The sequence below is a fragment of the Noviherbaspirillum malthae genome (assembly GCF_015352985.1).
Lineage (GTDB): Bacteria > Pseudomonadota > Gammaproteobacteria > Burkholderiales > Burkholderiaceae_D > Noviherbaspirillum > Noviherbaspirillum malthae.
Genome location: NZ_JACYXF010000003.1, coordinates 1 through 57,671, shown reverse-complemented (window position 1 = coordinate 57,671; position 57,671 = coordinate 1). Strand labels below are relative to the sequence as shown.

At 62.2% G+C, this 57,671-nt stretch carries 50 protein-coding genes (1 of these 50 running past the window's edge); 31 read left to right on the top strand and 19 right to left on the bottom strand.

What is annotated here, in order from left to right; translation table 11 throughout:
- On the bottom strand, positions 1-3,819 hold the 5' portion of the coding sequence (locus IGW03_RS06700; RefSeq protein ID WP_194721764.1) for a DUF4214 domain-containing protein. It extends 120 nt beyond the left edge of the window; the window shows 3,819 of its 3,939 coding nt (coding positions 1-3,819); it begins with the start codon at positions 3,817-3,819; its stop codon lies off the left edge, out of view.
- A gap of 1,034 nt (positions 3,820-4,853) precedes the next feature.
- Here IGW03_RS06700 and IGW03_RS06695 point away from each other — a divergent pair.
- From IGW03_RS06695 to IGW03_RS06685, 3 genes are all read left to right on the top strand, one after another.
- Positions 4,854-6,944, top strand: coding sequence for a TonB-dependent receptor family protein (locus IGW03_RS06695; protein WP_194721763.1), 2,091 nt, complete (start codon positions 4,854-4,856; stop codon positions 6,942-6,944).
- Positions 6,945-7,032: 88 nt separating this feature from the next.
- Positions 7,033-7,995 carry a beta-propeller fold lactonase family protein gene (locus tag IGW03_RS06690; RefSeq protein WP_228535149.1) on the top strand — a complete coding sequence of 321 codons (963 nt, stop codon included), beginning with the start codon at positions 7,033-7,035 and terminating at the stop codon, positions 7,993-7,995.
- Positions 7,974-8,570 carry a cytochrome b gene (locus IGW03_RS06685; protein ID WP_194721762.1) on the top strand — a complete coding sequence of 199 codons (597 nt, stop codon included), beginning with the start codon at positions 7,974-7,976 and terminating at the stop codon, positions 8,568-8,570. Before IGW03_RS06690 ends, IGW03_RS06685 begins: the two co-directional genes overlap by 22 nt.
- Before the next feature lie 271 nt (positions 8,571-8,841).
- Here the strand turns inward: IGW03_RS06685 and IGW03_RS06680 are convergent, their stop codons facing one another.
- Entirely contained in the window at positions 8,842-10,764 is a 1,923-nt protein-coding gene (locus IGW03_RS06680; protein ID WP_438943626.1) for a sigma-54-dependent Fis family transcriptional regulator, read from the bottom strand.
- A gap of 684 nt (positions 10,765-11,448) precedes the next feature.
- On the opposite strand from IGW03_RS06680, the gene ahpC reads away from it, so the two are divergent.
- The 4 genes from ahpC (at position 11,449) to opgC (ending at position 18,102) form a co-directional block, all read left to right on the top strand.
- Entirely contained in the window at positions 11,449-12,012 is a 564-nt protein-coding gene (gene ahpC / locus IGW03_RS06675) for an alkyl hydroperoxide reductase subunit C (protein ID WP_194721761.1), read from the top strand.
- A gap of 203 nt (positions 12,013-12,215) precedes the next feature.
- On the top strand, positions 12,216-13,796 hold the full coding sequence (gene ahpF, locus IGW03_RS06670) for an alkyl hydroperoxide reductase subunit F (protein ID WP_194721760.1): 1,581 nt from the start codon (positions 12,216-12,218) through the stop codon (positions 13,794-13,796).
- Positions 13,797-14,171: 375 nt separating this feature from the next.
- The gene (locus IGW03_RS06665) at positions 14,172-16,709 is read left to right on the top strand and encodes a TonB-dependent receptor (protein ID WP_228535147.1); all 2,538 of its coding nucleotides are present in this window, start codon (positions 14,172-14,174) and stop codon (positions 16,707-16,709) included.
- A gap of 232 nt (positions 16,710-16,941) precedes the next feature.
- Complete coding sequence (gene opgC, locus IGW03_RS06660) at positions 16,942-18,102, top strand: OpgC domain-containing protein (RefSeq protein WP_194721759.1); 1,161 nt, start codon at positions 16,942-16,944, stop codon at positions 18,100-18,102.
- Positions 18,103-18,112: 10 nt separating this feature from the next.
- On the opposite strand, the gene IGW03_RS06655 is transcribed toward opgC, so the two are convergent.
- On the bottom strand, positions 18,113-18,841 hold the full coding sequence (locus IGW03_RS06655) for an SGNH/GDSL hydrolase family protein (RefSeq protein WP_194721758.1): 729 nt from the start codon (positions 18,839-18,841) through the stop codon (positions 18,113-18,115).
- A gap of 371 nt (positions 18,842-19,212) precedes the next feature.
- On the opposite strand from IGW03_RS06655, the gene IGW03_RS06650 reads away from it, so the two are divergent.
- The 3 genes from IGW03_RS06650 to IGW03_RS06640 are packed head-to-tail and all read left to right on the top strand — an operon-like array spanning position 19,213 to position 20,982.
- Complete coding sequence (locus tag IGW03_RS06650; protein WP_194721757.1) at positions 19,213-19,584, top strand: bleomycin resistance protein; 372 nt, start codon at positions 19,213-19,215, stop codon at positions 19,582-19,584.
- Between the two features lie 33 nt (positions 19,585-19,617).
- Positions 19,618-20,115, top strand: coding sequence for a GNAT family N-acetyltransferase (locus IGW03_RS06645; RefSeq protein ID WP_194721756.1), 498 nt, complete (start codon positions 19,618-19,620; stop codon positions 20,113-20,115).
- 42 nt (positions 20,116-20,157) lie between these two features.
- Positions 20,158-20,982, top strand: coding sequence for an NAD-dependent protein deacetylase (locus IGW03_RS06640; protein WP_194721755.1), 825 nt, complete (start codon positions 20,158-20,160; stop codon positions 20,980-20,982).
- A 32-nt stretch (positions 20,983-21,014) separates the two neighbouring features.
- Here the strand turns inward: IGW03_RS06640 and IGW03_RS06635 are convergent, their stop codons facing one another.
- Positions 21,015-21,383, bottom strand: coding sequence for a hypothetical protein (locus tag IGW03_RS06635; RefSeq protein WP_194721754.1), 369 nt, complete (start codon positions 21,381-21,383; stop codon positions 21,015-21,017).
- 196 nt (positions 21,384-21,579) lie between these two features.
- Positions 21,580-22,539, bottom strand: a complete 960-nt coding sequence (locus tag IGW03_RS06630) for a GlxA family transcriptional regulator (RefSeq protein WP_194721753.1) — start codon at positions 22,537-22,539, stop codon at positions 21,580-21,582.
- Between the two features lie 215 nt (positions 22,540-22,754).
- Here IGW03_RS06630 and IGW03_RS06625 point away from each other — a divergent pair, with 215 nt between their 5' ends.
- On the top strand, positions 22,755-23,516 hold the full coding sequence (locus IGW03_RS06625; RefSeq protein ID WP_194721752.1) for an SDR family oxidoreductase: 762 nt from the start codon (positions 22,755-22,757) through the stop codon (positions 23,514-23,516).
- A gap of 78 nt (positions 23,517-23,594) precedes the next feature.
- Here the strand turns inward: IGW03_RS06625 and IGW03_RS06620 are convergent, their stop codons facing one another.
- Complete coding sequence (locus IGW03_RS06620; RefSeq protein WP_194721751.1) at positions 23,595-24,236, bottom strand: TetR/AcrR family transcriptional regulator; 642 nt, start codon at positions 24,234-24,236, stop codon at positions 23,595-23,597.
- A gap of 77 nt (positions 24,237-24,313) precedes the next feature.
- Between IGW03_RS06620 and IGW03_RS06615 the strand changes: the two genes are divergently transcribed.
- Both IGW03_RS06615 and IGW03_RS06610 read left to right on the top strand, forming a co-directional pair.
- Positions 24,314-25,801 carry a flavin-containing monooxygenase gene (locus IGW03_RS06615; RefSeq protein ID WP_194721750.1) on the top strand — a complete coding sequence of 496 codons (1,488 nt, stop codon included), beginning with the start codon at positions 24,314-24,316 and terminating at the stop codon, positions 25,799-25,801.
- Between the two features lie 58 nt (positions 25,802-25,859).
- Positions 25,860-26,831: an alpha/beta fold hydrolase gene (locus IGW03_RS06610; protein ID WP_194721749.1), complete on the top strand. Its 972-nt coding sequence runs from the start codon at positions 25,860-25,862 to the stop codon at positions 26,829-26,831.
- Positions 26,832-26,873: 42 nt separating this feature from the next.
- On the opposite strand, the gene IGW03_RS06605 is transcribed toward IGW03_RS06610, so the two are convergent.
- From IGW03_RS06605 to IGW03_RS06560, 10 genes are all read right to left on the bottom strand, one after another.
- Complete coding sequence (locus IGW03_RS06605; protein WP_194721748.1) at positions 26,874-29,942, bottom strand: bifunctional diguanylate cyclase/phosphodiesterase; 3,069 nt, start codon at positions 29,940-29,942, stop codon at positions 26,874-26,876.
- A 326-nt stretch (positions 29,943-30,268) separates the two neighbouring features.
- Positions 30,269-30,733: a YaiI/YqxD family protein gene (locus IGW03_RS06600; RefSeq protein ID WP_194721747.1), complete on the bottom strand. Its 465-nt coding sequence runs from the start codon at positions 30,731-30,733 to the stop codon at positions 30,269-30,271.
- Positions 30,734-30,875: 142 nt separating this feature from the next.
- Positions 30,876-31,238: a nuclear transport factor 2 family protein gene (locus IGW03_RS06595; protein WP_194721746.1), complete on the bottom strand. Its 363-nt coding sequence runs from the start codon at positions 31,236-31,238 to the stop codon at positions 30,876-30,878.
- Positions 31,239-31,340: 102 nt separating this feature from the next.
- On the bottom strand, positions 31,341-32,117 hold the full coding sequence (locus IGW03_RS06590) for a PP2C family protein-serine/threonine phosphatase (protein ID WP_194721745.1): 777 nt from the start codon (positions 32,115-32,117) through the stop codon (positions 31,341-31,343).
- A gap of 5 nt (positions 32,118-32,122) precedes the next feature.
- On the bottom strand, positions 32,123-33,883 hold the full coding sequence (tagH, locus tag IGW03_RS06585) for a type VI secretion system-associated FHA domain protein TagH (protein ID WP_194721744.1): 1,761 nt from the start codon (positions 33,881-33,883) through the stop codon (positions 32,123-32,125).
- Between the two features lies 1 nt (position 33,884).
- A complete protein-coding gene (locus IGW03_RS06580; RefSeq protein ID WP_194721743.1) occupies positions 33,885-34,187 on the bottom strand; it encodes a PAAR domain-containing protein in 303 nt (100 codons plus the stop codon).
- Positions 34,166-34,843 carry a hypothetical protein gene (locus IGW03_RS06575; RefSeq protein ID WP_194721742.1) on the bottom strand — a complete coding sequence of 226 codons (678 nt, stop codon included), beginning with the start codon at positions 34,841-34,843 and terminating at the stop codon, positions 34,166-34,168. The genes IGW03_RS06580 and IGW03_RS06575 overlap by 22 nt, the downstream gene beginning before the upstream one ends.
- Positions 34,844-34,850: 7 nt before the next feature.
- Positions 34,851-35,219: a hypothetical protein gene (locus IGW03_RS06570; RefSeq protein WP_194721741.1), complete on the bottom strand. Its 369-nt coding sequence runs from the start codon at positions 35,217-35,219 to the stop codon at positions 34,851-34,853.
- Positions 35,206-35,751: a DUF4123 domain-containing protein gene (locus tag IGW03_RS06565; protein WP_194721740.1), complete on the bottom strand. Its 546-nt coding sequence runs from the start codon at positions 35,749-35,751 to the stop codon at positions 35,206-35,208. The genes IGW03_RS06570 and IGW03_RS06565 overlap by 14 nt, the downstream gene beginning before the upstream one ends.
- Position 35,752: 1 nt before the next feature.
- A complete protein-coding gene (locus IGW03_RS06560) occupies positions 35,753-37,951 on the bottom strand; it encodes a type VI secretion system Vgr family protein (RefSeq protein ID WP_194721739.1) in 2,199 nt (732 codons plus the stop codon).
- Between the two features lie 370 nt (positions 37,952-38,321).
- Here IGW03_RS06560 and IGW03_RS06555 point away from each other — a divergent pair, with 370 nt between their 5' ends.
- Both IGW03_RS06555 and IGW03_RS06550 read left to right on the top strand, forming a co-directional pair.
- Positions 38,322-39,257 (top strand): diacylglycerol/lipid kinase family protein, encoded by a 936-nt coding sequence (locus IGW03_RS06555; RefSeq protein WP_194721738.1) that lies wholly within the window; start codon positions 38,322-38,324, stop codon positions 39,255-39,257.
- Positions 39,258-39,292: 35 nt separating this feature from the next.
- Positions 39,293-40,003 (top strand): phosphatase PAP2 family protein, encoded by a 711-nt coding sequence (locus IGW03_RS06550; RefSeq protein ID WP_194721737.1) that lies wholly within the window; start codon positions 39,293-39,295, stop codon positions 40,001-40,003.
- Between the two features lie 22 nt (positions 40,004-40,025).
- Here the strand turns inward: IGW03_RS06550 and IGW03_RS06545 are convergent, their stop codons facing one another.
- On the bottom strand, positions 40,026-40,562 hold the full coding sequence (locus IGW03_RS06545) for a hypothetical protein (RefSeq protein ID WP_194721736.1): 537 nt from the start codon (positions 40,560-40,562) through the stop codon (positions 40,026-40,028).
- A gap of 179 nt (positions 40,563-40,741) precedes the next feature.
- On the opposite strand from IGW03_RS06545, the gene IGW03_RS06540 reads away from it, so the two are divergent.
- Positions 40,742-41,989, top strand: a complete 1,248-nt coding sequence (locus IGW03_RS06540; protein ID WP_323744939.1) for a DUF418 domain-containing protein — start codon at positions 40,742-40,744, stop codon at positions 41,987-41,989.
- 100 nt (positions 41,990-42,089) lie between these two features.
- Here IGW03_RS06540 and IGW03_RS06535 read toward each other — a convergent pair whose 3' ends face one another.
- Positions 42,090-42,425, bottom strand: coding sequence for a BON domain-containing protein (locus IGW03_RS06535; protein WP_194721735.1), 336 nt, complete (start codon positions 42,423-42,425; stop codon positions 42,090-42,092).
- 761 nt (positions 42,426-43,186) lie between these two features.
- Between IGW03_RS06535 and IGW03_RS06530 the strand changes: the two genes are divergently transcribed.
- From IGW03_RS06530 to map, 15 genes are all read left to right on the top strand, one after another.
- Positions 43,187-43,387, top strand: a complete 201-nt coding sequence (locus tag IGW03_RS06530; protein WP_194721734.1) for a Flp family type IVb pilin — start codon at positions 43,187-43,189, stop codon at positions 43,385-43,387.
- Between the two features lie 103 nt (positions 43,388-43,490).
- Positions 43,491-44,105: an A24 family peptidase gene (locus tag IGW03_RS06525; RefSeq protein WP_194721733.1), complete on the top strand. Its 615-nt coding sequence runs from the start codon at positions 43,491-43,493 to the stop codon at positions 44,103-44,105.
- A 61-nt stretch (positions 44,106-44,166) separates the two neighbouring features.
- A complete protein-coding gene (gene cpaB, locus IGW03_RS06520) occupies positions 44,167-45,027 on the top strand; it encodes a Flp pilus assembly protein CpaB (protein WP_194721732.1) in 861 nt (286 codons plus the stop codon).
- Between the two features lie 51 nt (positions 45,028-45,078).
- Positions 45,079-46,671, top strand: a complete 1,593-nt coding sequence (locus tag IGW03_RS06515) for a type II and III secretion system protein family protein (protein ID WP_194721731.1) — start codon at positions 45,079-45,081, stop codon at positions 46,669-46,671.
- A gap of 18 nt (positions 46,672-46,689) precedes the next feature.
- A complete protein-coding gene (locus IGW03_RS06510; protein ID WP_194721730.1) occupies positions 46,690-47,034 on the top strand; it encodes a hypothetical protein in 345 nt (114 codons plus the stop codon).
- 42 nt (positions 47,035-47,076) lie between these two features.
- On the top strand, positions 47,077-48,267 hold the full coding sequence (locus IGW03_RS06505) for a CpaE/TadZ family protein (protein WP_194721729.1): 1,191 nt from the start codon (positions 47,077-47,079) through the stop codon (positions 48,265-48,267).
- Between the two features lie 37 nt (positions 48,268-48,304).
- Positions 48,305-49,675, top strand: coding sequence for a TadA family conjugal transfer-associated ATPase (locus IGW03_RS06500; RefSeq protein WP_194721728.1), 1,371 nt, complete (start codon positions 48,305-48,307; stop codon positions 49,673-49,675).
- A gap of 9 nt (positions 49,676-49,684) precedes the next feature.
- Positions 49,685-50,653 carry a type II secretion system F family protein gene (locus IGW03_RS06495; protein WP_194721727.1) on the top strand — a complete coding sequence of 323 codons (969 nt, stop codon included), beginning with the start codon at positions 49,685-49,687 and terminating at the stop codon, positions 50,651-50,653.
- Between the two features lie 19 nt (positions 50,654-50,672).
- Positions 50,673-51,608, top strand: a complete 936-nt coding sequence (locus tag IGW03_RS06490) for a type II secretion system F family protein (RefSeq protein WP_194721726.1) — start codon at positions 50,673-50,675, stop codon at positions 51,606-51,608.
- Between the two features lie 61 nt (positions 51,609-51,669).
- Positions 51,670-52,815, top strand: a complete 1,146-nt coding sequence (locus IGW03_RS06485) for a LytR C-terminal domain-containing protein (protein WP_194721725.1) — start codon at positions 51,670-51,672, stop codon at positions 52,813-52,815.
- Positions 52,816-52,839: 24 nt separating this feature from the next.
- Positions 52,840-53,313: a TadE/TadG family type IV pilus assembly protein gene (locus IGW03_RS06480; protein WP_194721724.1), complete on the top strand. Its 474-nt coding sequence runs from the start codon at positions 52,840-52,842 to the stop codon at positions 53,311-53,313.
- Complete coding sequence (locus IGW03_RS06475; RefSeq protein WP_194721723.1) at positions 53,313-53,903, top strand: TadE/TadG family type IV pilus assembly protein; 591 nt, start codon at positions 53,313-53,315, stop codon at positions 53,901-53,903. Before IGW03_RS06480 ends, IGW03_RS06475 begins: the two co-directional genes overlap by 1 nt.
- Positions 53,904-53,924: 21 nt before the next feature.
- The gene (locus IGW03_RS06470) at positions 53,925-55,541 is read left to right on the top strand and encodes a winged helix-turn-helix transcriptional regulator (protein WP_194721722.1); all 1,617 of its coding nucleotides are present in this window, start codon (positions 53,925-53,927) and stop codon (positions 55,539-55,541) included.
- A 125-nt stretch (positions 55,542-55,666) separates the two neighbouring features.
- Positions 55,667-55,900, top strand: coding sequence for a ParD-like family protein (locus tag IGW03_RS06465; RefSeq protein ID WP_194721721.1), 234 nt, complete (start codon positions 55,667-55,669; stop codon positions 55,898-55,900).
- On the top strand, positions 55,897-56,724 hold the full coding sequence (map, locus tag IGW03_RS06460) for a type I methionyl aminopeptidase (protein WP_194721720.1): 828 nt from the start codon (positions 55,897-55,899) through the stop codon (positions 56,722-56,724). The genes IGW03_RS06465 and map overlap by 4 nt, the downstream gene beginning before the upstream one ends.
- Before the next feature lie 67 nt (positions 56,725-56,791).
- Here map and IGW03_RS06455 read toward each other — a convergent pair whose 3' ends face one another.
- Complete coding sequence (locus IGW03_RS06455; protein WP_194721719.1) at positions 56,792-57,424, bottom strand: YkgJ family cysteine cluster protein; 633 nt, start codon at positions 57,422-57,424, stop codon at positions 56,792-56,794.
- Positions 57,425-57,671 lie beyond the last annotated feature (247 nt).

The following is a 57,671-nucleotide window of genomic DNA, read 5'->3' as shown; positions in this document are numbered from 1 at the left end:
GTTAACCACAAGATACTGATTGCCATCTAAAAAGCGCACAAACATCACGTCCTTATCGTTCTGTCTGACAGATGCATACGCGGTACTCAGCGCAGCAAGCAAGTCCGTGCCACTTCCGCTGCCGGGATTCGGGGCGTCCAGCACCGTGCGAAGGGTTCCTGACGGACCAAACTCCGCAATATAGAAGCCGTCCCCGCCCCTGACATTGACGATATCAAATCCTGCCGCCGGTGCTGCGCCGGAATTGACAGGGGAATCCGTGCCCTTGTCCGAATAGGTATAAAAATCCTGTGTTGACCCGCCGTCCATCGTGTCGGCACCGGTGTTTCCATTGATATGATCCACGCCTTCGCCGCCGACAAAATTGTCGTCGCCGGCGCCAAGATCAATGCTCATGCGCACCGTGACGGCGCCGCTGCGGTTCAGATTGAACGTATCATTCCCGGATGAGGCCGTGCTGAATAAGCCATCGGACGCATTAAGCACCTCGGTAGTCGCTGCGTTAATGGCCGTTGCCGTATCTGCAAGCGTATAGTGCAGTTTTGCCAGCGCCAATCCTTCGGTCAGCAAGAGATTGACGTTATCCACGGATGTGTTGGCATCCAACTTGTATTTCGTCACGCCGTCGATAGCATGCTTGGCGCGTATGGCATTGAAGCTGTCCTTGACCGAAAACACGTGGCCATTCACATCGAAGCCATTGACGGCAGCCAGCGTGGCGGCGTCGGCGACCGACATGTCAACGACGTCGGCGCTCAGAAGGAATGCGGAGGCATAGGACATGGCGGCATGATTGCTCATGATCGCCGTATGTGTGTCCAGTACCTTGTACGCCGTCACACCCGTAATTGCATGCTTGGCGATGATGGCTGCCGCAGTGTCAAGTACCGTAAAGCTCTTCCCATTGGCGCTGAAGCTGCTGACGCTTGCAAGCGTGGAGGCGTTTGCCACAGTAAGGTCGACAGCATTGGCGCTCAGCTTGTAAGCCGTGACGCCTGTAATGTCATGCTTGGCGAGTATCGCGGAAGCGGTGTCCATGACGGTGATGTCCTTGCCGTTGGCGCTGAAACGATTAATGCCAACCAGCGCCGCAGCGTTGGCCACCGTGAGATCACTGGCGTTTTCGCTGAGCCTGTAGGCAGTCACTCCATTAATGGAGTGACTGGCCAGTATGGCCGAAGCCGTATCCAGTACGATGAAATCCTTGCTGTTGGTGCTGAAGGTGCTGATGCCGGCGAGGATGGTTGCATTGGCCACACTCAGATCGTCCGCATCTTCGCTCAGCTTGTATGCCGATACATCCGTGATCGCATGATTGCCCAGTATTGCAGCCGCGGTATCCTGCACCGTGATGAATCTGCTGTTGACATGAAAGCCGCCGATGCCCGTCAGCGCGGCGGCGTTGGCCACGCTGAGATTGTTTGCGTCGGCGCTCAAGCTGTAGGCAGTCACGCCGGTGATCGCGTGATTGGCCAGTATTGCTGCAGCCGTATCCAGTACGGTAATGGTCTTGCTGTTGATATCGAAGCCGCTGATGGCGACCAGGGCGGCGGCATTGGCAACGCTGAGGTCGTCGGCATTTCCACTCAGCTTGTAGGCGGTGACACCGGTAATGGCATGATTGGCCAGTATCGCCGAAGCGGTATCGATAACGCCTAGTGTCAGGCCTGTCCTGCTCGTCAGACGGGAAAGCAGATCCGTCGCATTGGCGACGCTGTAGAAAACATTCGTTCCCGCATTGACGGTGACTTCCTGCGCACCGCTGAGATTCGCAGGCGCGGCGTTGAGAATGTTGGCCGGCGTGTCTTGGATGCGGTAGCTGACCCCTCCGGTATGGTGATCGAAATGCATGCCATTCAGTGCCGAAAGCGTAATCACTCCCTGGATGACGAGACTGCCGCCACCCGTGACCGTGAAGTCCGCTATTTGCGCCAGTTGCGAATTTGCAAGCTGGAGTACCTGTCCGGCCGAGAGATCGACAACGACTGCCGATAGCGCCGATCCCTTCGTAGACGCAGTAACTCCGCCCCGCGAAAAGGAGATGACGCCATTCATGTCGATGGCGATCGTGATGTTGCCGCTTGCGCTGCCGCTGAAAGTCAGTTGGCCGAGCGTATTCGTGACGAAGAAATCAGGCCAGTTCTGATCCGGTGTCACCGGCGCAGGACTGAAGATACGGTCGATCATGCTTTGGGCGTTCGTGCTCGCGATCCCGTCCGCAATTCGGCCGATGTCAAAGGACTGTATGGCGTTGCCGAGATTTCTGGCCAACAGCATGGCAAGCTCGTTCGCCAGGCTGCCGTCCTGCATGCCTGTTCCGATCAGCGTGTGCGCTTCTCCAAGTGCCAGGGCTTCGGTTTTGGCGATCAGGGACAACGCATCGATCAGATCGCCCGGATTGAGTGCGGACATGCCCTTGATCAGTTCCACCGTTTTGCTGATCGGCACATTGAATGCGGCGATGATCTTTGACGCATCGTCGGTCAGTCCGGCGGACTGCACTGTCGCTGCATTCTTCAAGGGCACTGCAGCAGCAGCCTCAAATTTGAGCAGGCTGTTTGCTACAAGTTCCTTGATCACATCGTATGCATCAAGTCCGAGCAATGCGCCTGCCTGGAACGGCTTGCCACTTGCAGCAGCCCCTGCAATCTTCTCTGCCAGTGCATCGGCGACGCGAAGCGAGATCATGCTGGTATCGATGCCGGCATTGCCCGGCGTGCCTTTGATCAGAGCCGCTGCGCCTTCGGTCAGGATGGATAGTTGCGCAATAACGGCTTTGACGGCGAGCGCATTCTTCTTTTCGTTCATTGACGAATCGGATGCAATGGCCTTGTCAAGATGGTGAAAGGTCAGCAGGTTGATTGCGGAATCGATGCCGAAAGCCTGATTGACGAGCGCCATGGCATCCGTGATGCCGATTCCCTGTTCGACGAGCGCATGAATGACCGTTGTCAACGGCGTGATCATGATTTCACCGCTGCCTGAAGCGGCCACCGTGGAGAACCATCTACCGTTGGTGACTCCGGTCGTCACATCTTTGCCGCCGACGGCATACAGGCTTCCATAGCCGCCGCTCAGCAGGAATTTTCCGCTGCCGTCGGTTTGCACCGGAATCAGCACTCCGGCTTTAAGTGCACTCTCATCGACGGCGCGGTAGACATGCACATGTTCGAGCGTGCCTGCCTGCACCGTCCCTTTCACTGTTTGCGTCGCTGTTATTGCCTGTTCCAGCGAATGTCCGGCAAGAGCTTTCGCCGCCTCTGTCGTGGGGATGCTGCTATTGGACGAACGCAGCACCAGGAAACTTTCCGCGAACCGGGTAGCGCTGCCTTGCGGGTCCATCGCCTCGTCAGATGCGGTGAATGCTGCCGCAACTTGACCCAGGTTCCATCCGCCATGCCGGACGATATTCAGCCAGTAGCCTTTGCCTTCGGCGTCACTGGCTCTTCCGAAAAGATTTTGATAGAAGGTGTCAAGGACAGCGTCGGCCGAAGCGTTCGAATACTTTTGCTTGTATTCCTCGGACTGGAAAAAGTTGAAGGCGATGTCACTGAGGCTCATGCCGTCCTGCAGGAACCCAAGCCAGTAACGCAAGCCGTCGAGGTCTGCCGCACGGCCGAAGAATACCTGATATAGGTGAAGCACAGAGATGATGGACTGCGCTTCCGGTGAGGTGATGAAGCCCTTCACCATCTCGACCGAAGTCAGGCCATTTTCGGCTTGCTCGGTCCAGCCGGCCATGCCGGCCGCTTCTCCTTCGCGCAGAAGAACGTTTCGGTACAGATTCTGAACGAAATCTTTGATTGCATTATTCATCATTGTGACTCAACGACCATGATCACGAACATACCGGAGGAAGCCTGCACGCCCATCGGGCGTATATGCTGGGTGCAGGCAATCCGATTGGAGTTGAATCGCGATGGGAAGACAGCCTTCCCGAGAACTACAGAGAAGTGTTTTGCGCCTGTCATCATTGGACCTGTCAGGCTGGTAGCATCGTTTGCTATTCCAATAAGATGTTCGTTGTTAATTCAATAAGGCCATGATCTTTTTGGCGTGATAATCCTGCATACAATATAAGTGAAATGATGCCTTATGGAAAGAGTCGTGTTGGAGACGGCTGGTGTTATGTTGCGGAAGTCGTGTTCCTTGCATGGCTCGAGTGATGGACCGCATATCCCTTGCCTCATCGAGAAGTTCGCTTGAAGATGTGATGCCCGTGCTATCTGTACAGTGAAGTGTGCTTTGGTTGTTCTGGCTTTGTAACTTCCGCTCCCGCAGGAGCTTTGATAAGGTTGGCGAATCAAAATCCGTTATTAGGTATTAATGGCAAGTGCGGCAAGTGCGTCTTGTGCACAACATTGTTGGCATCGCTGAGCATTCTCTGAGCCGAGCATGGTTGATTTCCCTTTTGTCCACTCAATTCTCGCGGCTCGCGACGGTATTAGTATTTCCCGCCCCGATTTAGTTCTTCGAGAAATCCGCCGAGTAAGTGATGATCTGCGGCACGCCTTCAATTCCCACAACATACTGTTCCGGGCAGGGAATTGAATAATGCAATCGGCATCTGGGCGCGAGACTGCCAATCCCGCCGTCGGCGTTCCCATTCGTTGTATCAGACTGATACAGCACTGTTTCGAAATGGAGCAAAGGGCGTTTTTCATATGGCGCAGGCTTGAAAACGACCGGTACCTGTCGCTTTCTCCGACGGCCAGCGCCAATCGCTGTTGTCGCGCAAATCGTCGGTAACAGTGTCCCATAGAATCGTCGCATTCCATGCAAGTGGCATGCTACTTGCTGTATGGAAGCCGGCATTAGTCAGGATAAATACAACGACGAGAGTATGAGACTCCATGGATAAACCCAACAATCACGGACGCAGGGTGGCAACAGCGATATCGACAGGCGCGCTGCTCCTGACCGCTGCGGCTGGCGCCAAGGCTCAGCAGGAAAAGCAGCTCGAAGAAGTGGTCGTCTCCGCCAGCCGCAGCGAGCAGAAACGCTTCGACGCGCCGGCGTCGATCGACGCCGTGCAGGTCGACCCGCTGCGCGCGGCTTCGCCGCTGGTCAATCTCTCCGAACTGCTGGGCACGGTGCCCGGGATACAAATTCGGGAACGCCAGAACTATGCACAGGACCTGCAGCTGTCGGTGCGCGGCTTCGGCACCCGATCCACCTTCGGCGTGCGCGGCGTGCGAGTGCTTGTCGACGGCATTCCTGCCACCATGCCCGACGGCCAGGGCCAGGCAGCCACCGCAACGCTCACTTCGGCACGCCGCATCGAAATTCTGCGCGGTCCTGTCGCCCAGCTCTACGGCAATGCTGCCGGCGGTGTGGTGCAGGTCTTCACCGCCGAACCGCCGCTGGCGCCGCAAAAGCCCTATGCCAGCGCTTCACTCGGTGCCGGCAGCGACGGCCAGCGCCAGGTCGGCTTCACGCTGGCAGGCGGCGCCGAAACGCTCGGCGGCCTGCTCGATGTTTCGCGCTACGAGACCGACGGCTACCGCGACCACAGTGCCGCCGAACGCACGCAGGTCAATGCCAAGGTGCTGTGGCAGCCTTCCTCCTCCACCAAGGTCACAGGCATCGTCAATATCTTCGACCAGCCGCTGGCGCAGGACCCGCTCGGCCTGACCCGTGCGCAGTTCGAACAGAATCCGAGGCAGGTGGCGCCCGTCGCTCTGACCTTCGATACCCGCAAGACCATCGAGCAGAAACAGGCGGGCCTGCTGTTCGAACACAAGTTCGACCGCAGCAACACGATCAATGCGCGCCTGTATGCCGGCACGCGCGAGGTGTTCCAGACGCTGTCGTTTTCCGGCGCGGCTGCCAATTCCTCGGGCGGCGTGGTCGATCTCGACAATCACTACCGCGGTGCCGGCCTGAGCTGGACGCATGCGACCCAGGCCGGCGGCATGCCGCTCAACTGGACACTGGGCATGGAAGCCGACGACCTCGACCAGACGCGGCGCGGCTTCGTCAACAACAACGGCACGCCTGGCGCGTTGCGCCGCGACGAGCGCGACAATGCCAACAACGTCGACATATTCGGCCAGGTCGACTGGACCTTCGCCGAGCAATGGAAGGCGACCGCCGGCCTGCGCTCGAGCCGCGTGCGATTGTCCGTGGATGACCGCTACATTACTGCGGCCAGTCCCAACGACAGCGGCAGCGTCGAATATCGGAATACCAGTCCGGTGCTGGGACTGGTCTGGTATGCCAATGACAATCTCAACTTCTACGGCAATCTCGGCCGCGGCTTCGAGTCGCCGACACTGGCGGAATCCGCCTACCGGGCCGGGGCCACCGGTCCCAATCTCGGCCTGCAGCCGTCGAAAAGCCGCCAGGGCGAGATTGGCATGAAGTGGCGTTCCGGCGCGCAGAGCGTGGATCTGGCCATCTTCACCGCGCGCAGCAAGGACGAGATCGTGCCGCAGACCACCGAGAACGGCCGCTCGATCTTCCAGAACATCGACAGCGTCGAACGCCGCGGCTTCGAGGCAAGCTGGCGCAATGACATGGGCCGCATCGGCACGCAGCTTGCGTACACGCTGCTCGATGCGCGCTTCAAGCAGGGCTTTGCCAGCGGAAGCGGCGCGGTCGCCGCGGGCAACCGCCTGCCCGGCGCGCCGATGCACAGCCTGTTTGCCCAGATCGAGGCGCGCCCGCTGCAGGGATTGAGCACCGCGCTGGAAATGCGGGCCGAGAGCAAGACTTATGTCGATGACGTCAACAGCGAGACTGCGCCCGGCTATGCGGTGTTCAACTTGCGGGCCGCGCAGGAGTTCCGCGCCGGAGCAACGACCTGGACGCTGTTCGGCCGCATCGACAACCTGTTCGACCGTGACTATGCGGGGTCGGTCATCGTCAACGACGGCAACCGCCGCTTCTATGAACCCGCGCCGGGAAGGCGCTTCTTCGTCGGTTTGCGGGCTTCGCTCTAAGAGCCTGTTCGAGAACTGCAGCGGACGGCTTGAGGCCGGTACGGAGCGCGCGCGTACGCAAGGACATTAAAAACTGTGAGGAGACTTCATGAAACTGCTTGTACGCGGAACGCTGACGCTTGCCGTTGCGGCCATCGCGCCGATGATGGATGCCGGGCTGGCGCTGGCCGCGCCGTTTGCCTACGTGCCGAATGAAAAATCGGGGACGGTGTCGGTGATCGATGCGGCCACCGATACCGTGGTCGGCACCATCAAGACCGGCGGCAAGCCGCGCGGCCTGGCCATCGGCAATGGCGGCAAGGCCTTGTACGTGAGCGATCAGAGCAGCAATTCGCTGATCGTCATCGACCTGGAGAAGCAGGCGGTCGCCGAACGCATCAAGCTGCAGGAATCGCCCGAAGGCGTCGGCATTTCGCCCAAAGGAGACTGGGTGGTCGTCGCAAGCGAGGTCAGCAACAGCGTCAGCTTCGTTTCGCCGCAGACCCGCAAGGCCGTCTTCAGCGTTTCCACCAAGGGCAAGAATCCCGAGCATGCGCATTTCAGCCCCGACGGCAAGTGGCTCTACGTGAGCGCCGAGGATGCCGACATGGTCGATATCGTCGATGTCGACAAGCGCACGCAGGTGAATGCGGTCAAGGTCGGCGACAGGCCGCGCGGCATCGGTTTCCTGCCCGACGGCAGCCGCGCCTATGTGGCGTCCGAGATCGCCAGCACTGTCTACGCGATCGACACCGCCACGCAGAAGGTCGTCGCCAGTATCCCGGCCGGGAACTTCTCCAACGGCGTGACGGTGCATCCCGACGGAAAGACCGTCTATATCTCCAACGGCAAGGACGGCACGGTCAGCGTGATCGACGTGGCCGACAACAAGATCAGTACCACCATCCCGGTCGGCAAGCGCCCATGGAACATGGCCATTACGCCGGATGGGAAGAAACTCTATGTGGCCAACGGCCGCTCGGGTTCGGTCTCGGTGATCGATACCGACAGCCGCCAGGTGACCAGGGAAATCAGCGTGGGAGAACTGCCATGGGGCGTAGTCATACAGTGAACGTGGCGGCTGCGATTGCCGGTGGCGGCCGTGCCGATGCAGCACGAAGCGAGCGCTACAGCCGTCCGGCAGTCATCCTGCACTGGCTGATGGCGGTCCTGCTGATCGGCCAGATCGGCATGGGGCTCTACATGGTGGAACTGCCCAAGCGCACGCCGGAGGTGGCTTACTACTACAACCTGCACAAGTCGCTCGGGCTGGTTGCGCTGATGCTGATTGCGGTACGCCTGGCGTGGCGCTGGAGACGGCCGCCGCCTGCTTCGCCGGAACTGCATCGCTCGGCGCTGCTGGAAAAGCTGGCGCAGGCATCGCACCGGCTGCTGTATGCGTGCATGCTGCTGATCCCGCTGTTCGGTCTTGCGGGGTCGAGCTTCGGCAAGTATCCGGTGAAGTTTTTCGGGTATGCGCTGCCGCAGTTCGGGTGGGAGAGTCCGCTGCTGCAGGGCCTGTTCCGGCAGGTGCATGCGGCGGTGGCATGGCTGCTTTGTGCTCTGATTGTGTTGCATTTGCTGGCGGTGGTGTATCACCTGGTGACTTCGGGTGGGGATGTTCTGCGGCGGATGTCGGTGCGGTGATGAAAGCGGGAACGGTAACAGGAGTTTCACAAACCAGGCGTTCCGCTTGCAGAGTCGGGGCGGCTTGCAAGCAGTGACTGTGCGGGGTAAAGCAATAAAGAACGTTCCTCCCTTTTCAAGGGCGGCCGGCGAGGTGGGAGGCCAGGAGGGGGATGGGTTCAAACGACTTGGCTGAACCCCATCCCCACTCCGACCCTCCCGTTGAAAGGGAGGGAGTACAGCGCCTAAATATTAGAAGTGGTTTGTCGAAACGACACAGATCCCCACACCCTCAACAAATCTTCCGATAGATCGTATTGCGCGAAATCCCCAACGCACGCGCGGCAGCCGACACATTCCCGCCGTGCGCCTGCAGCGCTTTCTGAATGGCGATCAGCTCCACATCCTCCAGCGTCGCATGTCCCGGCGCCGGCCCAGCCGCGGCCCCCGCAGGCTGCACGGTGTTTTCCTTCTTCATGCTCGCCATATCGTCGAGAAAATCGTCGGGCAGGTGCTCCATGCCGATCTCGCCGTCCTCGGCGGCCATGACCATCGCCGTGCGCAGCAGGTTGGTCAGCTGGCGGAAGTTGCCCGGCCAGCTGTGCTGCTTGAACAGATGCATCACGTCCGGTGCGACGCAATAGCGCTGACCGTTGCCCTCGGCCGCAAGCAGCTTGCTGACCACGATCTCGAAGTCGGTGCGCTCGCGCAGCGGCGGCAGCTTAACCACCAGGCCGTTGAGGCGATAGTAAAGGTCTTCGCGGAATTCGCCCCTGACGATCATTTCGCGCAGGTTGCGGTGGGTCGCGCAGATCAGCGACACATTCACCGGGATCGACTTGGCGCTGCCCAGCGGCGTCACCATGCGTTCCTGCAGCACGCGCAAGAGCCTTGCCTGCAGGTTCAGCGGCATGTCGCCGATCTCGTCGAGAAACAGCGTGCCCCCGTTGGCCTGCAGGATGCGGCCGGTGCTTCCCTTCTTGCGCGCGCCGGTGAAGGCGCCGTCTTCGTAGCCGAACAGTTCGGATTCGATCAGCGTCTCGGGAATCGAGGCGCAGTTGACGGCGACGAAGGGCCCATGCGCGCGCGGCGAGTCGTTGTGCACCGCCTGCGCAAGCAATTCCTTGCCGGTGCCGGTTTCGCCGGTGATCAGGATGGGAATGTCGCGGCCGTTCACCTTGTTGAGCTTGGTGATGATGGCGGCCACCTGCGGATCACCCGTGTTGAGGTAGCGCAGGCTGGAAAGCCGGGTTGCGGCGTCGCTGTCGTCGGCACCGGCGTGCTGCCCTGGTTGCCTTGCTTGCGTCGCCGACGGGGGCTGCGAGAGATCGGCTCCGGCGCCGTGGATCGAGCCGTTGCTCAGCCTGACCGACGCGCGAGCAAAGACGCGCACGCCGCTGGGCAGGCACATGTTGAGCAGGCTGGGCGCGGCGGTCCGGTAATGATCGAACAGGGCCGAGACGCCGAGGCCGAACAGGGAATTGAGAGTGTGCACGCTGAGCGCCTGCGGCGTCAGGCCAAGCTGGAACATGGCGCTGCGGTTGGCCGCAATGAAACGTCCGCCCGGCGTGAAGGAAACGATGCCCTCCATCAGCGTGCCGATGAATTCCGGGCGGCTGTGGAAATGCAGCGTGATGCCGTCCTGATAGGCTGCCGCGAACAGCTGGTTCTCGATCATTTGCGCCGACATGCGCACCAGCGCCATCGTATGGCGATGGAAGGACTGGCAGTCGCCGGTGACGTCGAGCACCCCGATGACCGCGCCGCGCGGGTCGAAAATGGGCGCCGCCGAACAGGTGAGAATGTGATTGGCCCGCAGATAGTGTTCGTCGGCATTGACCAGCGTCGGCACGCCCTCGGCGATCGCGGTGCCGATCGCATTGGTGCCGCGGCGCTGTTCGGACCAGGCCACACCCGGCGTCAGCGCCACGCGATTGGCTTTCTCCAGGAAATCGTCGTCCCCCAGCGTGTGCATGATGACGCCCTGGGCGTCGGTCAGGATCACCATGTTGTGCGTGTTGACGATCTGCTCGTACAGCGTTTCCATGACCGGCAGCGCGTAGGTATGCAGCGCCTGGTTCTGTTCGATCACCAGCGAGAGATCGGAGCGCGTCAGTGGATTGAAGTCGGGATTATCGATCGTACTGAGCCCGTACGCAGCGGAACGCTCGTGTGATTTTTCTACCATGATGCCGTGGTCTTCAGCAGGAAGCATGCCAAATCTTGCTGCTGCGGCATGGGTTTGCCGTACCGGCTGCGCGGCCCGCGCAAGGAGTTCGCCGACTGCCATCGGCATTTCCGCTTTTCTGTCGTCCACCGTTGTCTCCTTTGCAGGATTGCCTGCGTTCGGCCTGTTCAACCGGTGTTCCAAATTGTGACGCTGTGTCAATTTGGAGCAGTGTTGCAGCTGCAAAATCGCTGCCGGTTGCAGGCACTTATGTTCGTGCGCGCATGCTTGACGGATCATACACCGCGGATTCCGTTGAAACCTGCAAATTTCCCTTGCAGCAGGCGGTCGCCGGTGTTCCTGCTTGCCGCGGCGTCAATCCTTGCGCGTCACTTGTGTCTTGATGGTGTCTGACGTTGAGCAAAAGCCGTTCCAAATGCCAAACCTTGCGCAATTGAAAACAATTTGGAGAACGGTGAAGAAAATACCGATAGGCATCGCCTCTCGGCCTGATGAAGAAAAGCCATGGAAGAGGAGGGAATTCGAGGAGCCGGACACTGACTAAGTGCAGACTGTGGTCGCGGGCGATGCTTGTGGACAGATGGTAATATAAAAAGCCAATCAGCCAATATAGCTTGCCTATCAGTCTGATTCAGACTATCAATTTCACGCCGCGATTGATTGCGGCTATCATACGACTACTCCAACTTCTTCAACAAAGAGAGAAAAACCATGTCTCTGATCAACACACAAGTTAAACCATTCAACGCGACTGCTTACCACAATGGCAAGTTCGTGCAGGTTTCCGACGCAGATCTGAAGGGCAAATGGTCCGTGGTGGTGTTCTATCCGGCCGACTTCACATTCGTCTGCCCGACCGAACTCGGCGATCTGGCCGACAACTATGACACCTTCAAGTCCCTCGGCGTGGAAGTCTACGGCGTGTCCACCGACACCCACTTCACCCACAAGGCATGGCACGACACATCGGAAACCATCGCCAAGATCCGCTATCCGCTGATCGGCGATCCGACCGGCGCCATCACCCGCAACTTCGACGTCATGATCGAGGAAGAGGGCCTGGCACTGCGCGGCACTTTCGTCATCAATCCGGAAGGCCAGATCAAGCTGTGCGAAATCCATGACAACGGTATCGGCCGCGACGCGAAGGAACTGCTGCGCAAGGTTCAGGCAGCCCAGTACGTTGCATCGCACCCGGGCGAAGTTTGCCCCGCCAAGTGGACACCGGGCGCAGAAACGCTGGCTCCGTCGCTCGACCTCGTCGGCAAGATCTAAATCTTCACCGGCTGCGTCGAACCGGCGCAGCTTCCTCCGGGGCGCAGAGCACCGCGCCCCGCGGCAGTACCACTCCCCGATCAACCTGTTGATCCGGAAAGCCCAGGCTGATCCGGCGGTGGAACTGCACCCGCAAAAATTGTCGTACTCACAAAGTACATACTTAACGTACATACAAAGTACAAACACTCTGAGAGGCCAAGATGCTGGACACCAACTTGAAGAATCAACTGAAGGCATATCTCGAAAAAGTTACGCAGCCGATCGACATCGCGGCATCGCTCGACGACAGCGACAAATCGCGCGAAATGCACGAGCTGCTCAAGGAAATCGCGGAACTGTCCCCGCGCATCACGCTGACCGAGCGCCGCGGCGACGGCGAGCGCGCGCCTTCGTTCTCGCTGAACCGCACCGGCAGCGACATGGGCATCCGTTTCGCCGGCATTCCGATGGGCCATGAATTCACTTCGCTGGTGCTGGCGCTGCTGCAGGTGGGCGGTCATCCGCCCAAGGCCGATGCCGACGTGCTGGAGCAGATCCGCAATCTCGACGGCGAATACCTGTTCGAAACCTACATCTCGCTGTCCTGCCAGAACTGCCCGGAAGTCGTGCAGTCGCTGAACCTGATGGCGGTCATCAACCCGAAGATCCGCCACGTGATGATCGACGGCGCGCTGTTCCAGGATGAAGTCAATGCACGCCAGATCATGGCCGTGCCGACCGTCTTCCTCAACGGCGAAACCTTCGGCCAGGGCCGCATGGGCCTGGAAGAAATCCTCGCCAAGCTCGATACCGGCGCAGCAGCCCGCGAAGCCGCCAAGATCGGCCAGAAGGACGTGTTCGACCTGCTGGTGGTCGGCGGCGGCCCCGCCGGCGCATCGGCGGCGATCTACTCTGCGCGCAAGGGCATCCGTACCGGCGTCGTCGCCGAGCGTTTCGGCGGCCAGGTGCTCGACACCATGGGCATCGAAAACTTCATCTCCGTCAAGGAAACCGAAGGACCGAAGCTGGCGACCGCGCTGGAGCAGCACGTCAAGACCTATGACGTCGACGTGATGAACCTGCAGCGCGCTTCCGCGCTGGTGCCGGGCGATATCATCGAAGTCAAGCTGGCCAGCGGCGCGAGCCTGAAAGCCAAGAGCGTGGTGCTGGCGACCGGCGCACGGTGGCGCGAAATGAACGTGCCGGGCGAGAAGGAATACCGCAACAAGGGCGTGGCCTACTGCCCGCACTGCGACGGCCCGCTGTTCAAGGGCAAGCGCGTCGCGGTCATCGGCGGCGGCAACTCCGGCGTTGAGGCGGCCATCGACCTGGCCGGCATCGTCGCCCATGTGACCTTGCTCGAATTCGACACCAAGCTGCGCGCCGACGCGGTCCTGCAGCGCAAGCTGCACAGCCTGCCGAACGTGAAGGTGATCCTGAATGCGCAGACTACCGAAGTGACCGGCGACGGCGCCAAGGTCAACGGCCTGCGCTACAAGGACCGCAGCAGCGGCGAAGAGCACAAGGTTGAACTCGAGGGCATCTTCGTACAGATCGGCCTGCTGGCGAACACCGACTGGCTCAAGGGCACGGTGGCGCTCAGCAACCGCGGCGAGATCGAGGTGGATGCGCGCGGCCAGACATCGGTGCCCGGCGTGTTCGCGGCCGGCGACGTCACCACGGTGCCGTACAAGCAGATCGTGATCGCGATGGGTGAAGGTTCCAAGGCGGCACTGAGCGCCTTCGATCACCTGATCCGCACCTCCGCGCCGGCTGAAGACAGTGTTGCGGTAGCCGCCTAAGCCAGGGAGCGAGCATGTCAAGACGCCGATCGGCGCGGCGCAGACAACGTGTAAGTAAGTAGCGCAAAGCCGCCCCGGATTCGTCCGGGGCGGCTTTTTATTATGTCGAAACGCGCGGCGACGCGGAAGCTTTCCGGACATGGCGCGTTTATCGGAGCTTGTGCCAGAGTGGAACAACAACGTCACAATCTGCATCACGTGTCGCAAAGCGTAAAGCCGATCACGCTTTAGGCGGCCCCGTCAATTTCCTCTTCGTGCACAGCAGTGTGGCGCGCGGATGCAAGCGCAGTGCATTGACTGCGGCAGTGATGGGTACAGGAATTGCTCATTGGCTATTGCAACAACAATTGCCGATCCTGTCCATTCAAGGAAACAATGAGCAAGCCATTTTCCAGGCCCAACGCGGCGGCCGCCTTGCGCATCGCACCGCACCCGAGCATTCTTCTCAGTGCAATGGCGGCATGCGGGCTTATCGGCCTGCCGCCGCTTGCCTGGTCACAGGACGCAACGCTTCCTGAAGTCATGGTCACCGGCACCCGGCCCTTGCCTGGTTTGGCCGTCCCGCTGAGCGAGGTTCCGGCCCCGGTCCAGACCGCGACGGAGTCCGAACTGCGCGCCAGCGGCGCCCTGCATCTCGGCGATTTCATGAACCGGCGCTTCGGCAGCGTCCATGTCAACGAAAACCAAGGCAATCCCTTCCAGCCCGACGTCAGCTACCGGGGCTATACCGCATCGCCGTTGCTCGGCACGCCGCAGGGACTCTCAGTCTACATGGATGGCGTGCGCATGAATCAGGCATTCGGCGACGTGGTGAGCTGGGACCTGATTCCCAGGAACGCGATCAAGTCCATGACACTGGTTCCCGGCTCGAATCCCCTGTTCGGGCTGAATACACTGGGTGGTGCATTGTCCATCGAGACCAGGAGCGGCTTCGATGCCCCGGGCACCTCCATCATGGGAACCGTCGGCTCGCATGGCAGGCGCTCCATCGAACTGGAGCATGGAGGCAGCAATGCCCATGGCCTGGGATGGTTCGTCAGCGGAAACCTGTACCGTGACGACGGCTGGCGAAATGACTCCGACTCCAGGGTAGGACAGCTCTTCGGCAAACTCGGCTGGCGCGACGCAGGCACCCTGTTGAACCTGAGTCTTGCGCATGCCGACAATACGCTCAAGGGAAACGGGCTGCAGGAGCAGCGCTTCCTGCAAAGGGACTGGCGCAGCGTCTACACCAGGCCCGATATCACCGGCAACCGAGCCACGCTGCTGAACTTCGAAGGAACGCACGAATTGACGAACGGCGTGACCTTGTCAGGGAATGCCTACTACCGGCGCATCGTGACCGGCACCTATAACGGCGACATCAATGAAGATTCGCTGGACCAGGCGGTGTACCAGCCGAGCGCCGCTGAACGCGCAGCGCTCGCAGCCGCAGGCTACAGCGGCTTTCCGGCCAGCGGCGCAAGCGCGGCAACCATGCCGTTTCCATTCTGGCGGTGCATAGGCCAGGCGCTGCTGGCCGACGAGCCTGCGGAAAAATGCAACGGCCTCATCAACCGCACCGCGACCGAACAATCCAATTATGGCGTGAACGGCCAGTTCAGCCTGGAAGGAAAACTCGCCGGAAGGCGCAATCAGTTCACCGGCGGTGCCGCATTCAACGGAAGCCGGGTCAACTTTCGCCAGTCCAGCCAGCTTGGCTATCTCAACCCTGACCGCAGCGTGACCGGCGTCAATGCCTTCGGTGACGGCGCAAGCGGCGGCAATGTCGATGGCGAGCCCTTCGACACACGTGTCGACATCAACGGCCGCCAGCGTATCTGGAGCCTTTACGCGGCCGACACCTTCTCTTTCAATGACAGGCTGCACCTGATTGTGTCCGGGCGTTATAACCATACGGCAGTGAGCACGCGTGACCGCATCACGCCGTCCGGCCCGCAGTCCCTAGGCGCGAACCATCGCTACAGCCGCCTGAATCCGGCCATCGGCCTGACCTTTTCACCGACGAAGGCGGTGAATGTGTATGCCGGCTATAACGAAGGCACGCGCACGCCGAGTTCGATCGAGCTCGGATGCGCAAACCCCGACCAGCCGTGCAAATTGCCCAATGCCATGGCCGGAGATCCGCCGCTGAAGCAGGTGGTCACGCGAACCTGGGAGGCCGGCATCCGCGGGCAGGAACAATCGTTTCACTGGAATGCCGGATTGTTCCGTGCCCGGAATGCCGACGACATACTGTTCGTCGCGGATGACCAGGCGGGCTATGGCTATTTCAGGAACTTCGGAAAGACGCGGCGTCAGGGAATTGAGCTCGGCATGGGCAAGCGCTTTGGCCTGGTCAACGCCAGCGCCAATTACACCTTTCTGGATGCGACCTTCCGCAGCAGGGAAACCGTCAACGGCTCGAGCAACAGCAGCAACGCCGCCGCACGGGAAGGCGTGCCCGGCGTGGACGGAATCATCGGGATCGAACCCGGCAATCGACTGCCTCTGGTGCCGCGCCACATGCTGAAGGTGGCGATCGATTACCAGGCGACGCCGCAGGTCAATGTCGGTGTCGACATGCTCGCCATGTCAGGCGTGATTGCAAGGGGCAACGAGAACGGCCGGCATCGGCCCGACGGGCAGTACTACCTTGGTTCGGGGAAGACCGCCGGCTATGCCATCTTCAATTTCGGCGGCAGTTATCAGGCGACAAGACAGACCGAGTTGCGGCTGCAGATCAACAATCTGTTCGACCGGCGCTATGCGACTTCGGCACAGCTCGGTCCGACGGGCTTCGACAATGCCGGCAACTTCATTGCCCGGCCCTTTCCCGCAGTCGGAGGAGAATTTGGACTCCAACATTCCGCGTTTTATGCGCCGGGCGCGCCGCGCCTGATATGGGCAGGCATGCGCTATCGCTTCGAGTGATGTTGCCCGGGATTATGCGATACCCCAACGAAAGCGAAGTATCAAGCCTTTAACATGGAACAAGTGCTTGTCCCTGCTGCAAACATGCAATGTAAGTTACATGACGTTAACCGAAGCAATATCAAAATAACGCGAAGAATCATCCCTTATGCTTGAAGCAGGAAATTACCTGCTTGTGAACGGCAGGCATCATTAATACGCAGTAACCTGCTGTTTCACCAAGGAGAAGCCGATGAATCGCCTCTGGGACCTCGACATGCTGCGGGGCCTGATGTTGATCCTGATGTTCGTCACGCACTTGCCGACGCGATTCTCCAGCATGCTGAGCCAACCCTTCGGCTTTGTTTCCGCCGCTGAAGGCTTCGTCATGCTGTCGGCTTTCATGGCGGGCATGGTGTATACCGGCAAGGGGTTGCGCGACGGCATTCCTGCCATGCGCAACGCCTTTATCGCCCGTGCGCTCAAGATCTACGCCTGCCATGCAGCGATGCTGCTGTTCCTGTTCAGCGTGATCGCGACAGTCGGCCTGCTGCGCGACCAGCATGCGCTGACCAATCTGCTCGGCTTCTATCTGAGCCAGCCGCTGGCTGGCTTGTGGGGCGGCTTGCTGCTGATCTACAATCCGCCGCTGCTCGATATCCTGCCGCTGTACATCATGTTCATGCTACTCAGTCCGCTGATCCTCGAATACGGCCTGCGGCGCGGCTGGCAGGGCATCTTTGCCCTCAGCATCGCCCTATGGATCATGGCGCAGACCCAGATTTCGGAAACCCTTTATATGGTCTTCGTGATCCTGACCGACTTTCAGGTGCCGTACCGGGAGACAGGGTCCTTCGAAACCTATGCATGGCAGTTTCTCTGGGTGCTCGGATTATGGATGGGCGCAAAGATGGCCAAGGGCGAGTTGAAGAACCGCAAGCCCTTTCCCACGGCACTCATTGCCGTATGCGTCGTGTATGCGGCCGTCATGCTGGTGTGGCGCTACGTTGCCGGGCAGGTGCCCATCCATGGCGACAGCATCATCAATCATCTGTTCGACAAATGGCATCTCGGTCCCTTCCGCCTGATCAACTTCTTTGCGATGGTGATTCTGATCATGCATTTTGGCGACCGCCTGAAGGAACGCATACCGCGCATCGGTGTGCTGGAGACGCTGGGCGCGGCATCCCTGCCGGTGTTCTGCGCCCATCTGGTCGTGGTATTGCTGGCGCTGTCGTTCTATGGCGAAAGTACGCCCGACCGCGGCATCATGGTCGATGTGATGCTGATGGCGGCCGGGCTGGCGATACTCTACGTCACCGCGGTGATCACGCTGATGATCGACAAGGAGAGCAATCCCAAGCACAGGGCCAAGATGCAGGCGGCACCGGCATCGAAGCCCTCTTCGAATTAAGGATTGAAAATCAATTCAGGCTGGCGCTGGTGGCCGTCAGGCGGGCGGGCAGATGAGCGGAAATCACCGAGCGCCAGAGGGCATATCCCTTCGCGTTGAGATGCAGCGCATCCTCGCGGAACAATTCCGCCCGCGGCGTGCCGGCGTTGCTCAGCATCGGCGAGAAGATGTCGATATAGTCTGCATTGTCGGTAGCGCCGACAAAGTCCCTGATCAGCGAATTGGTTTCGCGGATGCTCGGCATCAGAGCAGCACGCGAAGGACTGGGCTTGATGGAAATATAGGCAATCCGGGTATCGGGCAGTTCGGCGCGCACGCCCTTGACGAAGGACTTGAAACTCTCCAATACCTGCTGCGGAGTACGTCCCTCGGCCAGATCGTTATCGCCGGCATACACCAGCACCATGCGCGGCTTGTAAGGCACCACCAGGCGGCTGAGGTAGGCCTTGCAGTCTTCCATGCGCGAACCGCCGAAACCGCGCTTGACCACCAGAGGCAGCGACTCGAACTGCGTTTCCAATCCATCCCACAGCCGGATCGACGAACTGCCGACGAACAGCACTCCGCCAGGCGCCGGGGTTTTCAGCTTGTCCGCTTCGTCAAAGGCAGCAAAGCTTGATGCCCACTTGGGATCGATTGCCGCGAGGGAAGCCGGAACGCTCGACAGGGTCTGGCTGAATACGGGCGCGGCTGCCAAGGAAAACAGACCGGAAAGCAGGAGGGCATGGAGTCTTTTCATTGGATACAAGCTCGGTAATTGCGGTGGCGTCGGGGGTGACGGCACTGCCGGATTGACGAATGGGGATGGGCCTATGATAGGGGCAGACTATGTATAAGAAAAGACCTTGCGGGAAAAACCTGCAAAATAAATACATCGTATCGGCAGCTTTGCCACACCATCGTGCATTAAATTTCCGGCTGTAAAAAAGAAGCTCCCTATTCCTTTTCAAAAGCATAAAACCCGGCATGGTTGCAGTCGGCGTTAACACCTGGTCAGCGCGAAACGATGTCATGTGTTTTAATGCACGCCTGCAATCTTCGCTTAACGATGTTGTCCATCGCCATGCCGTATGTAGAGCGCACAACGGCACTGCACAGGAAAGCCGCACAATGACCCGTCAAATTGCAAGCACCATACCGGTACTGGCATCGCTCGATATCGATGCCTCGATCGCGTTCTATGGCGAGCGCCTCGGCTTCGCCACAGCAGCCCGTTATGACGACTACGCAATCGTGCGGCGTGACGGTTGCGAAATTCATTTCTGGCTGTGCAGCGAGCGGCGCATTGCAGAAAACACCTCCTGCTACGTCAGGGTGGCCGATGCGCAGAAGCTGTATGAAGAGTTTTCGCGCAATGGCCTCCAGATGCAGCCGCCCGTGATCCAGCCATGGGGCATGAAGGAATGCCATGTGATCGATCCGCACGGCAACCTGCTGAAATTCGGCGAAGATCTGCCCGGGCGCAGTTCACCAGCTGCATAGGCAGACAAGTATAAAAAGTAGAAAGAGAACCGCATGCATATCCGCAAAGCCTTCGAGTCCGATTTCACGTCGATGTGGCCCATTTTTCATGCCGTCGTTGCCGAAGGAAGCACCTACGTCTTCGCTGCCGATGCCAGCAGGCAAACCGCATTCGATTACTGGTTCGGCAAGGACATCAAGACCTATGTCGCCGAAGACGATGGCAAGATCGTCGGCATGTACAAGCTGGTGGCCAATCAGCGCGACCGCGGTGCGCATGTGGCCAATGCGTCCTTCATGGTCGATCCCGCATATGCTCGGAAGGGAGCCGGCAGGACGATGGGCGAACATTGCCTGCGCGAGGCGAAGGCTGCGGGATTTCTTGCCATGCAATTCAATTTCGTCGTCAGCACCAACGAGCGTGCGGTGCGTCTGTGGCAAAGTCTCGGCTTCAAGATCGCGGGCACCTTGCCGAAAGCCTTCCAGCATCCCTCGCTCGGCCATGTCGATGCCTATGTGATGCATCGCTTCCTCGACGACGCCGCAAACTGAAGCCAAACCAAAGCGAAACTGAAGCGAAACTGAAGCGAAGCGATGAACGAGCCCGCCGAAGAACTCAGCCTGTTCCTGCAGCGCCATGATCGCCTCCTCGTGCTGACCGGCGCGGGCATGAGCACGGCGTCCGGCATCCCCGGCTATCGCGACAGGGAAGGCGTGCGCAGGGGCCGCGCACCGATCGAAGGGCCGCAGTTCCGCAGTTCGGAAGCCGTGCGCCAGCGCTATTGGGCAAGAAGCATGATCGGCTGGCCGTTGCTGTCGAAGGCACAGCCCAATGCCGGACATCGCAGCGTTGCGCAGCTGGAAGCGTGCGGCCGGCTCGCCGGCCTCGTGACCCAGAATGTCGACGGCCTGCACCAGCGCGCGGGCAGCCGCGATGTGGTGGAACTGCACGGCAGCATTCATCGCGTACGCTGCCTTGCCTGCGGAGCGGGCTTCGAACGCGCCGCCATTCAGGCCATGCTGGAAGCATTGAATCCCTTCATGGCGGAGATCGCTGCAGCGCCTGCGCCGGACGGCGATGCGCACCTGGAACCGGATTTCCTGCACGACTTCCATCTTCCCGCATGCACGCATTGCGGCGGCATGCTGATGCCGGATGTCGTCTTCTTCGGCGACGGCGTACCGCGCGCATGCGCCGAACGGGCCGAGTCGAAACTGCAGGAAGCCGATGGCGTGCTTGTCATCGGCTCGTCGCTGATGGTCCTGTCGAGTTTTCGCTTGTGCAGGATGGCGGCGGAAGCGGGCAAGCCGATCGCGGCGATCAATCTTGGCAAGACGCGCGCCGATCATCTGCTGTCATTCAAGGTGGACGCCGAGGCGGAGCAGATATTGCCGGCACTCGTGGACCGGCTGGGTTGAAAGCGGAAGTCTGGAAGTAAGCCGGATCGTCTTCACAGAAGATACCAGGCGAGCGCTCCAGCCAGCGCCGCGATACCGATGCCTGCCGAACTCCAGACAATTTTCGCCTTGTGCCTGCGGGCATTCTCCTCTTCCACGCGCCGCGCTTCGGCCGCGGTCCGGCGGGCGGCGAGTTCTTCCTGCTTGCGGTCCCAGAGCTTGCGCTTTTGTTCATCGTCGGCCCGTGCCGGTTTGCGGCGAGCCTGAGGATGCTGGGCGGTCTTTTCCCGGGACCGGGAATCATGGATCTTTTCGGATTGTGCCGGGCTTTCGCGCTCGGGCTGCTGGCCTGTTTTTCGGTGAACTTGCGGATTTCCCTGCTGGCGGCGGCTCTTGCCGCCGGATTTCTTCTGTTTTTTCATAAAGCGGTTTCGTGATCGAGCGCCGGCGCTGCCTGCCTGGCTAGACAGAACGGCATGCGCATGGATCTGGATGCAATGTCTTGAAAGAAAGGCTTATGACCGCTGCAGCGGTGAGGCAGTTCCTTCAGGAAAGCTCGAATTTGCAGGTACGGCGGCATACCCACGATGCATGCATTGAACGGGGCACAAACCGCAATCAATTCAGATAGACGTTGTCCTGCCTGGCGCGGGCTTGATGCACGAAAGCCTTGGGCGGCTGTCCGAGCGTCCTGACGAATGCGCGCCGCATTCGTTCTTCATCGCCGAAACCGGTGACGGCGGCAATCTTCGCCACCGAGGAATGTCCGTCTTCGATCATGGCCCTCGCCGCTTCCAGGCGCAGCTTCTCGATCGCCTTGGCCGGCGCCATGCCGGTCTGCGCCTGGAACACGCGGCTGAAATGCCGGGGGCTCCAATGGACATGCTCGGCGAGCTGTTCCACGCTCAGGTCTTCCTGCAGGTGCTCCCGCGCATACCGCAAGGCCTCGCGCACGCGGTCCGAATTCGGTTCCAGTTCCGACAGCGCGGAAAACTGCGACTGTCCGCCGGAGCGCCGATGATAGATCACCAGCTTGCGCGCCACCGCCTTGGCGAGGTCAGACCCCAGGTCCGCCTCCACCAGGGCGACCGCCAGGTCGAGGCAGGCCGTCATGCCGGCGGAAGTCCATACCGGGCCATCCTTGATGTAGATCTTGTCTTCATCGACCTTGATGTTCGGATAGCGCATCTGCAGTTCGCGCGCCAGGGCCCAGTGCGTGGTGGCGCGGCGTTCGTCGAGCAGTCCTGCCTCGGCAAGGATGAAGGCGCCAGTACAGGTAGCGGCGATACGGCGCGTCACGCGCGCCGCTTTCCTGAGCTGGGTGATCAGTGCGGGCTCGGGGTCTTGCAGGATGGTTGCGCCGGCGACGATCAGGGTGTCGCAGCGTCTGCGGCTGATCGCATAAGTTTCCACATCAATGCCGGAGGAGCTCCTTACCGTGCCGCCCGCCTGCGACAGCACGACGACATCATAGGGTGCCGGCTGGTGAATCAGGTTCGCCGCTTCGAATACGGTCAGCGTTGCCAGGTCCAGTGCCTGGAAACCGGGAAAAACCACCAGTCCGATACGTGCGCGCATGATGTCCTGATTCGAGGGTTTCAACCGGGGCACTGTACCACAGGCGATGAAAATCTCTGCGCGACGACAAGAACGCGTTTGTCCGAAAAGGAGGCTTTTATGTCATGTGAGACAACGCCGATCCGGCGCACAATGCTTCTCCATCAACACCGCGCTTCCAGGCTTCAAAGCCTGGGAGGCAAGCCCAACCGATCGTTTCGACAAAGGAGAACATCATGCGCATGACAGGGAACACCATCTTCATCACCGGCGGCACTTCCGGCATCGGCCGCGCACTGGCAGAGGCTTTCCACAAGCTCGGCAATACCGTCATCATCGGCGGCCGGCGCAAGGCGCTGCTGGATGAAGTCGTGGCCGGCAAGCCGGGCATGCATGGCGTGGAACTCGACATCACCGATCCTGCGCATATCGACCGGGCGGCAAGCCGGCTTGTCGAGCAATTCCCGGAACTGAACGTGCTCATCAACAACGCAGGCATCATGCCCTTCGACGATGCCGCGGGCGAGATAAAGGAAGACGTGATGCACGCGACGATCGCCACCAACCTGCTCGGTCCCATCCGCATGACCTCCGCCCTGATCGGCCACCTGAAGTCGCAGCCCAATGCGGTGATCATCAACAACACCTCCGTGCTGGCCTTCGTGCCGCTGGCATCGACCGCGGTCTATTCCGCGACCAAGGCGGCGCTGCATTCCTATTCGCTGTCGCAGCGCTTCATGCTGCGCGAGACGAACGTGCGCGTGCGCGAGATTGCGCCGCCGTGGGTGAATACCGACCTGATCTACAAGAGCGGCGATCCGCGCGCCATGCCGCTGGATGCCTTCATCGCCGAAACCATGGCCGGCCTGGCGACCGATGCGGATGAAGTCATCGTCGAGAGCGTCAAGCCCATGCGCGACAATCCGGGCGCGCAGGAACATGCGCTGGTCCATGGCTTCAACCAGGCGCTGGTGGACGATCCCATTCCGGTAGCCTGATCTTTGGTACATGAGCAAGGGCGAAGCGCGGCAGGCACGTTTTGCCTTTGCTCATGCTTCCGCCGCCATCGCATGGCATCAGCGCGGGTTCAGCCACCCGCTTCCCAGCCGCAGCGCGATGCCGATCAATTCCTCGATAGGCGGGGCGTAGCCCTGCTGTATCCACTGCAATGCAATCTGGCTGATGCCGCCCACCACGCCCAGCGCGAACAGTTCATGCACCTTTTCTCCGTCGGCGGCGAAGATGTCTCCCACCATCCGTGCAACGCCGCGCAGCGTCTCGGTGTAGGCATCGGCTGCCACCTGGCTGACACCCCGAATTTCCACGAGAATCAACCGCGCCGCGGGCGGCTTGCGCTGGAGTGCGGTGAAGTAGGCATGCAGCATGGCATGCGCACGCCTAGGACGGTCTTCGCCTGCCGTCCTGGCCGCCTGCGTCATGTCCGATACCAGTTCCTCGATGGCCGCACCGTAGGCCGCCAGCAGCAATTCCTCGCTGTTGCCGAAGGATTCATAGAAATAGCGCTCGGTCAGGCCGGCTGCCGCGCACACGGCCTTCACCGGCGACTGCCGGTAGCCTTGTCCGCCGTAAACCTCGATCGCGGCCGCGATGAGGCGCCGGCGCCGCTCGGCGCGGCGCTCTTCCTGGGACACGCCGCGATAGGCGCGGGGCGGGCGCGATGGACAGGCGGGAGGTAATGAATCGGCTTTCGGAGTCATGCCGACATTTTGGCACGGCGATTGTCAAATCAAAACTGACAATGTAGAGTGTCAGAAATAAACCGGAGACTCGCAGCATGCCGCACATCCCATCCACATCCGATGACGACGCTGTCCTTGATGTCCTGATCATCGGCGCGGGCCTGTCCGGCATCGGCGCCGCCTGCCAGCTGCGCAGGCAGTGTCCCGACAAGCGCTTTGCCATCCTGGAAGCGCGCGATGCGATCGGCGGCACATGGGATCTGTTCCGCTATCCAGGCATCCGCTCCGATTCGGACATGCACACCCTCGGCTACCGCTTCAAGCCATGGATGAATCCCAAGGCGATCGCGGACGGTCCGTCGATCCGTGCCTACATCCGTGAAACGGCGGAGGAGGGCGGCATTACCGCACACATACGCTTCGGGCAGAAAGTGATCAGCGCGGCATGGTCGAGCAGCGACGCCTGCTGGACCGTTACCGCCGAAGATGTTCGCTCGGGAGAGCGCAGCCTCTTTCGCACACGCTTCCTTTACAGCTGCAGCGGCTATTACAGCTACGAGGAGGCTTACCGGCCGGCATTCGCAGGCGAATCCGATTTTCAAGGAACGGTCGTCTTGCCGCAGTTCTGGCCGGAGGGGCTTGACTACGCCGGCAAGCGGGTCGTGGTCATCGGCAGCGGCGCCACCGCCGTCACCATCGTGCCTTCGATGGCGCAGACGGCGGCGCACGTGACGATGCTGCAGCGGTCCCCAACCTATATCGTCACCCGTCCCGCCGAGGACAGGATCGCGCATGGCCTGAGGCGCATCCTCCCGGAGCAGGCCGCCTACGCCGCGACGCGCTGGAAGAATGTGCTCGTCGGCATGTTCTTCTACAGGCTGGCGCGCCGCCGCCCGGAACCTGTCAAGCGTCATCTCGTGAAGATGGCGGCAAGGCAGCTTGCTCCCGGCTATGACATCGCGAATTTCACCCCGAACTACAAGCCTTGGGACCAGCGCATCTGCGCGGTGCCGGACGGCGACCTGTTCCGCGCCATCCGCAAGGGCCGCGCGGCGGTCGTGACCGACACCATCGACCGCTTCACCGCGGACGGCATCCGTCTCTCTTCAGGCCGGGAACTGCCTGCCGACATCGTGGTGATCGCAACCGGATTGAAGCTCAATGCGATGGGCGGCATGACGCTCACCGTCGACGGCAAGCCGGTTCATTCCCATGCATCCATGGCCTACAAGGGCATGATGCTGAGCGATGTTCCGAATTTCGCGATGGCCTTCGGCTACACCAATGCCTCCTGGACCCTGAAGGCTGACCTGACCGCCGAGTACGTGTGCCGCCTGCTGCGCTACATGGATCGCCATCGCCATGCCATTGCCGTGCCCAGGCGCGAGCCGGGTGTCGAGCCCGTGCCCTTCCTGAATTTCACGTCCGGCTATGTGCAGCGCGCGCAGCACCTGCTGCCGCAGCAGGGCTCGCGCGCACCGTGGCAGGTCTATCAAAACTATCTGCAGGACCTGCTCACCATCCGCTTCGGACGGATAGCCGACGGCGTCCTGCGCTTCGGCGCGCCAGGGGTGCTGCCATGACCGCACGGCCTCGCCTCTTCCGACTATTCAGCCCAACGTTCAAAAGGAGACATCAACCATGACGGCAGTCCAGATCGCTGCGACGGCAGTTTTCATTCTCGTTGCGTTCGGCGCCGCGCTCGCCCTGTTTGCCTGGTGGACTTCGGGACGCATCAAGGCAGCGCTGCCGCCGCAGGGCCGGCTCATCGATGCCGGCGGAGTCAGATTCCATGTGCACGAGGAAGGCGAAGGGCCGACGCTGCTGCTGATTCACGGCCTGGCAGGGCAGATGCGGCATTACACCTACGGCGTGAGCAAGCGCCTTGCGAGCGAATTTCGCGTGGTGAGCATCGACCGTCCCGGCTCCGGCTATTCGGTGCGCCCGGCCTCCATGTCCGCCGATCTGTCGGCGCAGGCGGCAGCGGTGGCCAGCCTGATCGAGACCATGAAGCTCGGACCGGTTTTCGTGGCAGGCCATTCGCTGGGCGGCGCGCTGGCATTGACCCTGGCGGTGGAGCACCGGCGCCACGTTTCCGGCCTGGCGCTGATCGCCCCGCTGACGCACCTGCCCGACGGCGGCCATGTGCCCTCGGCATTCCGCGCGCTGACGATATCGTCTTCCTGGCTGCGCACGCTGTTCGCCTGGACCGTGGCCATTCCCGGATCGATTGCGGGCAGCCGCACCGTGCTCGAACAGGTCTTCGGTCCGGAGAGCGTCCCGCACGACTTCGGAACGCGCGGCGGCGGGCTCATGTCCCTGCTGCCTCATCATTTCATTGCCGCCTCGCGCGACCTGCAGGCGGTGCCCGAGCGGCTTCCCGCGATCGTCGCGCGCTACGGCGAACTGCGCGTGCCGGTGCGCATCCTGTTCGGCCGCGGGGACCGGCTCCTCGACTGGAAAATCAATGGCCAGGCGCTGGCCGATAAAGTGGCGGATGCCGAGCTTGAACTGGTGGAGGGCGGGCATATGCTGCCGGTGACCAGGCCGGAACTGACAGCCGCATTTATCCGGGAAAGCGCGCTGCAGGCGCGCGCGCGCCAGGCGGCCTGATATTCACCGTCAGGCTAGCCGCTTCACGCAGATCAAACCGCGTCAAATGGCGATGCTGCCCAGATGAAAAGAAAGGCAGATGTCTTCGAATGTCTCGGGCGGCACCGGCTTCGAGATCAGGTATCCCTGCACCTCGCTGCAGCCCGTCGCCATCAGCCAGCGCAGCTGGTCAATCGTCTCCACGCCTTCGGCAATCACATCCATCCCCAGGCTTTGCGCCAGCGCCATGGTTGCCATGGCAATCGCTTCGCTCTTCTTGTCGAAGGTGACGCTGCGCACGAAGCTCTGATCGATCTTGATCTTGTCGAATGCAAACTTGCTCAGGTAGCTGAGCGAGGAATATCCGGTTCCGAAATCATCGAGGGAGACGCGGACGCCGAGTCGCCTCAGAGCCGAGACCTGCTGGTAGACGACATCGCTTTCCTTCATCAATGCGGTCTCGGTCATTTCCATTTCCAGCAGGCGGGGTTCCACCTCATTGCTGGTCAAGGCCTGCTTTACGATATCGAGCAAACGGCCGCTGCTGAACTGGTGGCTTGATACATTGACCGCGATCGTCTGGAGACGTATCCCTTTGTCCTGCCATGCTCGCGCTTGCCTGCATGCTTCATGTATCGCCCATTCGCCGAGCATGTCGATAAGTCCCGCGTCTTCCGCTACAGGAATGAATTCGGCGGGAGACACGCTTCCCAGCTCCCGGCTGTTCCACCGCATCAGCGCTTCCGCGCCGCAGACCCTGCCTTCGGCAAGACACACTTGCGGCTGATAATGCAGCGTGATGTCCTCGCCCAGCCGCGCGCGCCGCAGTTCCTGCTCGATGCCTGTCCAGCGCACTGCCTGCACATTCATTTCGCCGGTAAAGAAGCGCATCGCGTTCGGGCCGCGCTGCTTCGCATGGGACAGCGCTGTCGCTCCGTTCTTGAGGAGTTCTTCCGCGGTGGCGCCGTCGGTCGGAAACACCGCGATGCCCATGCTTGCCGTAATGGACAACGAACTTCCATTCACGTCGATCGGCTTTGCAATCAATTCCAGGAGCCGGTGCGCGAAGGTAATGATTTCTCCCGCGTCGCGCACCTGTGCAAGCACGACAATGAATTCATCGCCGATCGCACGGCCGACCGAGTCCTTTTGCGACAGCGCGCCGGGCAGCCGCCGCGATATCTCTGCAAGCACCGCATTGCCCGTATCATGGCCGAAGGTGTCATTGACGCGCTGCAGCCTGTCCAGGTTAAGAATCAAGGCGGCAGTGACGCTGCCATCCGGACGGGCATGGTCGATCTCCTTCTGCAATCGATCCAGTATCAGACGCCGGTTGGGCAGGTGGGTTAAAGGATCGTGGAAGGACAGGAACCTGAGCTGATCATTGGCTTGCTTGATGTCGCTCAGGTCGGTGAACACGCCGACATAGCCGGTCTGCCTTCGCTGATTGTCATGGATGGCGCTGACGGTGAGCCAAAGCGGATACGATGCGCCGCTCCTGGTTCTTCCCCAGATCTCGCCGCGCCATTCCCCATGGGCCTGTATCGATCCGAGAATCTCGGCCGCTGGAATCTTTTGTTCCGAAAGAAGGATGTCCGCACGGCTGCCGACGACATCCGCCTCGCGATATTCCGTAATCTGCTCGCAGGCCCGGTTGATGGTAATGATTCGTCCCTGAAGGTCGGTCACCACGATGCCATCCTGCATGCGGTCGAACACGCATGCCGCCAGCCTGAGTTTTTCATCCTTCACATAACGCTCGGTAATGTCCTGCAGCGTTCCCGTTTTGCCGATGACCTTGTCGGCCGCGTCCACGACAGCCTCGCCTTGCGAGAGAAGATAGCGAATGGACCCCTGTTCCGGATTGGTGCGAAGCTCCATGGACCATGAGGCCTGATGAAACAAAGTCTGTTCGAGGCGCTTGCGGTCTTCAGGATGGATCCGCAAAAGAAATTCTGACAAAGGCGGCACCGTGCCTGCCTTTTCCAATTTTTCCAGGCCAAGAATGGAATACATCTCGGACGACCATTTCCCGATATTTCTGGAAAATTCGAAAGTCCAGCTGCCGGTCTTCGACAGGCGCTGTGCCGCGGCCAGCTCGGATTCGCTTTGGACGAGGATGTCGTGGAGACTGCTTCTTCTGCGAAGCTCGCGCAGCGCGACATAGCCGAGACATCCCAATGCCAGCAGGAAAATTGCGGAAACGGCGGTGTACCCGCTCACCATGCGCCGCCACGGAGCAAGCACTTCCTGTTCACCAATACCGACGAGAACCGCAAGCGGACGGCCGGGAATACGGCGATAAGAATAAATCCGTTCTATTCCGTCAATATCACTCCGGGTTTTATAAGTCCCGTCCACCATGTTGACAGTCGCAGGCGTTTCCGTCCGTGCCTGTTCGAACTGCTCGCCTGACACAGCCGACCGGCCTGGCACGCGCAATACGATGGCGCCGTTTCTTCGCAGGAGTGCGACGACACCGGTTTCGCCGGGCTTGATCGAGTTGTAATACTGCTCGAAGTGTTTGGGATCGAAGGCCGCTGCCACCACGCCGCCGAAACGTCCATCGGCTCCCTTGATGCCGACGCTCGCTGCGATGAACCATACGCCATGCTTGCTCTTGAGCGGCCCCTCGATGTACAGGCCGGCTTGGGGAGCGGCCTTCTGCACCTGAAAATATTCCCTGTCCGACAGGTTGTATTTTCCCGGAAGCCGTTCGCTGTCATGGATCATGTTGCCTTCCGGGTCCAGAATCCAGATCGCTCTCACAAACGGCAGGTTGCGAATACTTGCGGTCAGCATGCGATGCACTGCGGCGTCACGCTCGGTCTCTCCCGGGGGCATTGACTGAAAGCCGGCGGCAGCCGATTGCAATGCGAGCTCCAGGGCATTCACGCTGTCGACCGTCTGCTGCTCGAGGACGCGCACCAGCTTTTCCGATGTCGTGAACTGCGCCTGCAGGATCGTCTCGCGCGCCTGGGTCAGCGTAAAAACAAGATTGCTGCCGAGGGCAATGATCAGCATCACGATCAGCGTGACGATGAGGAGACGCAGTCTTTTATCCGTACTTGTACCGTGCTCGTTCTGTTTTGATCGAGTTTGACCGCGCTTCGCCGCGAATGTGATGCTCATATGAAAGTCCGGGCCTGATTTGTGTGTGGCACAAATGGCATTTTAGTCGCATGGTGAACATCCCAGACCCTATTGGATCAATGCCCGGCGGTAATCGGCGCGAGAGTGCGCCATCTTGCGGTCAAGCTTCTCTGCAATCGGGCAAGAGGAGAGGCGCCGGAAAAGACTAGAGCGCTTTCGGTTTGACTTGACTGACGATTCCGGCTGCTTTGCCCGCAGCACTGCGTTGTGTCTCCTTGCCATGGCCCCGCCATGTCGCGTCGCCACGCCTTGTTCTGCAGGCAAATCACCTCGGCCTCGCCGAGCCCAGTCAAGCCGAAAGCGCTCTAGCGAGAACCGGTGCGGTTTCTATTGCGTGCAAGTTCCCGATCGAGTGCATTGGCGAAGTTCTGCCGGTCGGCGTGGCTGAATGCAGACGGACCGCCGGTGTCGACGCCGCTCGCGCGCAGCTCTTCCATGAAAGAGCGCATCGTCAGCTGCTGCGCAATGGTGTCCTTGGTGTACCACTCGCCGCGCGGGTTGAGCGGCAAGCCTCCCTTCTCCAGCACCAGGGAAGCCAGGGGAATGTTGCCGGTCACGACGATGTCGCCCGGGCTGACGCGCTCGACGATTTCGGCATCGGCCGCGTCCGCGCCGGCCGGGACCTGGAGTGCGCGGATGAAACGCGAGCCGGGGACGCGGATCAAACGATTGGCCACCAGCGTCAGGTTGATCTGCAGCCGTTCGGCCACCCGAAACAGGATGTCCTTGATGACGGCAGGGCAGGCGTCGGCGTCGACCCAGATATGCATGGCGATGGGATGAAATGAGCGGAATGACGCATTGTAGCCGCAAGCTGCGTATGGAGCGGATGGAAACCACGCCGTCTGATGCTGCGGTCGACTCGCAGGGAAACAATGCGGTTCGAATGACACTTGCATCCCGCAACGTGCGCTATGTGTCCCTTGGCAGCGGCAAGCCTTGCGTCTTCAGGAAGGTCAGCTTGTCCCAGTACCCGCGCTGGAAGATGATCTTTCCGTCCCTGACATGGAAGAATCCGCATCCTCTCAACCCCAATGGGTCTCGCCATTCAAGGATTGCCCATTCGCCATCCTCGAACAGGTTCTCCATCAGGCAAACCATGTTGGCCGAGGCGAAGCCGTCTGCGAACATGCCGCGTATGGCTTCTTTGCCTCCAACAGGCGACTCCGCGACCTGGTGATTGATTGCATCTTCCGCATAGAACGATGCCAAGGCATCGACATCGGCACGGTTGAATGCTTCCACCCATGCTGCTACAAGATTTTTAGGCGTCATGAAATTCAAGGTTCCGGTTGAGCGTAACGAATTGCCAGCATCCGATTGCATGCGATGACGAATGGAACCATGCCTTCCCGCCCGGCTCCTCGCGCATGCGAGCTAAGTCAGCGGCGCCGGAACCGTGCGCATGTTGTCGGGCACTTCGCCGCACCACACGCCCAGCGCGGTGTAGTTGTCCGACCCGCGCTGCACGCGCGGCGCGATCAGCTCTTCCAGGTAGACCAGCCATTCTTCCGATGAAGCGGCACGGCCCAGGCTTTGCTCGAAGGCGATGTCCTCGAGCATGCCCCATACGCCGTCGCTGCACAGCAGGAAGGCATCGCCGTCGTTGAGCTTGCACGGGGTGCCGAGCACGCTCGGCTGGAAAGCTTCGACCGAGCCTATCGATGCCACCAGCACATTGCGCTCGGCATGGGTTTGCGCCTCCTCTTCGGTCAGCAGGCCGCCGTCGATCATGGTCTGCACCAGGCTATGGTCGCGCGTGCGCGCGGCCAGCGCGCCGTTGCGGAAGTAGTAGAGCCGGCTGTCGCCGACATGTCCCCATACCGCTGCCTGTTTCAGCGGATCGAACACCAGCACTACCAGCGTCGAGCGCATGTCGCCCACGGCGGCGTCTCTTTGCTGTTCGCGCAGGACCGCTGCGTTGGCCTGGTGCAGCAGGGTGCCGAGGGCAATGGAAGACACCTCCGGCGCTCGTTCGAATTCCTCCAGAACGGTCTGTATGCAGATGCGCGAAGCCACATCGCCGCCGCGGTGGCCGCCGGCACCGTCGGCCAGCGCGCAGCAGATGAGGCCGTCCTTTTCGATGTAGGCGCAGGCGTCCTCGTTGCGTTCGCGTCCGCCGACGCGCGAGAATGCGGAGACTCGACATTCCATGGGATTCACCTTTTGCCGGGGTTGCCACTGCGGGAAGCGGGAGACTGTTTCTTCAGTGCCGCGATCTGCTCTTCGTAGGCACGCACGAAGGCTTCGCTGAACAGGGTTTCGAAGTCGTCCTCCGCTTCTCTGGAGACCGCGCCGTACAGCGACTCGAACTGTTCCCAAAGCCTGGCCTTGCGGTTCATCGGCAGCACGCCGCCGAGCAGCGATTTCGGCGCGAGGCGTGCTTCCAGCTGCTGCGGTTCGAAGCGCTGCAGCACGCCGGCCAGCGCCGCGCGCATGCCGCTGAGCACGCCCATCTGGTGGGCCAGCAGATCGCGTGCCGCATCCTCGACCGCGGCTTCCGGCGGCATGAAGCCGCGCGGCGTGTCGGCAGCCAGCAGGAAGGCGAGCGCGGCGCTGGCGTCAGGCGAGAACTTGAGCGGATTGTTGCCCTGCGCGGCGATGACCGTGACCGCCGCATGCATTTCCGACTTGAGCGTGGTGCGGGTCGCCAGCAGATCGATCATGCCCTGGGCCAGCAGGCGCAGCAGGCTGCCGATGCGTTCCATGGTCCGCTCATCCAGTTCGAAGTGCTTGCCGCTGACGGGGTCGCTCGGCGCCTCACGCAGCCCGGCGCCGGCCAGCAGTGCGGCGAGGAGAGCGGACTGCGATGCCGGCGGGAGGCTGGATGGCACGGAAAATGGAGCAGAAGGAGGGGAAGCAGGAAGCGGGGGCGGCAAAGGCTCTGCCGGGGCGATCGCCGCTTTCGGTGCAGGCGTGGAAGCCGGCTCATCCTTCGGCGGCAAGGGGCCGAAACTGGTTTCGGGCAGTTCGGCCACTCCGGGCGCGGGAGGCACCGAAGACGGTACCGGCACCGGGCGGGAAGGTGCTTCCCGGTGCCGTCCGGGATTGATCGCGGTGCTGCCCACGCCGTCGGAGCTTTCCCAGGAGCGGAATGCGGTGTCGCCTTCATTGGCGCCGGGGCCGGGCTGCATGCGTGCTGCCGGCAGGGGCATCGGCGTGTGAATCTCCGGCAGGTAGTCGGCCATCGGCGCATCGCTGCGGCGCGAGGCGGACTGCAGCGACAGCAGCGGGTCGGAAGACGCGGCGGTATTCGGCTGCACGGCCGGCGCTCCCATCGGAGTGCCGATGCCGAGAGGATCGGCACCCGGCTCGCCGAGGCCGAACAGCGCATCGATGCTGTCCTCCGGCTGCGCGGACGGTTGCGCGGGAGCCGCCGGCTGCCTGCGCGCCAGAAGATCCGGCAGCAGACAGGACTTGCCGAACGGATCGAAGTCTTCCGGTATCAGTCCGTCGCTGCGGCGCGCCGGCGTGAACGGATCGGCAAACGGTTCTGCGAGCGGAGCACTGTCCGGCGCAAGCTCAGGCGCGAGATCGAGATTGCGCGCGGTCGACACCAGTTCCGAGAAGGGACCGGCCTGTTCGCCGCCGCGCGGCGCGGTGCGCTGCTGCGGCATTTCCACCCGCAGCACATAGTCGCCGACATGCAGTTCGTCGCCGTCGGTCAGGGGCACCGACTGGCCCTTGCCGACGGCTTCGCCGTTGCGCAGGGTCGGATTGCCGCTGCCGCGGTCGGTCAGCATGAAGGCCTTGCCCGACCAGGTGATTTCCGCCTGGATGCGGGAGATGTGGCGCTCCGGATCGGGCAGCGCCAGCGTGCACTGGCTGCTGCGCCCGATGGTGCCGCCCGCCTCCGCGAATGCCGCCTCAGCGGCCACATCCGGCGTGCGTCCCTTGCAGCGCATGACCCGAACCAGCACCTCATCCTCCTATCTGCACGGTGAGCGCGCCGAGCGCGATGCTTCCGCCATGAGCGGTGGCATCGCCGATGCGCGCCGCCGGCAAGCCGCCGATCAGTACGCTGGCGGAACCCGAAACGATTACGTCCGGCATGGGCGCCGCGCAGATCGCCTGGTCGGTCATGCGTGCAGCGGGCAAACCTTCGATCAGCACCACGGGCATGCCGGGCGCGACGATCGGGCCGCCGACATGCGGGATCGGCGGCGTGCCCGGCGTCGCCATCGGGCACAGATGCATGTCGGTCAGCCGCGCGGCGTTGGGCATGTTCCATCCTCCTGGTGAGCGTCGGCAGTTTTCGGCTGCGGCGCCACCGGGTCGTGCACCGCCTTGTTGTCGAGGAAGAGTTCATCGATGCGCGACAGCGTGCGGTCGACCTGCATTGCGATCTGGCGGTTGGGCGCATCGGCTGCATCCTTCGGCGCAGCGGCCAGCTTGCGATGCGTCTCGGCCAGTTGATCCGCAAGGTGCCGGCGCGCCTTCATGAAGCGGTCCCTGGCTACGTGCTCGATGGCCACCTGCCTGCCGCCTGCATCATCCGGCGGCGCCTGCATGGATGCCTGCCTTTCCGTATCTCTCGCCGCATCCATCGTGGCTTGCCGCAGATACTTTTCCGACTGTTCCTGCGTCATGCGGCCCTTGCGCAGTTCATCCGCTGCGCGGCGTATCGCGCCCTGAACGGCGCCGGCTTCCTGCCGCTTGTGTTCTGCCTGTGCCTGCTGCGTCTGCAAACGGTGCCAGTCTTCGGCCGCGTAGACGGCAAGCTGCAATGCATGTCCGATGGCGTCGGACAGGCTGCGCGCCGCCTGATCGGGCGAGGCTGCGGCCGTGCGCGCGGCTTCCTGCTCGAGCGGCGAAGCCTGGCGCCACGCGCGGCGGAAACTGCGTCCCCATTGATCGGATTGATTGGCAAGATCGTTCATGGCAGCTTCACAAGAGATTGCGCGAATGCCCGGACAGCGAAACGAACAGGGCGCGCAAGGTGGCTTCCATGACCATCGCCTTGCATGGCGCGCCGATGTCCTTGCGCTGCAAGGTCTGTGCAATGGCCGAGATGCGGCGATTGAAATCCGTACCCAGATGCCATGCGCAGGCAATCCATATCGCGCAGTCGCGTTCTTCGCTGAAGCCGTAGCGGCGCGCGCGCTGCAACTGCTCCCTGATGGCGGCGGCCAGAACCTCGCCGTCGGCTTCATCAGTGGCTTCGCCTTCCGCCGACGGCGCGAGCGCAGCCATCATGCGCCTGACAAAGGCGGCCTCGGCGAACGTCTGCAACTGGCTTGCGCTAAATACCAGCATGGGCCACGGCTCCTTCGACGGCGGCATGACTGCTTTCAAACGCCATGCGGCCTTCGCGCGCATTCCATGCGAGGCTCGCTGTGCTCCCGCCGTCGACCAGGTGGATGCGTTCGATGCCGTGCATGAAACCTTCGGCCTGCGCGGGATGCAGGATGTCCGGCAGGCAGCGCAGTACGCGCGGGTCCCAGAAACGGAACCACCACTCCTCGCCGCGCGGTCCTCGCGTCTCGGCGAAGCGGCGCAGATGCCTCTGCAGCACGTTCAGCGCCAGCTCCGACTCGATCACATAGCCCCAGGACAGCTCGCAGCGCGCATCGATCCAGTCGACAATCGGCGAGCCCGGATGCAAGGCGATCAGATAGGGCGCGACATGCGCGAGGTCGGCATCCACATGGCCCGGCAGCAGGCAGGCGAAGCGGTCGCGTCCGAGCGCATGCATCGGCTCCAGCAGGCCGGCCAGCACCGCCGCGTCGGCCGCCGCGTGAAGGGTCCTGCGCGGCCGGGAGATGAGCAGTTCGGCAAGCGCACCCATGTCAGCCTGCCGCGGCAAAAGGCGTTCCGGAACGTGCTGCGTCGGCCAGCGAACCGGCGCGCGGCTGCTGGGTCGCCGGCCTGACCGGCGGCCCTTCGGCGATGGAGATGCCGGCCGCGTCCGCCGCCTGCTTCACCGCCTTCGGCTTGCCCGGCCGCGCCGGCTTGGCGGTGACCGGCGCGCCGCCGGAGTTGAGCATCAGCAGCGGCCCCTGGATGAAGATGCCGGCCGGGGTCATGCTGATGAAGGAAGCGCCGCAGCGCAGCGACAGGCCCGCGTCCGCATCCAGCGCAAGCGTCATGCCGGACTTGATGTCGATCGTGGTCTGCGCGCTCATGGCCATGCCGAGCTGGGCGGCCAGCGCGTACGACTGCCCGGTGCTGATCTCCATCGAACCGCCGGTGCCGATCAGGGCGTCGCCGTCCACCTGCACGCTGTCCGAGCCCAGCTGCATCATGCGGTCGCCGGCAACCCGCTTGCTCTCGCTGCCGTCGACGCTCAGGGTCCGGTCGCCGCCGATCACGGTACTCTGGTTTTGGCCCACCTTCAGATCGCGGTTCTTGCCGACCTGGATGTTCTGTGCCGCTTCGACGTCGAGGCTGTCGTTGCTGCCCACGGTACGCGTGGCATCGGCCTTCACCCGGATATTCATGTCCTTCTGCGCCTGCACATACACTTCTTCCTCGCCCTTGCTGTCTTCGAAGCGCAATTCGTTGTAATCGTTGACGCCGCCCTTGGGCGTGGAAAAGCTGCGCATGCCGCTGCGCGTCTTGTGCTCGGGCTGGGCATAGGGAATCTGGTTCTGGCCGTTGTACACGCTGCCGGTCACGAGGGGCCGGTCCGGGTCGCCGTCGAGGAACTGCACCACCACTTCCGCGCCGACCCGGGGCAGCGCCCAGAAGCCGAAGCCCTGGTTGGCCCACGGCTGCACGGTCCTGATCCAGCAGGAGGTGTCCTCGCCAGGCTTGCCGTAACGGTCCCAGTGGAACATGACGCGGATGCGGCCGTACTGGTCGGTATGGATTTCGTTGGCTTCGGGGCCGACCACGATCGCGGTCTGCGGTCCGGCGATCCTGCTCTTGGGCGTGATGCGCCCGGGCCGGAACTGCACGTCGGCCGGGATCGCGCTGAAGCGGCATTGCACTTCGCTGCCGCCGCCGCTGCCGGCATCCTGCGCATGGCTGACGAATCGGTAATCGGTGGCGGTGACGAGGAAATCGCCGTTCATGTCGGCCACCGGATGGCCCTTGACCTGGATCACATGGCCGATCTTCAGCGCGGAAGACACGCTCACGCCTTCATACTGCGCATGCTGTGCATGCATCTCCTGCATGCGCAGGTCGGCATAGGTGCGGCCTTCGTCGAGGCTGTCGAACTCGCCGGGATAGGCGTAGTGTTCCATGCCGTCCCAGGCATGGCCGGCGGCCTTGGCGCTGCGCGACTCGCAGGCCTGGGCCGGCCGGGTGAAGTCGAAGTCGCCCAGCACGGCGCAGCCGGACACCATGCCGTTCGCGCGTCCCCATTCCAGCAGGTAATCCTGCGGCCGTTCGGCGTCGCGTCCATGCGGATTGAAGCCGAGCGACTTCATCGGCGACGACAGCTGCCTGCTGACGGTATTGTCGTCGAGCAGGATCATTTTCGTCTGCGCGTTGGAGAGATGTTCGAAGAAGAAATAAATGCCTTCCTGTTCCAGCAGGCGCATTGCAAACTGCAGGTCGGTTTCCCCGTATTGCACGCAGTATTCCCATGGCTGGTGCGCCAGCGAGCCGCCTTTCATCTGCCAGTCCAGCGAAGGCACGGACGAGGCGACGGCTCCGAATACATCGGTCACCGGCTTGTTCTGGAAGATGCGGGCATCGCTGCGCAGGCCGAGCAGCGCGAAATCCGGCTGCACCTCGAACCAGTACGCATGGCGATGCCCCTGCACCGCGCCGCGTCCCATGCGCAGGATGACGCCGTTGAAGCGTCGCTCGATCTTGTCATGCAGGAACAGGCAGGCGCCGAAACTCTTGCCCAGATAGTCGCGCGGCTGAAGGCTGCCCTGGCCGCAGAGCACATGAAAGCGGAATGCATAGACCCGGCCGAGCTGTTCGGCAGCCGACAGCGAGACCAGCTCGAACAGGGAAGACCGGTCGGCGCCGTCAAGAAAAAGTTTGCAGAATGCGGTCATGCCGGCTTCTCTCGCGCTGGATTGAGGCATCGGCGCACCTGCTTCGCCCACGCCTGTGTTCCTGTTTTTCTCTGTTCGCTTGTGCCCGAGATCGAGCATCTCAATAATCGTCTCTGCAAGCCATACGACTGAAGTACAACGCCCGTCGCGTTTCCTCGCCGCGTGCATCGACGGGAATTGACCGTACGCAAGATGGCGTGTCCGGCTTGAAGGCTTAATATGCACTCGAAGCCAATCCAGACTGCGGCATTGCCGAGCACACCGAGAAAGCAGGAATTTCCGTCCAATCCGCCATGTCCAGCACGAAGCACGATCTCCCGTTTGCTCAAGCAGAAAGCCTCCGGTCGAATTTACAGGATCGGCGCGGGCTTGCCGCGCCGTACAGATTCGCAGCACGGCAATGGCGGTAGGCGCGATCACCGGTTATCACATCATCGTCAATGCCCGTTCCGGCAGGCGTGATGCCGAGGGTAAATGCGCGGTCATCCGCGAAGTGCTCGACGCAGCGGGCATCCGTTACCAGCTGCATGTGGTGAAAGATGCGCGCAGGCTGCGCGATACCGCCGACCGGGTAGTGCAGGATGCCCGGCGCGACGGCGGCGCGGTGGTGATCGCCGGCGGCGACGGCAGCATCAATACCGTCGCGCAGGCGGTACTGGGCAGCGGCTGCGTTTTTGGCGTTTTGCCGCAAGGCACATTCAATTATTTCGGACGCACCCACGGCATTCCGGAAGACTTGGCCGAGGCGACCCGGGGGCTGCTGAATTCCGAAGTGAATCCCGTGCAGGTCGGCCTGCTCAACAACCGCCTTTTTCTCGTCAATGCCAGCCTCGGCCTGTATCCGAAGCTGCTGGAGGACCGCGAATACTACAAGCGGCAGCTCGGCCGCAGCCGCCTGGTGGCGCTGTGGTCTGCCCTCGTGACGCTCTGGCGCAGCCATCGCGTCCTGAGGGTGCGCATCGAAGGAGAAAGCGCGGGCCGCGACATCGTCACGAAGACCGTCTTCGTCGGCAACAATGCGCTGCAGCTGGAACAGGTCGGCATACCGCTGGCACCCCAGCTCGAAAATGGCCGGCTGGCGGTCGTGACCCTCAAGCCTGTCGGGCCGATGGCCATGATAGGCCTGATGCTGCGCGGGGCCTTCGGCAAGCTCGACGAAGCCGATAGCGTGGTCAGCTTCGCGGCGCGGGAACTGACGGTCAAACCGAAGTTCGTACTGTCTGCCTGGACCAAGGTGGCGACCGACGGCGAAATCTTCTGGCTGCGCGCACCGCTGAGGTTCAAGGTGGCGTCCGAGCCGCTGCTGCTTCTCAAACCGCCGCCGTCGCCTTCATGATCATGCTGAACCCGAATTGAACAATTGAAAGCCCGATGGCAGACACCTTCAGAAAACTGCTGCACTACCTGAGGCTGGTGCCGCGCCGGCGCTGGCTGGACATATTGATCCTGTTCATCGGCGTGCTGGCGCCGCTCTTTCTGTTCGGCGAACTGGCGGAGGAAGTGCTGGAGAAGGAACCGTTCGCGATCGATCGCCCCATCCTGCTGTTCATGCAGCAACACGCAACGCCGCTGCTCGACCGCGCCATGGTGTTCATTTCCGAAGTGGGCTCGATACGCGTGCTCGGACCCTGCGCACTGCTGCTGGCCGTCTATTTCATCATCCGCCAGCATTGGGCGCGGCTTGTGTACTGGGTTTTGGCATTCGGCGGCGCCATCCTGCTCAACATGGGAGCGAAACAGCTCTTCAGCCGCACCCGGCCCGACCTGTGGATTTCAATCGCGCCGGAAACCTCCTACAGTTTTCCCAGCGGACATTCGATGCAATCGATGGCCTTCATCACTGCGCTCGTCATACTGGCCTGGCACAGGCCAGCCCTGCGTCCCTGGTCTGTTGCCGGGGCGCTGTTTGTCGTGCTGGTCGGCCTGTCGCGGGTCTATCTCGGCGTGCACTTCCCGACCGATGTGCTGGCCGGATGGACGGCGGCGCTTGCATGGTGCACCGGGCTCGCATTTGTGTTGCGCAGGCGGTTGAAGGTCGAACGCAAGTTGGGCAAGGCGGCCAAGGCCGGCGGGCCGCGCTGAACGCGCGGCCCGCATCGTCCACTTACCGGCCGCCCGTGCCGCCGGTATTGGCCGCGTCGCGTGCGCCGCTGGTGCCGCCTCCGGTCAGCGAGGTCCCCGAGCCGGAAGACGTGCCGGTACCGGTACGGGTATCGTCCGCACTGGCGGCCTCCCCCAGACCGGTGCCACCCGCCGCCACAGCTCCCGCGCCGGGACTGACCCGGTCGCCTTCCACGGCACCGCCGGGCGCGCCTGTCACGCCTTGGGCATCCGCCGTTTCCCGTGCACTTGGACCGCCGGGGCCGCCGTGCTTGCTGCCTGCAAGGCTGGCTCCCGCCGCCGCATCCGTCCCTCCGCCTGCGCCGGCGACGGCGGCATTGCCGCCGTGGTGCACCTGGTCTGCCGGCGAGGTGTTGCGTTCATCCTGCCTTGCGGCGCGGGCGGTGCCGGTTTCCGTAACAGGCACGGGGTTGTCGGCAGGCAGGCGGCTGTCGGATTCCCTGCCTGCTTCGTCGTGCAATGCATTGGGAACGGCGACTCCGGGCTTGCCCGGTGTCTGTGTAGGTTGGTTGGGGTTCATAAACGTGTTGCTCCGAATTGATGAGATGATCCGTTTCGATTGCACCATCGTGGCAAAGTTGCCATCAAAAGCAGACTGCCGGCGTACAGAACTTGCAGCCGCAATGGCGCATCTCGATACGAGCGGATTGCGGATCAACACAGCAATCGCGCACCTATTCATGAAGGAGCAGTGCAGACGTGCAAGAACAGGCCGAAAGCGACACCGCAGCGAAGGAGGCGCGGGTGCCCATGCGTTTTTCCCAGATCGATACCCTGCGCGGACTGGCCGTGTTCGGCATTCTGGCCGTCAATATCTGGTCCTTCGTATGGGGGTTCGGCACGCTGCGCTACGGCGTCCTGCCCGATGCTGCGACGCTCGCCGACAAGGCCGCAGTGTTCTCGATCGCGTTTCTTGCCGAGCAAAAGTTCTATCCGATATTCGCTTTTCTGTTCGGTGCAGGCTTCGCGCTGCAGACCGCTTCGCTGCGTCAGAAGCTTTCCGACTGGAGCAGCGTGCGCCGCGTGTACCGCCGCCGGCTGGCGGCCCTGCTCATGCTGGGCATTTTGCACGGCACCCTCATCTGGGCAGGCGACATCCTCACCATCTACGGCAGCGTCGGCTTTCTCATCGTCGGCATGGCGGGTGCTGTGCGCGAGCGCATCGGCACCAACCTGTGGAACTGGTCGGTGGTCTGGCTGGCGCTGATTGCCTGCAATGTTGCGATGGCGCTCACCGCCTATACCGACAGCGACCCGTACACCTTGGGCGCGAGGCTGATGGGCGAAGCCCGGTCGACGCATGAGGCTTATGCCTACGGTTCCTTGCCCCGGCTGATGCTGCAAAGGCTGATCGACTATACCGCCGTGACGCTGAATTCACTGTTCCTGGTGCCGCATGTGCTCGTGCTTTTCCTGCTTGGCATCTACACGGTGCGCGACGGCTGGCTGACCGAACCGCAACGCCATGCGAGCCTGTGGCGCAGGGTATGCCTGGCCGGCTACGCCGTCGGCATTCCGTTCAACCTGCTGTGGGCAACAGTGGTGCTGACCGAAGCCGAAAATCCCTTCGATGCAGATGCCCATGGGCTGACCGTCTATTCCCTTTTGCCGCTTGGCGGCTCCTTCCTTGCGGCGGCCTATGTGGCCACCGTCATGCTGGCGGCCGCGCGAGGGTCGGCGCCGCTGGAACGCTGGCTGGCGCCGGTGGGCCGCATGGCGCTGACCAATTATCTGACGCAGTCTGTCATCGGCGTACTGCTGCTGCAAGGGTTCGGGCTGGGCTGGGGCAGGCAGGTGGCCGATGCGCCGGCGCTGGTGGTGCCGCTGATCGGATTCATCATGCTGTGCCAGGTATGCTTCTGCCGATGGTGGCTGGCGCTGCATGCGCAGGGGCCGGTGGAATGGCTGATATCGCGGTATGTGCGACGCGGAATCTCAAGGGATTGATTGCGGATGGAGAGGGGGTTTCCGGACGCGCAGGCGAAGAGTTCGAATGGCGTCCGGAAGTGACTTGCGAGTGATTTGCGAGTGATTTGCTTATGGGGACTTACTTGCAGGTCATGCAGACGATGACCTGATTGTCGACGGCGACGACGCCCGGCACCTTTTTCGCGGCGGCTGCCGCTTTCTGGAATGCCGTGACCGACTTCACTTCGCCTTTCAGGCGGACCTTGCCCTGTTCCGATTCGGGTGTGATGCCGGCTGTTTCGGGATCTGCCGCCAAGGCAGTCTTGACGCCCTGGGTGATGGCTGCGTCACTGGTCGCCGCCGAGGCAGCGGCTTGTCCGCCTGCCTGCGCGGTGCCGGCGCTGCCGCCCGTTCCTGCGCAGCCGGCGAACAGGACAGCCGACATCATCAGGCCGATCAGATTTGCTGCTTTCATGGAATTCTCCTTGTCTTGTCGTTGGTTTATGGTTGCCGATAATTTACCTTGGAATTCATCTTTCTGCTCGACATGATCGCCACTGAGGAAAACTGCTCCGGGATGGAACGAGCGGCTCGCCGCATCTGTTGCTGATCCGGCGCAGCTTCCAACCTGGAGCAGGCGCTTCATCGCTCTGTACTCGTCCTTCTTGGTAGATAAGGAAAAGCCTTTTACGTGGACCAATGCGACTACGTCCTCTTTCCGGAGGCGGGGGAAGGCGGAGTGACATGAACCATCGCATCGGTTTGCGCTAATGAAGCTGACCTGGCTTCCAAGCCCAGTCGTGTGTACAGAGTGAGGGGGTAGGACGGAGGGCGGCGGCAAAACCTCATGCTGTTATGCCGCCGCCCTCACCCCCTGCCCCTCTCCCGCCTGCGGGAGAGGGGGGATCCAGTCGGCTCCATGACATTGTCAATTTTGACAATTCCCTTTCCCATCGCAGTTCCCTCCAAATCTCAACAAATCTCAACATCCAGCGGCCGCTCGAACCGCCGCTTTTCCAGTTACCACACATAACTAAGTAATCGATCTTCACTGCCTGGCGATGAAAACCTGGCGCTATCGCAGACGGTTGCTTGGATCGAGCGGGAAGAGTGGCGGCCGACGGGGACGCCACGCCGGGGAGCGGCAAATGCCTTTGAAGGCATGCGTTCACCGGCCTTGCCATCGAAACTCCATATCAATTTGTCCATTGTTGTTTCTCTTGAAAGGAAGCTTGTATGAAGAACCAATTTTTCTCCGGTGTTGTTCGTTTTCTTCGTGACGAAGAAGGTGCTGCTGCCGTCGAGTACGGCCTGATGGCCGCGCTGATCGCAGTAGTCATCGTGGCTGCAGTCACGAGCGTCGGCAACCGCGTCTGCGAAACGTTCAAGACGATTGCAACCACCCTCGGCGGTACTGCGGGCGTCACCTGCGCTTAATCACACTCGCAGAAACGGGCCTCCGATCCGGCATGGCTATGACATGCCGGATTCGGCCAAACAACCAACAATCAATTTCAACCCAATCACCCGAAGGCCAATCATGGAACAACTCAATCCTGCGCTGATCGCCGACGGTGTGCTGTGCCTGCTGGGCGCATTGCTGGCCGCTGCAGTCTGCAGCGACCTGAAGTCCCGGCGCATTTCGAACAAACTCGTCCTTGCTGGCATCTTCGCCGGATGCCTGCTCAATATCGTCCTGCCCGAAGGGAACGGCTTCCTCAGCGCCTTGCCCGGCGCGACAGGAATCGGTGCGGCGCTTGCGGGACTGGCGACCGGATTCTGTCTCATGCTGCCGATGTATCTGCTGCGCGCACTCGGAGCGGGGGACGTAAAACTCATGGCGATGGTAGGCGCCTTCCTGGGACCTGACGCGATGCTGCGCGTCGTCCTGGCGACCTTCATCGCGGGCGGCGTGCTGTCGCTGGTTGTGACCGTCTACGGCGGCCAATTGCGCCGCCTTGCAGACAACCTGCGCACGATGCTGCTGGCCAGCTATTTCAGGCTGGCGATGAACGAGATGCCGACCATGGCAGCCATGCCCGAGTCGGCGGGAAAGATGCCGTATGCAGTGGCGATCGCGGCGGGAACGCTGTTCTGCATCGCCATCAAGCGCAGCGGCGTCGATCTTCCATGGATTGCGAGCGCATTTTCATGACGGCCGGCCAGACGGCACACAAACGATTCCAGGCAATTTCTAGACGAACAAGGGAGGAAGTATGAAAGGCTCAAAAGCCATGGTAATGATCGGCGTGTCCTTCGCCGCTGCTGCCGGCGCCGCCGTGCTGGCGTCGCAGTGGATGAACCAGCAGGCCGACCTGAATACGCGCAAGGTCATGGTCGCGTCGACCGACATCAATCTCGGCACGCGCCTGAGCGGCGATGTCGTGCGCCTGGCCGACTGGCCGGCCGACAGCGTTCCCGCCGGCGCATTCAGCGAGGCCAAGCAGATCGACAGCCGCGTTACCCGCGTGGCGGTGCAGCGCGGCGAACCCATCCTTGAATCAAAACTCGCGCTGCCCGGCGCGACCGGCGGCCTGTCTGCGGTGGTTGCCGAAGGCAAGCGCGCGATGACTGTACGCGTGAACGACGTCATCGGCGTCGCGGGTTTTGCGCTGCCGGGCAACTACGTCGACATCCTGGTCAGCACCCAAGGCGAGCGCCGCCCGTCCGACACCACCGATCAAAGCATTTCCAAGCTGGTGCTGGAACGCATCCTCGTGCTCGCCGTCGCCCAGGAGGCCAGCCAGAGCGACACCAAGCCCAAGGTCGTCAACGCGGTGACTCTCGAAGTGACGCCGGAGCAGGCCGAAAAGCTCGACCTCGCGCGCAGCGTCGGCCAGCTCTCGCTGGTCCTGCGCAACCAGATCGACCAGCAGCCGGCGGAAACCGCGGGCGCAACCAAGGCCACGCTGCTGTCGCAGGCCAAGCCCGAGACGCCCAAGGCGAAACCCGTGCAAGCCACGGCCGAAGCGGCGAAGCCTGTCAGCAAGAACGCCGGCGCGCCGCGCCAGACGGCTGGGAGCGAACAGTGCCAGTCGGTCCTGACCGGCTCCGGACGCATTACACAGTGCCGCTAAGCCGGCCCGGTTGAACGCGGCATCGCACAGATTTGATAAGGGGATAGGGAAATGAAGAATACCAAGCACACGCACGCACAATCGTTGCCCGAGCGGCAGCTTAACCAGGGCAGCAAGCTGTTCCAGCATTGCATCGCCGCGGCCGTGGCCGCCGTTCTGGCCGGTGCCGTCCATGCGGCGCCGACGCAAGCGGCGCCGGAAGCCGACAAGGCCAAGCGCACCGAAGCCGCTGCCGCCGCGTCCAGCGCCAAGGGCGCCGCCGTGCCGGTCTGCACCGGCGAGTTTCCGCATGCCGCCAATTTGCGGGTGGCCGAAGGCAAGTCCGCTCGCATCGATCTCGCCGCGCTGAAGCTGCCTTCGCCGGCATGGCTGCGCGCCGTGGCCGATCCCGAGATCGTCCAGATCGAGCCGCTGACCTCGGCCACGCCGCGCGCCATGTTCTTCGCCTTCGGCAAGAAGGTCGGTTCCACCAACCTGATGTTCCAGGACAAGAGCGGCCGCTGCGCGATGATTGAAATCGCCGTCGGCGTCGATACCGCCGCCGTGCTCGAAAGCCTGCGCGAACTGCTGCCGGAAGAGAAGGATATCAAGGTCAGCGCCGCGGCCGATTCGCTGGTCATCAGCGGCACCGCCAGCGACTCCGCCGCGGTCGACCGCATCCTGACGATTGCCAGCGCCTTCGTGCGCAAGGGCGCCAATGGCGCGGGCGGGGCAGGCGGATCGGGGGCAGGGAGCGGCGCGGGCGGCAACGGCTACGAGCGTATCGTCAACATGATGACGGTGGGCGCGCCGCAGCAGGTCATGCTGGAAGTGAAGGTGGCCGAGATTTCCAAGAGCCTGCTTGACCAGATGGGCGTCGGTCTGAACGCCACCGCAGGCAAGGGCAACTGGGCCCTCGGCCTGCTGTCGAAATTCAACGGCACCGGCAACGGCGGCCTGAATCTGACCAAGAACGGCGGCGACGGTTTCCTGCAGCTCGATGCCGCGCGCAAGAACGGTCTTGTAAAGATCCTCGCCGAGCCCACCGTCATGGCCATCAGCGGCCAGGACGGCAGCTTCCTCGCCGGCGGCCGCATCTTCATTCCGGTGGCGCAGGATGCCAACGGCAAGGTCACGCTGGAGGAGAAGGACTTCGGCGTCGGCCTGCGCTTCACGCCGACGGTGCTGGCCGGCGGCCGCATCAACCTGAAAGTGGCGCCCGAAGTCTCCGAACTGTCGCGCGAAGGCGTCGGCATCTCGTCTTCCGGCTCCGGCGGCAATGCCGTCCTGCCCTTGATCACCACCCGCCGCGCCGCAACGACCGTGCAGCTGTTCGACGGCCAGAGTTTTGCGATCGGCGGCCTGATCAGGAACAACGTGACGACCAACGTCAAGGCGCTGCCGGTTCTCGGCGAGCTGCCCGTGCTCGGCCCGCTGTTCCGCAGCAGCGATTTTCAGACCGACAAGACCGAACTGGTCTTCATCGTCACGCCGCGCCTGGTGAAACCTTTGCCGCAGACCTTCCCGCTGCCGACCGATCATTTCGTCGAGCCCAGCCGCGAAGAGTTTTTCCTGCAGGGCAAGATGGAAGGCCAGCAATCCCAGCCGGCCGCCGGCAAGCCGGCGAGGGCCGAGGCGCATCCCACCGGATTCCAGATCAAGTAATCACGCCAGGAGAAGACCATGACATTTGCAAAGCACACGGCCGCCCCGACGACCGCGATGACTCCAACAGCCGCGATTGCATCATTCGCATCGGTCATGTCGGCCGTATCGATCTCGTCAATCGTACTCGCGCTGCTTGCAGGCTGCACGCCGCTCACGCCGAATCTGGACAGCCAGTTCGGCAATGCGCTCGGCACGCTCAAGCGCAGCCAGATCGTCGATCCCGAGGCCTCGGCCAGCCAGGATAACCCGGCGCAGGACGGCAGGGCCGCCGCCGAAGCCACCAGCCGCTACGTGAAATCCTTCAACGCGCCGACGCCGCATCAAGGCGCGCTCATCGGCGGCTCGGGCGGCGCCCGCTAACCGTCCATCCGCAAGCGAACAGATCTTGAATCAGAGGAAAGCATGAACGACCTGAACATCGCCATCGCGTCCGCCGACAAGTCCCGACTCGACGAGATCGGGCTTGCGCTGGCATCGGCAAAGCGCCGTCTGCGCGTGACGGCCATGCAATGCGCGCCGCAGCGCCTCGGCGCGATGTCTTCGCAACTTTCGCAGCATGCGGCCGACATTCTCGTTGTCGACTGCCGGGACGGCGACGCCGGCGCGCTGCCGGTGCTGGAGCAGATCGGCATCCAGTATCCGCGCATGGCGATGGTCGTTCTCAGTTCCTGCGAGTCGGCCGACTTCCTGCTGCAGGCGATGCGCTGCGGCGTGCGTGAAGTGCTGCCGTCCAACGCCGACGGCGCAGCCTTCCATGCAGCCATCGAGCGCATAGCCGCCAAGGCGGTCAAGGCCGGCGCGCAGCAGGAACAATCCGGCAAGGTGCTCGCCTTCGCCTCCTGCAAGGGCGGAAGCGGCGCCACCTTCCTCGCTGCCAACCTCGGCTATGCGCTGGCGGCGCAAGGCGATGCGAGGGTTGCGCTGCTCGATCTCAACCTGCAGTTCGGCGATGCGGCCCTGTACCTGTCGGACGGCAAGGCGGCCGCCACCATCGCCGACGCGGTGCAGGACATCAGCCGCCTCGACGAGGCGTTCCTGAAAGCCAACATGATGCAGGTGCGCTTCAACCTCGACATGCTCGCGGCGCCGGTTGATCCGGCACGCGGCCTGGAGATCAAGCCAGAGCATATCGATGCGCTGATCGCGCTGGCAGTCCGCCACTACGACTACGTGATCCTCGATCTCGGCCGCAATCTCGATGCATTGACGATCCGCGCGCTGGACCATGCCGACACCATCTTTGCCGTGGTCCAGGCGACCTTGCCGTTCGTGCGGGGCGCAAAGCGCATGCTCGGCATTTTCGAGTCGCTGGAATACCCGCCGCAGAAAGTCGAGCTGGTTCTCAACCGCTTCGAGAAGGACGCTGCGCTGTCGGTCAAGGATTTGGAATCGGCCTGCGGCGCATCGATCCGCCGCACCGTCGCTCATGAGCCGCATGTGGCGGAAGCCGCGGCCAACCAGGGCATCGCGGTCATGAAACTGGCAGGCGGCAGCTGCATCGCCAGAAACCTGGAGAACTGGGCAGCCGATCTGCTCGGCAAGGCGCCGGTGGAAGAGAGCCGCTGGTTCAACCGCATCCTGAAGCGCGCCTGAGCGGCGCATCGGAACATTTTCGATCAAGGGGAAAGACATGTCGTTAAGAGATCGCCTGCAAATGCATTACGGAGAGGCCGCCACGCAGGAAGAGCCGGCCGCTTTGCACAAGAACACACGAGACAGCCAGGCTTACCAGGATATCAAGCTGCGCGCGCACCTGGCCCTGCTGGACCAGATCGACCTGAAGCTGGTCGAGAAGCTCTCGCCGACCCAGCGCCGCGACGAGCTCAAGTGCGTGGCCGAAAAGGTGCTGGTCGCGGAGAACGTTGCACTCAACGATGCCGAGCGCAAGAACGTCGTGCGCGACGTGCTCGACGAGGTGCTCGGTCTCGGTCCGCTCGAGCCGCTGCTGGCCGATCCGAGCGTGTCTGACATTCTCGTCAACACCTGCGACCACGTCTACGTGGAACGCCGCGGCAAGCTCGAAGAGACCGGCATCCGTTTCAGCAGCAATGCCCACCTGATGAAGATCATCGACAAGATCGTATCCGGCGTGGGCCGCCGCATCGACGAATCCAGCCCCATGGTGGATGCCCGCCTTGCGGACGGCTCGCGCGTCAACGTCATCATTCCCCCGCTCGCCGTCGACGGACCGGTGATGTCGATCCGCCGCTTCGGCGCCAAGGCGCTGGGCATGCAGGACCTGATCGCCCTGCAAAGCCTCACGCCGCCGATGGCCCAGCTGCTGGAGGGCATGGTGAAGGCACGGCTGAACGTGCTGGTCTCGGGCGGCACCGGCAGCGGCAAGACCACCATGCTCAATATTCTTTCCGGCTGCATCGGCGCCGACGAGCGCGTGGTGACCATCGAAGACACCGCGGAGCTGCGCCTGCAGCAGCCGCACGTGGTGCGCCTGGAATCGCGCCCGGCCAATATCGAAGGCAAGGGGGAGATCTCCCAGCGCGCGCTCGTAAAGAATGCGCTGCGCATGCGCCCGGACCGCATCGTGGTCGGCGAGGTGCGCGGCCCGGAAGCCATCGACATGCTGCAGGCGATGAACACCGGCCACGACGGCTCGCTGGCGACGCTGCATGCCAACACGCCGCGCGATGCGCTGCTGCGCCTGGAGAACATGATCGCCCTGACCGGCATCTCGCTGCCGGCCCGCACCACGCGCCAGATGATTTCTTCCGCGGTATCGGTGGTGCTGCAGGTCGGCCGCCTGTCGGACGGCAAGCGCCGCGTGCTCAGCGTGCAGGAGGTTACGGGCATGGAAGGCGATGTCATCACCATGCAGGAAATCTTTTCCTTCAGGCAGACCGGCATGGCAGCAGACGGCAGCGTGCGCGGCTATTTCTGCGCTACCGGAACCCGCCCGCGTTTCTGCGAGCGCCTGCAGCTCAAGGGCATCACGCTGCCTGAAGGCATCTTCGACCCGCAGCGCCATTACGACGTGAAGGCTTGAGGACGAGACATGGATATTCTTTATATCTCCGCGGCCTTCGCTGTCTTCATCTCGGTGGCCTTGCTGATCGAGGGCCTCTATCTCTGGTGGAGTGCTTCCTGCAGCCAGGGCGCGCGCCGCCTGGCGCGCCGCCTGCGCGAAGACCATGGCGAGGCGCCTGCCGAAGTCACGCTGCAGAAGCGCCGCCGCCTCAGCGGCAACCCGCAGGTCGAACGCCTGCTCGGCAATTTCAAGGCGGCCGAGGGCCTGGCCCGCCTGCTGGAACAGGCCGGTTCGCCGATGACGGTGGCGCGCTTCTTCCTGCTGTGCGCCGCCGTATTCCTCGGCGTCGTCCTGGTGCTCGGATTGCGCGGCGCATCGCCGCTGCTGAGCATTCCGGTTGGCTTGGCGGCCGGCGCCGTTCCGCTTTTCCTGTTGCTGCGCCGGCGCACGCGCCGCCTGGCGACCATGGAACAGCAGCTGCCCGAGGCGCTGGAACTGATCGGCCGCGCCCTGCGCGCCGGCCATGCGCTGCCGACCGCCATCAAGATGGTGGCCGATGAAATGCCCGAACCGCTCGCCGGCCAGTTCCGGATCGTGCACGACGAGGTCACCTACGGCATCACCATGCAGGAAGCGCTGAAAGGCCTGTCGAACCGCATCCCCGGCAGCGATGTCGGCTACTTCGTCGTCGCCACGCTGATCCAGCGCGAGGTGGGCGGCAATCTCACGCAGCTGCTCGATGTGATCGCCATGATCGTCCGTGAACGGCTCAAGCTCGCTGCTCAAGTCAAGGTGTATTCCGCGGAAGGCCGCCTGTCCGCCTGGATCCTCGGCCTGCTGCCGTTCGGTCTGGGAGCGGTGCTGTATCTCGTCAACCCCAACTTCCTGGCGCCGCTGTGGAAAGACCCGGCCGGCATCAGGATGATCGCCGTCGTCGCCGCCCTGATGGGCATCGGGGTTCTCTGGATGCGCTCGGTCATCCGCATTCGTGTTTGAAGCAGGAGAGGAAGCCAACATGTTCACCAAATCCGCATTACTGTTTGCCGTCGTATTCCTGGCGGTGTTCGCAGCCTGCATGCTGCTGGGCCAGGCGGTCTCCGCCGGCAGGACACGCCGCCGCGTACGCGCCCTGGCAACCGAAGGCGCGCAGGGAAGTGCGCCCGCGTCCGAATGGGTCGCCCGCGTCGCCCGCATCTCCGGTCCATTTGCACGCCTGTCGGCACCGGCGCGCCTGGAGGAAGTCTCCGCGCTTCGCAGCCGCTTCATCCAGGCAGGCTATCGCAGCGAGCACGCGCCGACGTTCTACTTTGCATTGAAGGTGCTGCTTGCGGTTGCGCTGCCGGCACTCGCATGGATGGCATTCATCCTGGCCGGTTCCGGCGCCACGCTGAAGACGCTGCTGGTGGCGATTGCCGCCGCGGCGATCGGCTATGCGTTGCCCAACGTCTTTCTCAACTTCAGGATCGCCCGCCGCCAGCGCGAGATCTTCGAGAACCTGCCGAACGCGCTCGATCTCATGACCGTCTGCGTGGAAGCCGGCCTCAACACCGACATGGCCATCGGACGCATCGCCGATGAAATGACCGCGGCTTCGCCGGTCCTGAGCAGCGAACTGCACCTGGCCACGCTGGAACTGCGTGCCGGCAGCAGCAAGGAAACGGCCTTGCGCAACCTGGCCATGCGTTCCGGCGTCAATGAGGTCGATTCACTCGTGACCATGCTGATCCAGGCCGAGCAGTTCGGCACCAGCATCGCCGACTCGCTGCGGGTGCATGCCGACCATTTGCGCACCAAGCGCCGCCAGCAGGCAGAGGAACGCGCCGCCAAGATTGCGCTGAAGCTGCTGATGCCGCTGATCTTCTGCATCTTTCCCGCGCTGATCCTGATCATGCTGGGGCCGTCCTTCCTGCAGATTACCCGGGTGCTGATGCCTTCTCTCGCTGCGCAGTGAATCATTTGGGCCCTTGGAACCACTCACAGATATTACGACTTGTCATTCAAGGAAAACCGCCATGAACACCACCAAGCTTCTCGCCCCGATCGCCTGCGCCGTTTCCATGCTGACCCTGCTTGCGCCGGCCGCTTATGCCGCCGCAGCTGGCCAGGGCATGCAGCCGGGCGATGAACTGCGCATCGAACCCGTCATGACCGTCCGTCATTCGGACGACAGCGCAGACGCGATGTACCTCCTCGGACGGCATCACCAGCATGCCAACCGCCTGGAAGACGCTGCCTTGGCCTACCGCGCCGCGCTGGAAAAGGATGAGCACCATCTCGAGGCGCGCAACGCCCTGGCCACGGTTTACTTCGCACAGAAAAACCTGATTTCAGCGGTGGCCGAGTTCAAGACCGTCCTGCAGCAGCAGCCGGAACTTTCGCATGTGCGCAGCAACCTGGGATATGCCTATGTCCTGGAGGGCAAGTACGCCGCCGCGATGCCGGAGCTGGTGGAAGCGATTATGGCCGACCCGACCAATACCCATGCGTTTGGCATTCTCACGCTCGTTTATGAGCGCCTGAGTGCGATGGTGAAGGAAGGCGGTGCACACCGGGCTGCTGCCGATGCTTCCTTCGCGTCCGCTGCCGTTGCGGCTCCTGCTGCGGCTTCCGTGGCAACCGCCGCGGCGCCGACTGCAGCAACCGCAGATGTCCCGGCAGCGGCGCCGGTGGACGGCGAGGCAACGGAAACGGCGCAAGCCTTCCGGGAAACACCGGAAATGCAGGCATTGCCGGTGGCGCAAGCCATTCCCAAGCATGCAGCATCGCCGGACGCGACGACTGCAGACAAGCCGGAATACAGCCTGACAACAATTTCTCCAAAAGGCGGTATCGCCATCGAGATCGCCAACGGCACGCGCGATGACGCGATGGCAGACCGCATCGCCGAAGGTCTTCGCCGGAACGGCGTAAACGTAGCCCGCACAACCGCGCTTGCACCCTATACCCAGCAGCGAACCGTCATCCTGTACCGCGACGGCTATCGCAAGCAGGCGCTGGAGGTGAGCAGCATGTTTGCGGTGCCGCCGGCGGTCGTCAACAACACCCGCACGCGCGATGCCGGCGATCGTTCCACGGTGCGCCTCGTGCTTGGCAAGCGTTCGGTTCTGGCGAGCATCCGCACGACCCAAACGCATACGCAGCTCGCTTCGGCGCGCTGACAGGCCGCTGAAAGGGAGACAAGCATGCAAGCAGCCCACCGGACAAGATCAAGGCACTGCCAGCGCGGCGCCTCCGCGGTCGAATTCGCGATCGTCGCGCCCATCGTGTTCTTTCTGCTGTTCGCCATCGTCGATTTGTGCGTGCTGTTCTGGGTCAACCTGACCATGCAGCATGCGGTACGCGAAGGCGCCCGCTATGCGGTCACCGGCCTCAGCGATCTCGCACCGCAGGGCAGCGCGCAGCGCCACCTGGCCGTGATCGAAAAGATCAAGGAAAACTCGATGGGCCTGTACGATCGCATCTCGCCGCGGATCAACGGCATCGGCTACGGCAATCCGGACCAGTACGGCGCAGGCATGTTCGGTGCGTCGGGACAGGTTTTCGTCCTGCGCCTGGAAGGCACCTGGCCGCTGATGACGCCGGTCGTGCAGCCTTTCTTCGAAGACGGGAAATACCGTTTTTCCGTCGCCGCCACCATGCGCAACGAGGAATTCTGATGACACGCCATTCACATCGCTCCATTCGCGGGGGCGCCGCGGTCGAATTCCTGTTCTGCCTGCCGCTGCTGCTCCTGCTGCTGTTTCCGGTAGTGGATTTCGCCCGCGTCATCCAGGCCAACATGATTCTCACCAGCCTCGCCCGCGAAGGCGCCAACCTGGCGGCGCGTACCGCGCTGCAGCCGCAGGAACTCATGGAAACCCTGGCCGCCACTGCGCAGCCGCTCGACATGCGTACCAACGGCATGATCCACGTCACCAAGATTCTCGCCTCGCGCAGGAACGGCATCAGCACCAACGTCGTGATCGGCCAGACGCGCTGGAACGGCGGCGCACATGTACCGGAGAAAGGCGCCTGGGCTTGCGGCAGCGTCGGAACCTATTGGGATGCGCAGGGGAACTGCGCAGGATTTCCGCCGCTGGCCGGCGCACCGGAAATCGATGCCTTGAACGGACAGCTGAAAGACGGCGACGTGGTCTACCTGGTCGAAGCGTTCTACCGATTCCCGCTGCTGTTCGGCAGCCTCGACCTGGGCGACTTCGCCTTGCCCGGCCTGAACCCGAATCTCTACGCAATGACGGTTTTTTGATCGTCCTGCACGGAAAACAGCATGAATAAAATCACACAGAAAAAGCAGGGCGGACAGGTTTTCATCGTTCTGGCGATCTGCCTCGTCGTCCTCGTCGGTGCGCTCGGACTTGCGGTCGATTCCGGACTGGGCTACCTGGTCAAGGCCAAGCTCAATGCGGCAGCCGATGCCGCGGCCGTGGCCGGCGCCCGCGCCGTCGTGCACGGCGAGACGGAAAGCGAGCAGCGACAGGAGGCGGAAGCCGCGGCGCGCAAGTTCTTCGCCGCGAACTATCCGGCCGATTATCTCGGCTCCAGCGCTGACATCCGCGGCATCCAGGTGGATTTCAACTCGCTGGCGCGCGGACAGATCACCGTGAAGGTCGACGCCCGCGCTACGCTTGCTATCAGCTTCATGCGGGTGTTCGGCTTCAATACGCTCGATATCGATGCCGTCGCACACACCGTCCGGCGCGACATCGACATGGCCTTCGTCATGGATACCTCGAGTTCCATCATTCCCGTGGCGGCGGAAGTGCGCCAGCATGCGGCCGCTTTCATCGACGGCTTCAGCAGCACCACCGACCGCATGTCCCTGATCCGCTTCTCCAACGGCGCCGAAGTCACGGAGCCCATCCGCACAGGTATGATGCGCGGCTTCGACAAGCGCCGCATCGTGCAGCAGATCCAGGGCCTGCAATTCCAGGGCGCCACCAATTCCGTCGAAGGAATGTGGCATGCCCGCGAACAGCTCAACCGCGTGACGGCGCCCAACCGTTCCAGTCTGCGCGTGATCGTCCTGTTTTCGGACGGCACGCCCAATGCCCTGGCATCGTTCTTCAAGTTCCAGCCGTGGGCCAACTGCACGTCATCCGGTGTGCTCAGCACGACTGACGATATCTACATCCGCGAATCGCCGCGCGGACTGTGGAACCAGAACCGGGCACAGGAGTTCGTCGGCGGAGGCTGCGCGCAGAACCGCAATGTGACATCCATCCTCACGCCGAACGCGCTGCCCGACTGGTACAACGCACACGGCGTCAATGACCGCGAGTTTCCCATCGTCGGCAGCGGCCCGCGTCCGGTGCAGAACGATACGGGCACGCCGGAGCGTGCCTTCGTCAACATCAACCACGCGGCAAGGAACATGATCGAAGCGCTGGCCGCGCGTGCGCGTGCCGAAGGCATCCATGTCTTCACGCTCGGACTCGGCCCGCTGCTGCAGCAGATCAGCGGCCCCGAACTGTCACCGGAAGATACCGGCGAGAACATCATGAAATGCATGGTGACTGCATATGAACTGGAAAGCGCGGTGCCGGCCGCAGGAGGGCCGGCCGCCGACGCAGGCATGACGCCGCGCGACATCCTCGGCGAGATCTGCACGCCCTGGTGCATCCTCGTCATCGGCAATCTGGATGCCGGTCCGATGCGCTTCACCGAACTCAAGCGCGCCATCGACGGCATTTCGCAGCGCATGCTGACCGTGTCCCTGAGGGCGCTGGAACGCGAAGGACTGATACTGAGAACCGTGGACGCGGGAAAGCCGATCAAGGTGACGTACACGCTGACTGCGCACGGAAAATCATTCGTCGGGCCGGCCAAGGCGCTGATTGATTGGGCAACGGAACATACGAAATCCGCCGGCGCGTCGGCAGCGTAGTCCGTGCCGCATAATTTTCGGGAGAACGGGGCGCTTGAATTTTCCCCAACGCGATTCCCTCTGCATGCAAACAGATCCGATGGTAATATACGAAACGGCTATAAACCATATATTCGGTGAAAGACATGGGAATCCTGAAAATTTCTGAGCAGATGCACGAGAACCTGCGTTCCAGCAGCGCGGCGCTCAGCCGCTCCATCAATGCGCAGGCGGAACATTGGCTGCGGGTCGGCATGCTGGCCGAACTCAATCCTAACCTGTGCTACGGCGAAATCTGCCAGCTGCTGATCAAGGCGCATCAGTCCGGCGATCTGATCGCCCCGGTCATTCAAGCCGCTGCCGAGCCGGAGGCAGCATGACGCTCAGAAACAACGTTCCCATCCGTTCCGCTGCCGAGATCGACATGGCAAGGCGCGCGGGCGCACTCGCGGCCGATGTCCTCAGGATGATCGCGGAACACGTCAAGGCCGGCGTATCCACGGACGAGCTCGACAAGATCTGCCACGACTACATCGTCAACGAGCTCAAGGCGATTCCCGCCAATGTCGGCTACAACGGCTTTCCCAAGACGGTCTGCACCTCGGTCAACCATGTCATCTGCCACGGCATTCCTTCCGACAAGCGCCTCAAGGATGGCGACATCATCAACATCGACGTCGCCGTCATCAAGGACGGCTGGTACGGCGATACCAGCCGCATGTATTTCGTCGGCCCGCCGAGCATACTCGCCAGGCGCCTGGTGCGCACCACCTACGAGGCGATGCGCGCCGGCATTCTCGCGGTGCGCCCCGGCGCGACGCTGGGCGACGTCGGCCATGCGATTCAGACCGTTGCCCACCGGGAGGGGTTCAGCATCGTGCGCGAATACTGCGGCCATGGCGTCGGGACCATCTATCACGACGAGCCGCAGGTGCTGCATTACGGGCGGCCGGGAACCGGCCTGGTCCTTGAGCCGGGCATGATCTTCACCATCGAGCCCATGCTCAACGCAGGCAGGCCGGCGACGAAGCAGCTGTCCGACGGCTGGACCGTCGTGACGAAGGACCGCTCCCTCTCCGCGCAGTGGGAACACATGGTGGCGGTGACCGAGAACGGCTTCGAGATACTGACACACTGGCCCGACGGCTACGGCGACTACGCGCCCATCACTGCGGAATCGGCGCTTCCGGCGGCTGCGGCCTGACTCTTGCACATCGCCTTATGAAGGGAATGCGTGACGCGCCCAACAGTGGGGGCGTCACCAGCCTGCGTCAGTCGCCCTTCGGCACGGGAGGGAAAAATGCCCGGATATCTCCTATGCGGTCCTGTCCCGCCACTTTCTGGTAGGCGGTCAGCAAGGGTCCGGGGTCGAGGTGCGGCACCGGCGTGAAGCGCTTGTCGCCGGCCTTGGCGAGATCCCAGTTCTCGAAGCCGCATAGCAGCGGGTCGACATCCAGGCTGACATAGTTGCGGCACACGAAGGGTCTGTGTTCATAGATGGAACAGGCATCATCTACCAGGAAAGTGCACGGCGTGTCGCGGCCGAAGTCATGTATGCGGGGCGGCACGTAGTCAGGCCGCAGCTGCACCGCGGGACGGCCGATCGCGTGCCCTATCGCATCCGCCTCCGTCTGCGACATCATGACCCGCTGCTTGCAGCACGCGGAGCAGCCCTGCTTGCATGCGGCATGCTCACCCGCGTACGAGCGTACCTCGGAAACCAGTGCCTGGATGCGGATGATCTTGTTCCTGCGCGAGCCGCCTTCCGCAAGCACACGCTGCAGCTTCGCCACCAGCGCCGGTTCGGAAGGCGCAATGGCCTGGTCTATCCGGCGCGTTACCGCCGGGACGCGCTCTTCCAGCGCAGCCTTGCGCGCATCGATGCGCGCGAATATGTCTTCCATGATTGCCTTCCCGTTTTTCCGGATCATGCCACGAACGCAAGCGCCGGACAATGTGCCGCCAACCGTGCTTCACATCAGGGTGTACATGACCGGCTGCATGGCACCGTTTTCACTTGATTAAGAACGTGATCGATATTTTTCTGTCCAAACCAGGTTTGTAATGACATTGATCCGGAATGAGCAGGAAGTATTATCCAAGCGATATCAGTCGTGAACAGTTTGACCAAGTTCGTCCCCTGTTGGAGGG

Excerpts from the sequence above, each read along its gene's own strand:
- IGW03_RS06695 (WP_194721763.1), top strand. The coding sequence starts at position 4,854 with ATGGATAAACCCAACAATCACGGACGCAGGGTGGCAACAGCGATATCG.
- IGW03_RS06690 (WP_228535149.1), top strand. The coding sequence starts at position 7,033 with ATGAAACTGCTTGTACGCGGAACGCTGACGCTTGCCGTTGCGGCCATC.
- IGW03_RS06685 (WP_194721762.1), top strand. The coding sequence starts at position 7,974 with ATGGGGCGTAGTCATACAGTGAACGTGGCGGCTGCGATTGCCGGTGGC.
- IGW03_RS06680 (WP_438943626.1), bottom strand. The coding sequence starts at position 10,764 with ATGCTTCCTGCTGAAGACCACGGCATCATGGTAGAAAAATCACACGAG.
- ahpC (WP_194721761.1), top strand. The coding sequence starts at position 11,449 with ATGTCTCTGATCAACACACAAGTTAAACCATTCAACGCGACTGCTTAC.
- ahpF (WP_194721760.1), top strand. The coding sequence starts at position 12,216 with ATGCTGGACACCAACTTGAAGAATCAACTGAAGGCATATCTCGAAAAA.
- IGW03_RS06665 (WP_228535147.1), top strand. The coding sequence starts at position 14,172 with ATGAGCAAGCCATTTTCCAGGCCCAACGCGGCGGCCGCCTTGCGCATC.
- opgC (WP_194721759.1), top strand. The coding sequence starts at position 16,942 with ATGAATCGCCTCTGGGACCTCGACATGCTGCGGGGCCTGATGTTGATC.
- IGW03_RS06655 (WP_194721758.1), bottom strand. The coding sequence starts at position 18,841 with ATGAAAAGACTCCATGCCCTCCTGCTTTCCGGTCTGTTTTCCTTGGCA.
- IGW03_RS06650 (WP_194721757.1), top strand. The coding sequence starts at position 19,213 with ATGACCCGTCAAATTGCAAGCACCATACCGGTACTGGCATCGCTCGAT.
- IGW03_RS06645 (WP_194721756.1), top strand. The coding sequence starts at position 19,618 with ATGCATATCCGCAAAGCCTTCGAGTCCGATTTCACGTCGATGTGGCCC.
- IGW03_RS06640 (WP_194721755.1), top strand. The coding sequence starts at position 20,158 with ATGAACGAGCCCGCCGAAGAACTCAGCCTGTTCCTGCAGCGCCATGAT.
- IGW03_RS06635 (WP_194721754.1), bottom strand. The coding sequence starts at position 21,383 with ATGAAAAAACAGAAGAAATCCGGCGGCAAGAGCCGCCGCCAGCAGGGA.
- IGW03_RS06630 (WP_194721753.1), bottom strand. The coding sequence starts at position 22,539 with ATGCGCGCACGTATCGGACTGGTGGTTTTTCCCGGTTTCCAGGCACTG.
- IGW03_RS06625 (WP_194721752.1), top strand. The coding sequence starts at position 22,755 with ATGCGCATGACAGGGAACACCATCTTCATCACCGGCGGCACTTCCGGC.
- IGW03_RS06620 (WP_194721751.1), bottom strand. The coding sequence starts at position 24,236 with ATGACTCCGAAAGCCGATTCATTACCTCCCGCCTGTCCATCGCGCCCG.
- IGW03_RS06615 (WP_194721750.1), top strand. The coding sequence starts at position 24,314 with ATGCCGCACATCCCATCCACATCCGATGACGACGCTGTCCTTGATGTC.
- IGW03_RS06610 (WP_194721749.1), top strand. The coding sequence starts at position 25,860 with ATGACGGCAGTCCAGATCGCTGCGACGGCAGTTTTCATTCTCGTTGCG.
- IGW03_RS06605 (WP_194721748.1), bottom strand. The coding sequence starts at position 29,942 with ATGAGCATCACATTCGCGGCGAAGCGCGGTCAAACTCGATCAAAACAG.
- IGW03_RS06600 (WP_194721747.1), bottom strand. The coding sequence starts at position 30,733 with ATGCATATCTGGGTCGACGCCGACGCCTGCCCTGCCGTCATCAAGGAC.
- IGW03_RS06595 (WP_194721746.1), bottom strand. The coding sequence starts at position 31,238 with ATGACGCCTAAAAATCTTGTAGCAGCATGGGTGGAAGCATTCAACCGT.
- IGW03_RS06590 (WP_194721745.1), bottom strand. The coding sequence starts at position 32,117 with ATGGAATGTCGAGTCTCCGCATTCTCGCGCGTCGGCGGACGCGAACGC.
- IGW03_RS06580 (WP_194721743.1), bottom strand. The coding sequence starts at position 34,187 with ATGCCCAACGCCGCGCGGCTGACCGACATGCATCTGTGCCCGATGGCG.
- IGW03_RS06575 (WP_194721742.1), bottom strand. The coding sequence starts at position 34,843 with ATGAACGATCTTGCCAATCAATCCGATCAATGGGGACGCAGTTTCCGC.
- IGW03_RS06570 (WP_194721741.1), bottom strand. The coding sequence starts at position 35,219 with ATGCTGGTATTTAGCGCAAGCCAGTTGCAGACGTTCGCCGAGGCCGCC.
- IGW03_RS06565 (WP_194721740.1), bottom strand. The coding sequence starts at position 35,751 with ATGGGTGCGCTTGCCGAACTGCTCATCTCCCGGCCGCGCAGGACCCTT.
- IGW03_RS06560 (WP_194721739.1), bottom strand. The coding sequence starts at position 37,951 with ATGCCTCAATCCAGCGCGAGAGAAGCCGGCATGACCGCATTCTGCAAA.
- IGW03_RS06555 (WP_194721738.1), top strand. The coding sequence starts at position 38,322 with ATGGCGGTAGGCGCGATCACCGGTTATCACATCATCGTCAATGCCCGT.
- IGW03_RS06550 (WP_194721737.1), top strand. The coding sequence starts at position 39,293 with ATGGCAGACACCTTCAGAAAACTGCTGCACTACCTGAGGCTGGTGCCG.
- IGW03_RS06545 (WP_194721736.1), bottom strand. The coding sequence starts at position 40,562 with ATGAACCCCAACCAACCTACACAGACACCGGGCAAGCCCGGAGTCGCC.
- IGW03_RS06535 (WP_194721735.1), bottom strand. The coding sequence starts at position 42,425 with ATGAAAGCAGCAAATCTGATCGGCCTGATGATGTCGGCTGTCCTGTTC.
- IGW03_RS06530 (WP_194721734.1), top strand. The coding sequence starts at position 43,187 with ATGAAGAACCAATTTTTCTCCGGTGTTGTTCGTTTTCTTCGTGACGAA.
- IGW03_RS06525 (WP_194721733.1), top strand. The coding sequence starts at position 43,491 with ATGGAACAACTCAATCCTGCGCTGATCGCCGACGGTGTGCTGTGCCTG.
- cpaB (WP_194721732.1), top strand. The coding sequence starts at position 44,167 with ATGAAAGGCTCAAAAGCCATGGTAATGATCGGCGTGTCCTTCGCCGCT.
- IGW03_RS06515 (WP_194721731.1), top strand. The coding sequence starts at position 45,079 with ATGAAGAATACCAAGCACACGCACGCACAATCGTTGCCCGAGCGGCAG.
- IGW03_RS06510 (WP_194721730.1), top strand. The coding sequence starts at position 46,690 with ATGACATTTGCAAAGCACACGGCCGCCCCGACGACCGCGATGACTCCA.
- IGW03_RS06505 (WP_194721729.1), top strand. The coding sequence starts at position 47,077 with ATGAACGACCTGAACATCGCCATCGCGTCCGCCGACAAGTCCCGACTC.
- IGW03_RS06500 (WP_194721728.1), top strand. The coding sequence starts at position 48,305 with ATGTCGTTAAGAGATCGCCTGCAAATGCATTACGGAGAGGCCGCCACG.
- IGW03_RS06495 (WP_194721727.1), top strand. The coding sequence starts at position 49,685 with ATGGATATTCTTTATATCTCCGCGGCCTTCGCTGTCTTCATCTCGGTG.
- IGW03_RS06490 (WP_194721726.1), top strand. The coding sequence starts at position 50,673 with ATGTTCACCAAATCCGCATTACTGTTTGCCGTCGTATTCCTGGCGGTG.
- IGW03_RS06485 (WP_194721725.1), top strand. The coding sequence starts at position 51,670 with ATGAACACCACCAAGCTTCTCGCCCCGATCGCCTGCGCCGTTTCCATG.
- IGW03_RS06480 (WP_194721724.1), top strand. The coding sequence starts at position 52,840 with ATGCAAGCAGCCCACCGGACAAGATCAAGGCACTGCCAGCGCGGCGCC.
- IGW03_RS06475 (WP_194721723.1), top strand. The coding sequence starts at position 53,313 with ATGACACGCCATTCACATCGCTCCATTCGCGGGGGCGCCGCGGTCGAA.
- IGW03_RS06470 (WP_194721722.1), top strand. The coding sequence starts at position 53,925 with ATGAATAAAATCACACAGAAAAAGCAGGGCGGACAGGTTTTCATCGTT.
- IGW03_RS06465 (WP_194721721.1), top strand. The coding sequence starts at position 55,667 with ATGGGAATCCTGAAAATTTCTGAGCAGATGCACGAGAACCTGCGTTCC.
- map (WP_194721720.1), top strand. The coding sequence starts at position 55,897 with ATGACGCTCAGAAACAACGTTCCCATCCGTTCCGCTGCCGAGATCGAC.
- IGW03_RS06455 (WP_194721719.1), bottom strand. The coding sequence starts at position 57,424 with ATGGAAGACATATTCGCGCGCATCGATGCGCGCAAGGCTGCGCTGGAA.